Below are 57,671 nucleotides of genomic sequence, written 5' to 3'. Positions count from 1 at the left end.
TCCGTACTCACGCTGGAGCGCCTCCTCGAACTGGTCTCGGACGCCGGGCGCCGCGTCGAGCTGGCCATCGAGACCAAGCACCCCACGCGCTGGGCGGGCCGGGTCGAGGAACGGCTCCTCCACCTGCTGAAGCGCTTCGGCTTCGACACGCCCCCGGCCGGCGAACCCTCGCCCGTACGCATCATGAGCTTCTCGGCGCGCTCGCTGCACCGGGTGGCGGCCGCCGCGCCCGCCATCCCGACGGTCTACCTGATGCAGTACGTCTCGCCGCGCCTGCGCGACGGACGGCTCCCGGCCGGCTCGCACATCGCGGGCCCCGGCATCCGGATCGTCCGCAACCACCCCGGCTACATCGCGCGGCTGCACCGCGCGGGCCACCGCGTGCACGTCTGGACGGTGAACGAGCCCGAGGACGTCGATCTCTGCGTGCGCCTCGGTGTGGAAGCGATCATTACAAACCGCCCGAAGCAGGTTTTGTCCCAACTGGGACGCTCATAACAGCCGCCACAGGGAGTGCACCGGCGCGTTCGGCCGCATTAGATCGTTACGAGTGCGTCACTGACCGGCGCCTGGCCGGTTTCCGGTCCAGGCCATTGGGGCATTCACTCCGTGGCGTGGGGCGAAGGAGGTCTCGGGGGTGGCGTTTGTGGTGGCACGGGAAGTGCCCACGTCGTCGAGCATGGCCGTACCCCATGGCCCTGCGGGCGTGGGCGAAGCAAGACGCCGTATGCGCGACGAACTGCGCATCAACGGGGTGTCCGATTCGGTCATCGACGATGCCGTACTGATCCTTTCCGAACTGCTCAGCAATTCCTGCCGTCATGGCAGGCCCCTGGGCCAGGCGGAGGTCGGCGACGGTGACATCCGTGCCGCATGGCGCGTCGACTCAACAGGCAGGCTGACCGTCGAGGTTACGGACGGAGGTGGTCCGACCCGACCGGTTCCGGCCACGCCCTCGGTCACCGCGCGCGGCGGCCGAGGGCTCAACATCATCACGGCACTGGCACAGGACTGGGGCGTACGGGACAGCTCGACCGGCGAGGTCACCGTGTGGGTCAACGTCACCGAGGGGCACCGGCGCGAGGACTTCGCCGCGCGCGTCGTGGTCCCCGGGTCCGGGCTGGACTTCACGGACGCGTTGGAAGATTTCGACCGACTCGACCGACTCGACTGACTCGACTGACTTCGCTGCCGTCGTTCTGACTTCGCTTCGCTGACGCCGTCCGGCCTCGTACGGCTTCATCCGGCGTCGTACGGCCTCGTACGGCTCGGCCGGTCCTCGCCGCAGCCGGCTCAGCGGCTAGGCTCGCGCCCGACACAGCACTGCCGTGAACGGGAGAAGCCAAGCCATGGCCAAGAAGCGCCCCCAGCCCGCAAGGGGTACCAAGCCGCAGGCCCAGGTGGCCGACGGGGAGGTGCCGGTCGTCGGGGCCCGCGAGCCCTGCCCGTGCGGTTCCGGCCGTCGCTACAAGGCCTGCCACGGCCGTGCGGCCGCGCACGCCGTCACCGAACTGGTCCAGCGCCCCTTCGAGGGCCTGGCCGGCGAGAGCGACTGGGTCGCCCTGCGCGAGCTGGTGCCCGCCGCCACGGCGGAGCTGACGCTGAAGGACGGGCTGCCCGACGGCGTCCCCTCCGTCACGCTGGCGACCGTACTGCCGATGGCCTGGCCCGCCCTGCGCCGCGACGACGGCTCCGTCCTGCTCGGCCTGCAGAACGACACCCCCTCCGGTGACCTCAGCCGCGACCTCGCGGACACCCTGCTGCGCGCGCTGACCGCCAAGCCGGGTACGCCGGTCGCGGCGGAGCGCGCCCCGGCGGACGGTCCGCGCCTCCAGGACCTGCTCGACGCGGACGCACCCTTCGAGCCCGAGGTGCACACCGGCTTCGAGTTCTGGGTGCCCGACGCGCAGAACGCGGCGCCCGAGGTGAGCGCCTCCCTGGAGCGCGCCAACGCCGCCGCGATCCCCACCGTGAGGCTGACCGGTGTCGACGCCGCGTACTGGTGCGAGACGCCCGACAAGAACCACCTGCGCTGGGTCATGCCGTATGCCGAGGACCAGCTCCTCGACGCGCTCGCGCGACTGCACGCCGCCGGTACGTCGTCCCTCGGCGAAGGCACCCGTCTCGTCGGCTCCTTCCGCGCGCACGGACTGATGGTTCCGGTCTGGGACCTGCCGAGCGGGACAGGGGCGCAGGACGTGGAAAAGCCCGCCGCTCAGTTCGCCGAACGGCTCGCCGCGGCTCTGGCTTCCGACGCGCCGCTGACCTCGGAGGAGCGCCGTGCGCGGGGCGGTCTCACCAACCGGCAGGTGACACTGAGCTGACGGCGACAGTTTCTGTCGGTTGATCGGTGACTCCGGTCACAACTCTCCAATCGGCAGGTAAATCCCTGTCTGAATAAGGGAGATCGAATTTGCCAACCGCAGATCTCTTGTTACCGTTCTAAGTGCCCGGTCGCTGGTGCATCCCCCGTCGCCAGCGGCCGGGTCTTTCTTATCCCCGCCCCGGCCCGTCAGGTGTCGTACCGACCGGTCAACGGGGCGCAGGCGCGGGCGAGTTGCTCCCGGAGCGCAGCAGCAACGGCCCGTCTCCCGCCGCGGCGAACTCCGACACCGCCGAATATTCAGCGGCTTTTCCGCGCGAAGGCTCACGCGGTGTTTCGCACACCCCCGGTTCGTCCTCCGCGCTCACCGCGCAATGCATCTGAACGGTCCGGCCGGCAGGCCCCATCAGTGCGAGTACGGCGCGGAGTTCCGCCCCCGTCGCATTGCGGTAGTACGTACGCGCCCACGTACTGCCGCGCTCGGTCAGCACGCAGGTCTGGCCCTCGACGCCTTCCGGGGAGCTGAGCTCCGGGCCGCACTGCGCGGACGCGTCGCCCAAGGAGCCGGGCGAAGGGACAGAGGCAGGGGCAGGGGCGGGGACAGGGACAGGGGCAGGGGCAGGGGCAGGGACGGGCGCAGAGGCAGGGGCGTTCCCGGCGGCGGTCGCGGGAGCCGCCTTGGCGTCGTCGGGTGCGGGCACGGGCTCGGGTTCCGCGGACGCGCCGGCCAGCGGCAGCAGGGCGGTGAACACCACGACGGCCGCGAGCCCGGTCATGCGGAGATTCAAGGCGGTCCCACCTGTCGGCTGCCGGAAGTTCTTGACGGTGGGCCGAAGATATCGACGGATGACCCCCGGCACGGGAGCCGCGCCCAGTCGCCCCGGAACACCGGTCCGCTCACACCCGTACGAGTGAGCCGGCGGGGCGTCTTCGTGCAAGACCGCCGCCGCCGGCTTCCGCGTCCCTGGGGAACGCGTACTCAGTACGCGAGCCGGCTGCCGCCGTCCGGTGCGCCGTTGCTCGCCGCGACCAGCGCGTCCACGACCGCCTCGACGTCCGGCAGCCAGGGTGCGGCCGAACCGGCGATGGGCTCCGCCCTGCCCGGACGGAGCGGAGAGCCCGTGACGGACGGCTCCCGCTCCCACCACACCTGCCCGGCCCCCGTCTGCGAGGGCGGAAGCACCAGATAGCCGCCCTGCCCGTGGAAACGCAGCGAACTGGGCACCCGGTCCTTGGCGTACAGCAGCTCCCCGAGCCGCTCCAGGGAGTACGGGGCGACCAGCAGCGACCAGCGGGTCGCGGTCGCGACGACCGGGCCCAGGCGCATACCCATGCCGTCGAGCGCCGTCAGCGCCACCGCGCCGGCGACCGCGGGGAGGCTGATCGCGCACGGCGCCGCCCCGCCGGTGGCCAGCACGACCGGCGCCGTCGGCCGGTTGGTCCACCACCAGCGGATCATGCGTTCGTCGGTGGTGGCGGCGAGAACGCCCGGATCGAAGGGGTGCGCGCCGGGAACCACGCATTCGGGATCGGGGCAGGCACAGCTCTGCCCCGCGCCGCCGCCGCTGCCTCTGCCGCGGCCATTGGATGCTTTCAGGCCCACTCCGGGGAGCACGGGCCACTGCCAGGCGGTGGCACAGGTCAGCGCCGCGCCGAGCTGGGCAGGCCCCTCACTTCGCCGGAACCGGAGGAGCCCGCGTCGCTTTCCGGGGATCTCGCGCATGAGCGCTCGTTCCTTTCCGTTGAACGCCGAGGTCCATATCACACCATGTGTGCATATCTTCACTGAGCGTGCACGTCACGTACTGGCTGCGTACTGGTGGTGCTTCGCCGCATTTTCAGCCTGCGGCACGGGCAGCCCGTTGGGGCCGGGCGTGAAACGTAGCGGAGGGTGGCGCACGCATGGCGCTGAACTGATCCGAAGCAGATCCGTAGTGGTGCTGTCCCGCTACTCGGGGATGGGACGCGGCCCACGGCGGTTAAGACGCCCAGGCCCGCCGCCAGGTTCCGGGCGGTCCCAACTGCCCCTGGCCATCACCGATTACGTACCCAGCGCGGTCGATATGACGCGCTGTCGAACGCCCTCAGTCGATCGCAAATTACTGCCGCGTGTGGCATTTTTAGGCCAAGTTGGCTATCCCACAGACACCAAGAGTCCCACGTTGACAATGCTGGACATCCCCTTACTTGTGCGTGTACATGTGGATGCATTGATAGCGGCGCAGAATGACATGGGGGTTTGCGATGCTATTGAGCAAAACGCACCAGCGGGAAAGTCCGCGATCATGAGCGCCCCTCACGTGCCGAAAGTGGCTGGAATCGATCCAGTGGTTCCTCCCCCCACGCACACTGTCGCGCCCCACCCGTCTCCCCCTGCCCCACCCGCCGCCGCCGGCGCGGTGCTTCAGGACCGGCTCGCGGGCTGGGTCTCCGACCTCACGACCCTCCACGAACTCACCGAACGCCTGGTCCGCACCCACACCCTCGACAGCGCACTGCACGAACTGCTCCGCGCCGGCGCCGCCCTCGTGGGCGCCCGCCGCGGCCTCGTCGTCCTGGAGCCGGCCGGCGAACTCGGCCCGCCCACCACCGTCGGCCTCGGCCTCGCCCGCGCCGACCTCGGCCACATCGAGACCGTGCCGCGCGGCTCCACGTCGTACGGACGGCTCCTCGACGGGCTCCCCGGCAGCCCCCGCCCCAGCGAGATCGCCCATCCCGACCTCCTCGGCGAAGCCGGACTCGACCCGCGCCACCGCGAAGTCGCCGCACGCCTGGGATACGCCGCCAGTTACGCCCTGCCCCTGACCACCGAAACGTCCGGGCGGCTCGGTGCCGCCGTCTGGCTGTACGACGAACCGGCCGAACCCGCCGAACGCCGGCGCCACCTCGCGGGCCTCTACGCGCGCTACGCCGCCGAACACCTGGCCCGCCTGCTGGAACTGGAACGCGCCCGCGCACAAGTGGCGACGCTCGCCGCGGAACTGCTCCCCAGCAGACTGCCCCGCGTCCCCGGAGTACACCTCGCCGCCCGCCACCGCACCGGACCCCACGGCGGCGGCGACTGGTACGACGCCCTGCCGCTGCCCGAAGGCGCTCTGGGGCTCGCCGTCGGATCCGTCTCGGGATCGGGCGCCGGCGCGCTCGCCGCGATGGGACGGCTGCGGGCCGGCCTCCGGGCGTACGCCGTCATGGAGGGCGAGGACCCCGTCGCCGTACTGTCCGACCTCGAACTGCTCCTGCGGCTCACCGAACCGGCCAGGTCGGCCACCGCCCTCTTCGCGTACTGCGAACCGGCCCAGCGCAAGATCGTGCTGGCCGGCGCCGGACACAGCCCCCCACTGATCATCGGCGACCGGCGCACCGAATACGTCGAGACCTCGCTCTCCGCGCCACTGGGCATGCTGTCCTGCTGGGAAGCACCGAGCGTGGAACTCTCACCCGCACCCGGCGAAACGATGCTGCTCTACACCGACGGGCTGCTCCAGCGCACCGGCGACCCCATGGACCGTGCCTTCGCACGGCTGCACGCGGCCGCCGCCAGTGTGCCCAGGACCGCCAGGAACGACCCGGAAGCAATCACCGACCACGTACTGCGCACCCTGCTGCCCAACGGCGCCGGCACGGCGGACTCGGCGGACGACATCGTGCTGCTCGCCGCGCGGTTCGACTGATTCCTCACAGTTGTCCACAACGCCCCGGGCCCTCTTCCCGTCGCACATACGATGGAGGGCGGTCCAGTGTCGTATCGAGGAGACAGCCGTGTCCGAAGAGCTCATGCCGGAGACCCCGGAAGAGACCGAAGAGCCGATCAAGCAGCGGAAGAACGGCCTGTACCCGGGCGTTTCCGACGAGCTCGCCGAGAACATGAAGACCGGCTGGGCCGACACCGAACTGCACGGTCTCGAGCCGATCGCACAGGCGGGCCACACCGCCGGCCGCCGCGCCGCACTCTCCGCACGCTTCCCCGGCGAGCGCCTGGTGATCCCCGCGGGCAACCTCAAGACCCGCTCCAACGACACCGAGTACGCCTTCCGCGCCTCCACCGAATACGCCTACCTCACCGGCGACCAGACACAGGACGGCGTCCTGGTACTCGAGCCGAGGGACGGCGGCCACGACGCGACGATCTACCTGCTGCCCCGCTCCAACCGCGAGAACGGCGAATTCTGGCTCGACGGCCAGGGCGAGCTGTGGGTCGGGCGCCGCCACTCCCTCACCGAGGCCGAGCAGCTCCTCAAGATCCCCGCCAAGGATGTCCGCGAGCTGGCCGCCGCGCTGAAGGAAGCCACCGGCCCCGTCCGCAACGTCCGCGGACACGACGCCGGCATCGAAGCCGCGCTGACCGACAAGGTCACCGCCGAGCGCGACGAGGAGCTGCGCGTCTACCTCTCCGAGGCCCGCGCCGTGAAGGACGACTTCGAAATCGGCGAACTCCAGAAGGCCGTCGACTCGACCGTCCGCGGCTTCGAGGACGTCGTCAAGATCCTCGACAAGGCCGAGGCGACCAGCGAGCGCTACATCGAAGGCACCTTCTTCCTGCGCGCCCGCGTCGAGGGCAACGACATCGGCTACGGCTCCATCTGCGCCGCCGGACCCCACGCCACCACCCTCCACTGGGTGCGCAACGACGGCGACGTACGCTCCGGCGACCTGCTGCTGCTCGACGCCGGCGTGGAAACCCACACCCTCTACACCGCCGACATCACCCGCACCCTGCCCATCAACGGCACCTTCAACGACCTCCAGCGCAAGATCTACGACGCGGTGTACGAGGCCCAGGAAGCCGGCATCGCCGCCGTGAAGCCCGGCGCGAAGTTCCGCGACTTCCACGACGCCTCACAGCGCGTCCTCGCCGAGAAGCTCGTCGAGTGGGGCCTCGTCGAAGGCCCCGTCGAGAAGGTCCTGGAGCTCGGCCTCCAGCGCCGCTGGACCCTCCACGGCACCGGCCACATGCTCGGCATGGACGTCCACGACTGCGCCGCCGCCCGCCGTGAGGCGTACGCCGACGGGACCCTGGAGCCGGGCATGTGCCTGACCGTCGAGCCCGGCCTGTACTTCCAGGCCGACGACCTCACCGTGCCCGAGGAATACCGCGGCATCGGCGTACGGATCGAGGACGACATCCTCGTCACCGAGGACGGCAACCTGAACCTGTCGGCCGGGCTGCCCCGCCGCTGGGACGAGGTCGAAGCCTGGATGGCGCGGGTCAAGCAGGCCTGACGTACAACGCCCACAGGAACCACACCCGCGAGGGCGTGCCGCTCAAGGCCTTCAGGACACCTTGAGCAGCGCGCCCTCGCGCCATTTGAGGATCTTGTCGAAACTGACCACGGCGCCGTGCCCCGGCCTGTTGCGGAAATGCACGTGATCGGCCAGCTGCTCGATCAGGCACAGCCCCCGGCCGCTCTCCGCCGAGGTGCTCACCGGACGCGCCGCGGCGCGATACCCCCGCCGTGAAGGGGGAAATCCCGGCCCGGAGTCAGCGACCTCGATACGGCATTTCTCGCCGTCCAGATAAGCGGTCACGCGATATTCGGCGGACGGCGTCCCGGAATGCTCGTCCCCGCCGTGCTCGACGGCGTTCGCACACGCTTCGCTGAGCGCGACCGACAGGTCGTAGGAGATGTCCGGATCCACCCCCGCCGTCTCCATGGTGCCGAGCAGAAGGCGCCGGGCGAGCGGGACGCTCGCGGCTTCGCGCCGCAAGTGGAGAGACCACCAGATGCTCATGCTCCAGCCTCCTGGCTGCGGCTCGACATACGGATACGTATTGCCGCAAGCAACCCCTCATAAGCCTGGAGTGAACGTGATTGCCCTCATTCGGCCGACGCGCACACTCCTTACGCCGGTGTATACGCTCCCGGACCTGCCGTACGAATGCCGCAGACGCAATGCGATGATGTCGAGGCCATGTCTACGTCCGTCGCACGCGCCGGAGCCCCTCTGCGGCTGCTCAGGACCGCGGTGTTCACCGCGGTCTGTGTCGTGCTGTCCGCGACCGGACACGTCATGGCCTCCTGCGCCACCGTCCCCTGGTGGACGCTGGCACTCGGCGCCGCCGCCGTATTCGGCCTGATCGCACCACTCGCCGGACGCGCGCGCTCCATGCCCGCCATCGCCGCCGCACTGACCTGCGGACAGCTCGCCCTGCACGCCCTCTTCGGACTCGGCCAGCACAGCCCCGCCCTCGAAAGCGCGGCCACCGACACCTCACTGCGCGCCTTCGCCGCGAAACTCGTGTGCGGCGCCGGCGCACTGCCGCTCAGCACCACCGAAGCACGCCGCATCATCACCGAAGCGGGCATCGACCCCGCGTCCGTACACGCGGCACGGCAGCACCTCGCGCACGCGGCGTCCCACCACACAGGCGCCGCCGAACCGGCCGCCGGACTGCTCCCCACCCTCCCCATGCTGCTCGGCCACCTGCTGGCCGCCGTCGCGACCGCGTGGTTCCTGCGGCGCGGAGAGACGGCACTGTCCCGGCTGGTCCTGCTGTCGGCCCACGGCGTCGCGGAAGGCGCGCTCGTACGGTCGCTGCGCGCCGCCCTGGCGCTCGTACGGTCGCTCAACGCCGGCCCGCTCCCCGCAGCACCCGCGCGCCGGCCGCGCACCGGGCACACCCCCTTCGTCACCTCCCTGCGACCGGCCGGGGAAGCCCTCCAGCACACGGTGATCAGGCGCGGACCGCCCACGGCGGCGCTCGTCCTCGCAGCCTGACGCGGCGCACTCTCCGGCGTAACACACGCCACACCACGGGAGCGGCGTCGCGATGCCGGTGCGCACCCGCGCACCGGAGCGTCATTCACCTCTGCCCGTGGAGTGTTCCAGACATGAACGTCTCTCGTATCGCTGCCGTCTCCGTCGCCGGTGCCGCCGCTTCCACCGTCCTGCTGTGCGCGGGAACGGCCTTCGCGCACGTCGGTGTACAGCCCGTCGGACCCGCCGAAAAGGGCGGCTACGCCACCGTCAACGTCAGGGTGCCCAACGAGCGGGACAACGCCTCGACCGTCAAGCTCGAAGTGTCCTTCCCCACCGACCACCCGCTGGCGTCCGTCATGCCGCAGCCCGTGCCCGGCTGGAAGACCGAGGTCACCAGGACCAAGCTCGACAAGCCGCTCAAGGTCCACGGCGAGGAGATCAACGAAGCCGTCTCCAAGATCACTTGGAGCGGCGGCAAGGTCGGCCCCGGCGAGTTCCAGCAGTTCCCGCTCGTTCTCGGACAGCTGCCCGAGGACGCGGACCAGCTCGTCCTCAAGGCCGTCCAGACGTACGACAACAAGGAAGTCGTCCGCTGGATCGAAGAGCCCAAGGACGGCGAGGAGGAGCCGCAGTCCCCCGCGCCCGTACTCAAGCTGACCGAGCCCACCGGTGACGACCACCACGGCGCCACCGGCAAGGAAGCCGACGAGGCCGACGACGCCGCCCACAAGGGCGAAGAGGCGGCGGCCGACAGCGACACCACCAGCAGTGACACGACCGCCCGCGTCCTCGCCGTCGTCGGCATCATCGTGGGCGTCGCAGGCGTGGCCTTCGGCGTACTCGCCGGCCGCCGCCGCACGTCCTGACGCCCCACCCCTCAACGGAACACCGGGACCTACACCCATGCGCAAGAAGAACGCGCTGGCCGTGGCACTCGTCGCCACGGCCGCGCTCACCCTGTCCGCGTGCGGCGGCGACAAGGCAGACAGCGGCTCCAAGCCCGTCACCGACGTCTCCGCCGGCATGAACGACAAGGCCGCGACCGTACTCGACCGGCCGTTCAAGAAGCCGGACCTCGTCCTCACCGACACCCACGGCAAGAAGTACGACCTGCGGGAGCGCACCAAGGGCAAGCCGACGCTCATCTACTTCGGCTACACCAACTGCCCCGACGTGTGCCCGCTGACCATGAGCAACATCGCCATCGCCCACAAGAAACTCCCTCAGGCCGACCGGGACAAACTCCAGGTCGTCTTCGTCACCACCGACCCCGAACGGGACACCCCCGAGGCGCTCGGCAAGTGGCTCAAGGGCGCAGGCGACCCCACCTTCACCGGACTCACCGGCGACTTCCCGACCATCCAGGCCGGCGCCCGCCAGATGGGCATCGGCATCGACCCGCCCAAGAAGGAGAAGGACGGCACCGTCGTCTCCATGCACGGCGCGCAGGTCATCGCGTTCTCCCCGAAGACCGACGCCGGATACGTCCTGTACAGCGAGGACACCACAGCCGAGGACTACACCAAGGACCTCCCCAAGCTCATCAAGGGGCAGAACCCGTGAACCGCCGCCACCCCACCACCCTCGCGACAGCCACCGTCCTGGCCGCAGGCCTCGCACTGACAAGCTGCTCCTCCACGAGCGACGACAAGCCCCGACTGAAGGTCAGCGGGGCGTTCATGCCGGAGCCCGTGATGGACGACATGGCCGCCGGCTTCCTCACCGTCAAGAACGACAGCGACATCGCGGACAAGCTCACCTCCGTCACCAGCGACATCGCCGGCGAGGTCCAGATCCACGAGACCAAGAACCAGAAGATGCGCCAGGTCACGTCCTTCGACATCCCCGCGAACGGCGAACTGGATCTGGAGCGCGGCGGGAACCACATGATGTTCCTGAAGCTCAAGAAGAAGCCCAGACAGGGCGACACGGTGTCCGTGAAACTGCACTTCGAGAAGACCGGCCCGATCAAGACGGACCTTCCCGTCAAGGAGTCCACCCACAACCCCAAGAAGCAGTGAGGGACTGACCCACCATGCCGGCAACCGCCCCGCGCTTCGGAGCAGCCGCAGTGATCAGGCTGCTGCTCATCACCACGGCACTCCTCGGCACACTGCTCGCAGGAGCCGCACCCGCGTCCGCGCACGCCGCGCTCACGGGAAGCGACCCGAAGGACGGGGCGGTCGTCGCCACCGCGCCCAGACAGATCACCCTCACGTTCTCCGAAAAGATCGCTCTCGGGGACGACTCGATCCGCGTCCTGCAACCCAGCGGCAAACGCTCCGACACCGGTCAAGTACGCGACATGAGCAGCGGCAGCGTCGTCCAGTACGCCGTTCCCCTGCACACCGGACTGCCCGACGGCACGTACACCGTCGCCTGGCAGGCCGTCTCCGCCGACAGCCACCCCATCTCCGGCGCCTTCACCTTCTCCATCGGCGCCCCCTCCAAGACCACCGTCGCCCTGCCCGAACAGCCCGCGGGCGGCGGCCTCGTCGGCGCCCTCTACGGCATCGCCCGCTACACCGCGTACGCCGGCTTCATCCTGCTCGTCGGCGGAGCAGCCTTCGTCCTCGCCTGCTGGCAGCGCGGCGCCGCACAACGGCCCCTCCAGCGCCTCGTCGTACAGGGCTGGATCACCCTCACCGCGTCGACACTGGCGATGCTGCTGCTGCGCGCCCCCTACACCGGGTCGGGAAAACTCGCGGACGCCTTCGACCTGAGCGGGCTCAAAGCCGTACTGGAGACCAAGACCGGGGCCTCACTCGTCTCACGGCTGCTGCTGCTCGGCGCGGCCGCGCTCTTCGTCGCCGTACTGTTCGGCGCGTACGCGAAGAGGGACACCCCGCTGGACGAGAAACAGGAGAGCGAGAAAAAGGACCTCACCTTCGGGCTCGCCCTCGGCGGCGCGGTCCTGGCCGCCGGCATCGCGGCCACCTGGGCGCTCTCCGAGCACGCGTCGACCGGCCTCCAGCCCGGCATCGCGATGCCCGTCGACGTACTGCACCTGCTGGCCGCCGCGACCTGGCTGGGCGGCCTGGCCGCGCTGCTCATCGCGCTCTACCGGGTGCCGGGACTCGAACGTACCGCCGTACGGAAGTTCTCCCGCCTCGCCTTCGCGAGCGTCGCCGTGGTCGCGGTGACCGGGACCTACCAGGCATGGCGGCAGGTCGGGTCCTGGTCGGCGCTGACCGGGACGGCGTACGGGCAGCTACTGCTCGTCAAGATCGGCCTCGTCGCCGTCCTCGTCGGCATCGCGTGGCTCTCGCGGCGCTGGACCGGGCGGCTGGCCGAGAACGCGGCGTCCGAGGAGGAGCAGGCGGAGCAGGAGGAGCGGACGGGGACGGGGACCGCCGCGCCCGCCGAGGAGCCCGAGCCCGTCACCGTGCCCGAGGACCCCGCGCGGGCCGCCCAGCTCGCCCGGCAGAGGGCCGCGGTGGCCACCGCACGCGTCAAGCGGGTACGGGACGCCGACCCCCAGCGGCTCGGGCTGCGGCGCTCCGTGCTCGCGGAGACCGCGGTCGCCGTGGTGCTGCTGGCCGTGACGACCGTACTGACCAGCACCGAACCCGGACGCACCGAGGAGAAGGAGGCCGGGAACGGCGGGACGGCCACCGCCGCCCCCGCGGACCCGGTCGACGTCCGTATCCCCTTCGACACGGGCGGCGAGGACGGCAAGGGCACCGCCAGGGTCGAGCTCGACCCCGCGCGCTCGGGCAGCAACACCCTGAACCTCCGGCTGGAGCGGCCCAACGGGCGTGCCATGGACGCACCCGAAGTGAAGGTCGCGTTCACCAACAACGACAAGGAGATCGGGCCGCTGCCCGCCACCCCCGCCCGCATCGCCACCGGACACTGGCGCGCGAACGGGGTGCAGATCCCCATGCCGGGGACGTGGGAGGTCGAAGTGACCGTACGGACCTCCGACATCGACCAAGTGACCGTCAAGAAGAACGTGAAGATCGGCTGACCGGCGTGAGCGACAACGGCGTGAGAGACAACGGCGTGAGCGACACCGACATCTCAAGGAGGCGGCTGCTCGCCGCCGCGGGCGCGGGCGGCGCCGCCGGCCTCGTGCTCGGCGGCGCCGGCGGCGCGGGCGTGTACGCCGCGGCCGCCGGCTCCGGCGCCTCCCCGGACGCCAAGGCGCTGGCGTCCGTCGGCTCGACCGCCGCCCCCTTCCACGGCGAGCACCAGGCCGGCATCACCACCCCCCTCCAGGCCCGCGGCCACCTCATCGCCTTCGACCTCGCACCCGGCGCCGGACGCAAAGAGGCCGCGGCGCTGCTGCGCCGCTGGTCGGCCGCCGCACGCACGATGATGGCCGGCGAGCCGCTCGGAGACACCGACACGGGCGTGGCGCTGGACGCCGGACCCTCCTCGCTGACCGTCACCTTCGGCTTCGGCCGCACCTTCTTCGGCCGTACGGGACTGAACGGCCGGCGCCCCGCCGCCCTCGACCCGCTGCCCGACTTCTCCTCCGACCACCTCGACGCACGGCGCAGCAACGGCGACCTGTGGGTGCAGATCGGCGCCGACGACGCACTGGTCGCCTTCCACGCCCTGCGCACCATCCAGCGCGAGGCGGGCGACGCCGCCCGGGTGCGGTGGCAGATGAACGGTTTCAACCGTTCCCCGGGCGCGACCGCACAGCCCATGACCGCCCGCAACCTGATGGGACAGATCGACGGCACGGGCAACCCCAAACCGTCCGACGCCGACTTCGACCAGCGGATCTTCGTACCGGCCGACGGGGGAGCCGAGGGACCCGAGTGGATGGCGGGCGGCTCGTACGCCGTCGTACGCCGCATCCGGATGCTCCTCGACGACTGGGAGAAACTCGCGCGCGGCGCACAGGAAAAGGTCATCGGACGGAAGAAGAGCGACGGAGCCCCCCTGACAGGCGGCAGCGAGACCACCGAGCTCGACCTGGACAAGACCGGTCCGGACGGCAAGCTGGTCATCCCGTCGAACGCCCACGCCCGTATCTCCGCGCCCGAACAGAACGGCGGCGCGGCGATGCTGCGACGGCCGTTCTCGTACCACGACGGGATCGGTGCGGACGGCACGCCCGACGCGGGACTGCTCTTCGTCTGCTGGCAGGCGGACCCGCTGCGCGGCTTCGTGCCGGTGCAGCGCAAGCTCGACCGGGGGGACGCGCTCTCGCCGTTCATCCGGCACGAGGCGAGCGGGCTGTTCGCGGTGCCGGGCGGGGCGCGGGACGGCGAATACGTGGGACAGCGGCTCCTGGAGTCCTGACAGCCGCGGTCCGCGTTCCGCACGGCCCTCCCGTACGGCGCATTAAGGTGACCGTATGTCGGCAACGCGCTATGCCTATCTCGGTCCCGAAGGCACCTTCACCGAGGTCGCCCTCCGTACGCTCCCTGAGGCCGCCACCCGGGAACTCGTCCCGATGGTGTCCGTACCGGCCGCACTCGACGCCGTGCGCAACGGTGAGGCGGCGGCCGCGCTCGTACCGATCGAGAACTCCGTCGAGGGCGGGATCACCGCCACCCTCGACGAGCTGGCGTCGGGTGAACCGCTGATGATCTACCGCGAGGTGCTGCTGTCGATCAGCTTCGCGCTGCTGGTGCGTCCCGGCACGAAGCTCTCCGACATCAAGACGGTCACCGCGCACCCCGCCGCCCAGCCGCAGGTGCGCAACTGGATGGGGGCGAACCTGCCGGACGCGCTGTGGGAATCGGCCGCCTCCAACGCGGACGGCGCGCGGCTGGTGCAGGAGGGCCGGTACGACGCGGCCTTCGCGGGTGAGTTCGCGGCGGCGAAGTACGGCCTGGAGCCGCTCGTCACGGAGATCCATGACGCGGTGAACGCGCAGACGCGCTTCGTGCTGGTGGGGCGGCCCGCGCGGCCGGCGGCGCCGACCGGGGCGGACAAGACGTCGGTGGTCCTCTGGCTGGGCGACGACCACCCTGGCGCACTGCTCGAACTGCTCCAGGAGTTCGCGGTGCGCGGGGTCAACCTGATGCTGATCCAGTCGCGGCCGACCGGTGCGGGTATCGGCAATTACTGCTTCGCCGTGGACGCCGAGGGCCATATCTCGGACCGGCGGGTGGGCGAGGCGCTGATGGGGCTGAAGCGGATCTGCCCGAAGGTGCGGTTCCTCGGGTCGTATCCGCGGGCCGGTGTGGCGGTCGAGGACGTGCGGGCGCTGCGGCCGGGCACCTCGGACGCGGAGTTCGTGGCGGCCGCCGACTGGCTGGCGCGGAGCCAGGACGGGCGGGCCTGACGGGCCCCTGCGTGCTCCGGTGGCTGGTCCTGCCTGGAGATTCAAAGTTATCCACAGAAGTTGTCCACAGGCGCGCTTCTCGACCTGGGGACAAGTCGACAACGCAACCCGACATCGTCGACAAATCTGCTCAGAGGGCTCTCTTCCGTTCACAGGGCGGCAGGTCGGGCCCTGTCACCCCAATTCCATTGATCAACTCTTTAGAGCGAGTAATTCCCACCCGAATGAGCGTGTGAAGGGGGTTTGAACCGGGAATCACTCGCCCTTCACGCGCCTTTCGGAATGATCTCCTCCGGCATCCACAGATCTTTCGCACAGCCTGTGGATAAGTCACCGGGCCCGCCCATTCCTGTGGACAACACGGTCGCCAACTCCCGCTTCCCGCAAGGAAAAAGCGTCAAGGGGATGCCCGGAAAGTGCCCTGTTTCAGGGAATAGTGCCTGTTTTATTGACGTGCGCCGCAGGCTCCGGAGCGGCCGCCCTTCACCATTCCCAATTTGGGCATTACGGGCAAAGCGCCACGCAATGCGATATCAAGTCGATCGGCGGAAGCGGTCGCAGGTAGCCTGGTGGGGTGATTGACCTTCGCCTGCTCCGTGAGGACCCCGACCGTGTTCGCGCCTCCCAGCGCGCCCGTGGAGAGGACGTCGCCCTCGTCGACGCCCTCCTCTCCGCCGACGAACGGCGCAGGTCGTCCGGCGTCCGCTTCGACGAACTCCGCTCCGAGCAGAAGTCGCTCGGCAAACTCATCCCGAGGGCCTCCGGCGACGAGAAGGCCGAGCTGCTGAAGAAGGCCGGCGAACTCTCCGCCGCCGTCAAGGCCGCCGACGCCGAACAGGACAAGGCCGCCGAGGAGTCCAAGCGGCTGCTGCTCCAGCTCGGCAACATCGTCCACCCCGACGTCCCTGTCGGCGGCGAGGAAGACTTCGTCGTACGCGAGACGATCGGCGCCCCGCGCGACTTCGCGGCCGAGGGCTTCGAGCCCAAGGACCACCTGGAGCTCGGTGAGGCGCTCGGCGCGATCGACGTCGAGCGCGGCGCCAAGGTGTCCGGCTCGCGCTTCTACTACCTGACCGGCATCGGCGCGCTCCTCGAACTCGCCCTCGTCAACGCGGCGATCGCGCAGGCCACCGACGCCGGCCTGGTCCCCATGCTGACGCCCGCGCTGGTCCGGCCCCGCGCCATGGAGGGCACGGGCTTCCTCGGCCAGGCCGCCGAGAACGTGTACCACCTGGAGAAGGACGACTACTACCTGGTCGGCACCTCCGAGGTCCCCCTCGCGGCGTACCACATGGACGAGATCATCGACGCGGACAAGCTGCCGCTGCGGTACGCCGGTTTCTCGCCCTGCTTCCGGCGCGAGGCCGGTACGTACGGGAAGGACACCCGTGGCATCTTCCGGGTGCACCAGTTCGACAAGGTCGAGATGTTCTCGTACGTCGACCCGGCGGACTCCGAGGCGGAGCTGGACCGGCTGCTGGCGTGGGAGAAGCAGTGGCTGTCGTCGCTGGAGCTGCCGTTCCAGGTGATCGACGTGGCCAGTGGTGACCTGGGCTCCTCGGCCTCGCGCAAGTTCGACTGCGAGGCGTGGATCCCGACGCAGGGCAAGTACCGCGAGCTGACGTCCGCGTCGAACTGCCTGGAGTTCCAGTCGCGCCGGCTGTCGATCCGGATGCGCGACGGAAAGAAGGTGCAGCCGCTCGCGACGCTGAACGGCACGCTGTGCGCCGTACCGCGCACGATCGTGGCGATCTTGGAGAACCACCAGCAGGCGGACGGTTCGGTGCGGGTGCCGGAAGTGCTGCGTCCGTACCTCGGGGGACGAGAGATCCTGGAGCCCCTCTCCAAGTGAGCACCGCCACCGGTCTGTTCCCCGGCCCCTTCCCGTACAAGCTTGTCGCGACCGACCTCGACGGGACGCTGCTGCGCTCCGACGACACGGTCTCGGCCCGTACGCGCGAAGCGCTCGCCGCCGCCACGGCGGCGGGCGCGGCCCACATCGTCGTCACCGGCCGCTCGGTTCCGTGGACCCGGCACATCCTGGACGATCTCGGTTACGAGGGCCTCGCGGTCTGCGGCCAGGGCGCACAGGTCTACCACGCCGGTGACAAGCGGCTGCTGACGTCGGTGACGCTGGACCGGCAGCTGGCCGGGCTGGCGCTCGCCAAGATCGAGGCGGAGACCGGCCCGCTGGCGCTCGCCGCGAGCCGCGACGGTCTGGACGGCGAGGTGCTGGTCGGGGTGGGCTACCGGGTGCAGGAAGGCCCGCTTCCGTACGTGGCCCTCGACGACCCGTCCGACCTGTGGTCGGCGCCGCTGAACAAGGTCTACATCCAGCACCCCGACCTGGACGACGACGAGCTGGCGCGGGTCGCCCGCCAGACGGTCGGCAGTCTCGTGGACGTGGTCATGGCGGGTCCGGGCGTGGTGGAGCTCCTCCCGCTGGGGCTGAGCAAGGCGACGGGCCTGTCGCTGGCGGCGCGGCGGCTGGGGCTCAAGGCCTCGGAAACGATCGCGTTCGGGGACATGCCGAACGACATCCCGATGTTCGGCTGGGCGGCGCACGGCGTGGCGATGGCCAACGCGCACGACGAACTGAAGGCCGTGGCGCACGAGATCACGGCGTCCAATGACCACGACGGCATCGCGGTCGTCCTGGAACAGCTGCTGAGCGGCTGAAGTCGGCTGCTGCCGGCTTCAGCCTGTCTTCTGCCTGCCTTCTGCCGGTGGCGAGTGTTGGCCGGGTCGGCACGTCACCGGCCAACACTCCTCCCCCGTGAGTGGTGCGTCACCCAGTGTGCCTGGACCTTGCGGTCGGCGTCACCTTCTTTTTCGAGTTGTAGGATGACTGGGCAACCGGGTGAATCGGAAGTGGTTCAGCGAACGGAAGCGGACGGAAGCGGAAGCAGAAAGCGGAGGCGGACATGGCGCTGCGGGCGGCGGGACGGCAGTCCCTCGTGGACACCGTCGTGGACCAGCTACGGGCCCAGCTCGCCGAGGGCGAGTGGGCCGTCGGCGACCGCATCCCCACCGAGCACGAGCTCGCCGGGCAGCTCGGCGTCGGCCGCAACACCGTGCGCGAGGCGCTGCGTGTTCTGGTGCACGCCGGGCTCCTCGAATCGCGCCAGGGCAACGGCACGTTCGTACGCTCGGCCGCCGACCCGGCAGCGGTGCTGCGCGGAATGCGGCACGCGAACGTACTGGACGTACTGGAGCTGCGGGTCGCGCTGGAGGCCGAGGCGGCGAGGCTGGCGGCCGTACGCCGCGACGAGGCGGACCTGCGTACGCTGCGCCGCGTCCTGGCCGAGCTGCACGAGCAGGGGGACCGGGCCGCCGACGCCGACCTGGCCTTCCACCTCGGTGTCGTCGAGGCGACGCACAACGCCGCGTTCACCGAGGTCTACCGCTTCTTCTCCGCTCAGGTGCACGAGACGCTGGTCACCTCCCTCGGTGACCAGGAGATGCCGCCGATCGACCTGGCGGCGCACGGGGCGCTGATCGACGCGATCGAGGCGGGTGACCCGGCGGCGGCGGAACGGGCCGCGCGGGCTGTGCTCCAGGTGCCGATCGATGTGGTGACGGCTTTGATCACCCGCTGACCCGGCTTCCTGTCCTCTTTTCTCCTCACTCACACTTTTTCTCCTCACTCACACTCCTCCCTCGAAAGGTGCTTGCTTTGTCACGCCCGGATTCCGGTCAACTCCTCCTGGACGCAGAGGCCGACGTACGACTGTCGCCTCAAGGAGCCGCCGCGAGACGGGTGTTGCTCGCCCGTCCGGCGGTGCTCCTGACCGGGATCGTGCTGGCGTCCGTGAACATGCGGGCGGCGCTGGCGAGCGCCTCGCCGCTGGTGAGCGAGATCAGCGAGACGTTCGGGCTGTCGTCGACGGCGACCAGTCTGGTGACGTCGGTGCCGGTGTTGTTCCTCGGCGTGGGGGCGATGGTGGCGCCGTGGCTGGGGCGGCGGTTCGGCACCGAAGTGGTGCTGTTCTGCGCGCTGTTGCTGCTGGGCGTGGGGATTGTGGTGCGGGTGGTGCCCACTGTGCCGACGCTGTACGGCGGCAGCCTGGTCATCGGCCTGGCGATCGCCCTGCTCAACGTCCTGATGCCGGGCCTGATCAAGCGGGACTTCCCGGACAGGGCCGCCGCGATGACGTCGGTCTACACCGGCGCGATGATCGCGGGGGCGACGGTCGCGGCGGCAGCTTCGGTACCGCTGGAGAAGGCGTTCGGCGAGAGCTGGGAGGCGTCGCTGGCGTTCTGGTCGCTGCTCGCCGTGGTCGCGGCCGTGGCGTGGCTGCCGCAGGTACTGATCGCCCGTGGCCGTACGGGGCACGAGGTACGGGTGGCGCCGAAGGGTGAGGCTACCGGCGGCCGCAGCGTGTGGCGGTCGGCGCTGGCGTGGCAGGTGACGCTCTTCATGGGGCTGCAGTCGCTGTGGACGTACGTCCTGATCGCCTGGCTGCCGACGATCTTCACGGACCACGGAATGAGCCGTTCCACGGCCGGTGTGGTCTTCGCCTTCAACAACCTCATCCAGGTCGCGGGAGCGTTCGGTGTGCCGCTGCTGGCAGGGCGTATGCGCAGCCAGCGCCCGCTGATCGTGCTGGTCACGACCATGGTCGCGGCCGGTTACGCCGGTCTGATGATCGCCCCCATGTCCGGCGCGTGGCTGTGGTCGGCGGTGCTCGGCGTAGGCCAGGGCGGCGCGGTCGGTCTCGCGCTGACGCTGATCGTGCTCCGCTCGGGCGACGCGGTGACCGCGGCCCGGCTGTCGGGGATGGCGCAGACGGTGGGCTACCTGCTGGCCGCGGTGGGCCCGGTGGCGGCGGGCGCGGTGTACGAGGCGACCGGAAGCTGGACGCTGCCGATCACGCTGATGCTGGGGGTGTGCGCGGCGGCCTTGGTGGTGGGTCTGTACGCGGCACGGGACCGGAAGGTGTAGCAGGCTGGTCCTCGTGACGAAACCTGATGTCCGTGTGCGCAGGGTGTACGACCCGCCGTCGGCCGATGACGGGACGCGCGTGCTGGTCGACCGGCTGTGGCCGCGCGGTCTGAGCAAGGAGACGGCGGAGGTCGACGAGTGGCCCAGGGCCCTCACTCCGTCGGCGGAACTGCGCCGCTGGTACCACGGCCCTTCGGGTGAGTTCGAGGAGTTCGGCCGCCGTTACGAGTCCGAGCTCGCCTCCCCGGAAGCGGCCGCTGCCCTGGAGGACGTACGTACGCTCGCGAGGGCCGGCCGGATCACCCTGCTCACCGCCGCCAAGGACCCGGACCGCAGCCACACCGCCGTACTGCGGCGGCTGCTGCTGGCCTGACAGTCGCCCGGAAACGCATCAGCCCCCCGTCTGTCCGACGGGGGGCTGATGGACAAGGCGGGTCCGGTTACTCCTCGCCGGCGAGCTTGAGCGTGCGGAGTTTCTGGCCCGCGTACCAGGTCGCCGCCGCCGTCACCGCCGCCAGCAGCACCACTGCCGTCGGCAGGGCCACGTCCGAGGTGATCGTGCCGTTCGCGCCGATACGTTCCGCCAGGGACAGCGCCCACTGCTGGACGCTGAGCGTGCGCGCGCCCGGAACGAGGCTGCCGAAGAGCGTCTCCCAGACCAGCGCGTAGACGAGGCCGAAGACCACCGCGTGGCGGCTGACCGTACCGAGCAGCAGGAAGATCGCGCTGTAGGCGATCGACGCGACCAGCGCCGCGACCGTGTACGCGATGGCGATCTGCCCGCCGTTGCCGTTGAGGATCAGGCCCGCGACGAACGTGGGGATCGCCGAGAAGGCCATCGTCACGGCGATCGCGACGATGAGCTTGGTGAAGATGATCGTGGACCGCTTCACCGGCTTGGCGAGCAGATACACGATCGAGCCGTCGTCGATCTCCGGTCCGATCGCGCCGGTGCCCGCGATCACGCCGATCAGCGGGATCATCGTGGCGATCGCGAAGCCGCCCAGGACGTCGGACGCGATCTGGTCGTCCGCGCCCGCGAGCAGCCGCACCGAGACGGAGATGGCGATCAGCAGGGCGGGCAGGACGAAGAGGATGGCGGCCCTGCGGCGGCCGAGGAGGGCCCGGTAGGTGAGCCGGGCGACTGTGGGTTCGTAGATCATCGCTGCAAGCTCCTTTCAGGCCGCTACGAGGTAGGAGAAGACCGATTCGAGCGACTCGTCGGAGGGCGAGACCGTCAGCAGCCGGATGCCGTGCGCGCGGGCGACCTGCGGGAGCAGGGCCGTGAACCGGCCGAAGTCGACGGCCTGGACGCGCAGCGCCCCTTCCGCCAGGTCCACTTCGATGCCGGCCGTGGAGGGGTCCGCGATGAGTGCCGCGGCGAGGGCGCGGTCGTCGCTGGACCGTACGAGGTAGCGGTGCGGGCGGTCCGTCATCAGGCGGCGGATCTTGCGGAAGTCACCGGAGGCGGCGTGCCGGCCGGCGACGATCACCTCGATGTGCGAGGCGAGCTGTTCGACCTCCTCCAGGATGTGGGAGGAGAAGAGGACGGTGCGGCCCTCGGCGCCCATCCGCCGCAGCAGGTCCATGAGCTGCATGCGCTGGCGCGGGTCCATGCCGTTGAACGGCTCGTCCAGGAGCAGCACCGACGGGTTGTGGACGAGCGCGGACGCCATTTTCACGCGCTGGCGCATGCCCTTGCTGTACGTCGCGATCTTGCGGTCCTGCGCGTACTCCATCTCGACGGTCGCGAGCGCCTGTTGTGCCGCCCCGGCGGTCAGGCTGTGCAACTCGGCGTTGGCGACGACGAATTCGCGGCCGGTGAGGAAGTCGTACATCGCCTCCCTCTCGGGCACGATGCCGATCTCCTTGTAGACGGACTCGTTGCGCCAGATCGGCTTCCCGTCGAGGGTGACGGTGCCGGTCGAAGGGGCGAGGAAGCCGCCCATCATGTTGATCAGGGTGGACTTTCCGGCGCCGTTGGGGCCGAGCAGCCCGGTCACGCCGGGGCCGACGCGCATGGTGATGTCGTTGACGGCCACCACATTGCCGAACCAGCGCGAGGTGTGGTCGATGTCGATGGTGGTCACAGGCCGGCCTTTCGGTAGCGGCGCATCAGCACGGCGTACGAGCCGGCGATGAGCGCGAGGACGGCGAGCAGGTAGACCACGCCGCTGCCGGCCGAGGGGCCTTCCCCTCCGGGGAAGGCTGAGGTGGCGCCGAGGAAGGCGGTCTGTACGCCGTCGATCAGCGTGAGGGGCGAGAACAGGCCCAGCCACTCGACCGCCCCGGTGGAACCCTGGTCCCAGGCGATCACCTGGACCGTGGACACAGCGCCGTACGAGATGGTCAGTACGGCGATGACGGCGGCGACACCGAAGCCGCGGCGCGGGGTGAGGGCGGCCATCACCAGGCCGAGGCCGGCGAAGAGTACGGACAGCAGTGCCACGGAGACCAGCCCCTGTGCGAACGCCTTCGTCTGGTCCGCGAAGTCGAATTCGGCGAGCAGCGCACCGGCGTACAGGATCACCAGGGGCGTCGCCGTGAGGATGAAGAGGGCCGACGCCATCGCCGCGTACTTGGCGAGGACGTAGTCGACGCGTTCGATGGGGCGTGAGAAGTACAGCGGGACGGTTTTGAAGCGCAGGTCCCGCGAGACGGACTGGGGGGCCTGGGAGGCGAGGTAGAGGCCGATGACGGCCTGCATGACGATCGCGTACCGCGTGTACTTCACCGGCAGGTCGGTCATGCCGGGGCCGGCCACGGCGACCGCGACGATGATCGCCGCGACCAGGCACATCACCGCGAAGAGGATCATCGGCAGCACCTTGGACTTGGCGCTGCGGCCCAGTCCGTACGCGCCGCGCAGAGACTGCGAGAAGAGCGAGCGGCGTGCGTACGCGCGGCCCAGGCGGGGTCCGTCGTACGACCGGTAGCCGATGTTGTGGATACGGGTCGGGTCGGTCGTGCCCGGCGGTGTCGTGAGGTCAGATGCCATCGCGGCCGTCTCCCTTCTGCTGCGCGGCCTGCTGAACGGGGTGCTGCGCGGCGTGCTGTGCGGCGTGCTGTGCGGCGGCGACGGGCTCACGGGCCTCGTCGGCTGCGTCTGTGCCTGCTTGCGCGTGCTCGTCGGTGCGGAAGACCTCCGCGATGTGGTGCCGGCGCTGTTCCATCCGTACGAGCCCGACTCCCAGGTCGGCGACGGTGTCCCGCACGAGGTCGTACGTCTGCTCGCCGGTCGCTTCGACGAGCAGGATGTGACCGGCGCCCGGCAGACCGTCCTCCACGCGCGCGTGGAGCTTCGCTCCGGCGGCGGTCAGTGCCTCGCGCAGGGCGCGCGTGCCGTCCGGGTGGGTGTCGCTGTCGGTCACTTCGACGGCGAGGGTGGTGGTGGTCTGCGTGAAGTCGCTGGTGGAGCTGGAGCGCAGCAGCGTGCCGCCGTCGATGACGACGACGTGGTCGCAGGTGCGCTCCAGCTCGCCGAGGAGGTGCGAGGTGACCAGGACCGAGATGCCGAAGTCGGTGTAGACGCGGCGGATGAGGCCGAGCATCTCGTCGCGGCCGGCCGGGTCGAGGCCGTTGGTCGGCTCGTCGAGGAGGACCAGTTTCGGGTCGTGGACCAGGGCCTGGGCCAGCTTCACGCGCTGTTTCATGCCGGTCGAGTAACCGCCGATGGGGCGGTAGCGCTCCTCGTACAGGCCGACGTGGCGCAGGGTGTCGGCGGTGCGCTCTCGCGCGGCGGTCGGCGGGAGCCCCGACATGCGCGCCATGTGGACGACGAACTCGGTGGCCGAGACGTCGGGTGGCAGCGCGTCGTGCTCGGGCATGTAGCCGACCTGCTCGCGGATGGCGCCGCCACGGGTGGCGACGTCCAGGCCGAGCACGGCGGCCGTGCCCTCCGTGGCGGGGGACAGACCCAGCAGGATCTTGATCAAGGTGGACTTGCCGGCTCCGTTGGCGCCCACCAGGCCGGTTACACCGGGTCCGATGTCCAACGAGAGCCGGTCAAGAGCGGTCACCCTCGGGAACCGCTTGCTCAGGCTTTCGGTCGCGATCACAGTCACGTTTCGAAGGTAGTGGCGGGGACCACACCGGGCGTCAGACCAGACGGCTGGATCCGTGTCCGACTCCAGGCGTACGGGCCCGTAGGGGGCACCGGCCGCCTCATCAAGTTTCCACAGGTAACGCAGACCCCTTGACGTCGCCGCCGGGCATTGTCACATTCATCAGTGTCAAGTTACGAGCGCGTACCGCGACACGGGACGGACAGGTGGCATGGCCTCAGCAGCAGTCTCAGCAGTCTCTGCGCCGCAGAGCGAACTCACCGCGCAGTTGCGGGGGTTCAGGGAGGTGCAGCGCCTCGCCTACGCCTGCGCGGAAGCCGTCGCGGCCCAGCTCAAGCCGGGGGTGACGGAGCGCGAGGCGGCGCGGATGCAGCGCGACTGGCTGCGGGAGCGAGGGGTGAAGGACTGGTTCCACCTGCCCTTCGCCTGGTTCGGGGACCGTACGGCCTTCGTGAACTTCCGGGTGCCGCTGCAGTTCTTCCCCACGAACCGGCGGCTGAAGGCGGGGATGCCGTTCATCCTCGACATGGCCCCGGTCCACAAGGGCTTCACGGCCGACATCGGCTACTCCGGATGCCTCGGCCTCAACCCGGTGCACGACAAGCTCCTCGCCGATCTCGAACCGCACCGTGAGCTGATCCTTCGCGAGGTGCGCGAGCGCCGGCCGCTGCGGGAGATCTACGAGGACGTCGAGCGGCTCATGACCCGCCAGGGATACGCCAACCGGCATCGCGCGTACCCCTTCGGCGTCATCGCCCACAAGGTCGACCGGGTGAAGGAGCGCCGCTGGTCGCCGCATCTCTTCGGGTTCGGCACGCAGTCGCTCAAAGGGCTGGCGAGCGACGCGCTGCACGGGCACCGCGACGGCTGGTCGCCGCTGTGGAGCCCGTACACCTTCTCCGACCACCCGCCCCAGCCGGGCCTGTGGGCGGTCGAACCGCACCTCGGGTTCCGGGGTACGGGCGTCAAGTTCGAAGAGATCCTGGTGGTGACGGACTCCAGGGACCCCGAGCAGAGCGCGTTCTGGCTCGACGACGATCTGCCGCACGTGCGGCGCTGGGCAGAGGAGAAGTCGGCGTGAGTATCGAGGGAGCCACCGAGCGGTGGGTGCGTACGGGCGGAGTCGAGCTGTGCGTCGCCGAGCTGGGCGACACGGCGCGGCCGACCGTACTGCTGGTGCACGGCTATCCGGACAGCAAGGAGGTGTGGGCCCAGGTCGCCGCGCGGCTCGCCGAGCACTTCCATGTGGTGCTCTACGACGTACGCGGACACGGCAGGTCGAGCGCGCCCAAGCCGCTGCGCGGCGGCTTCACGCTGGAGAAGCTGACGGACGACTTCCTGGCGGTCGCGGACGCGGTGAGCCCCGGCAAGCCGGTGCACCTGGTCGGGCACGACTGGGGGTCCGTGCAGGCCTGGGAGTTCGTGACGGTCAAGCGCACCGAGGGCAGGATCGCCTCCTTCACGTCGATGTCCGGCCCGTCCCTGGACCACTTCGGGCACTGGATCAAGAAGCGGATGGCCCGGCCGACCCCGCGCAGGGCCGCCCAGTTGCTCGGGCAGGGCGCCAAGTCCTGGTACGTGTACATGCTGCACACGCCCGTGCTGCCGGAGCTGGCCTGGCGCGGGCCGCTCGGCAAGCAGTGGCCCAAGATTCTCCAGCGGGTGGAGAAGGTGCCGGCCGGTGACTACCCGACGGCCTCGCTGCCGCAGGACGCGGCGCACGGCGCCTGGCTCTACCGGGACAACGTCCGCGCCCGGCTGCGCAGGCCGCGCGCCGACGCGTACGCCCACGCACCGGTCCAGCTCATCACGCCGACCGGCGACATCTTCCTCTCACCGCGGCTGTACGACGAACTGGAGCAGTGGGCCCCGCAGTTGGTGCGGCGCTCGCTGCCCGCCAAGCACTGGATTCCGCGCACCAGGCCCGACCAGCTTGCGGCGTGGATCACCGAGTTCGTCACGGCGAACGAGGACACCGCGGCCGGAGTGGCACCCCGGAGCACCGCGGCGGGCGGACCGTACGCCGACCGGTTCGGCGGGCAGCTCGTCCTGGTGACGGGCGCGGCCGGCGGCATCGGGCGGGCCACCGCCTACGCGTTCGCCGAGGCGGGCGCGCGGATCGTGGCCGTCGACCGGGACGCCGAGGGCGCGGCCCGTACGGCGGAGATGGCACGGCTGATCGGAGCCCCGAAGGCGTGGGCGGAGACGGTCGACGTCAGCGACGAGCAGGCCATGGAGAAGCTCGCCGAGAAGGTCGCCACCGAGTACGGAATCGTCGACGTCCTGGTCAACAACGCCGGGATCGGCATGTCCGGCTCCTTCCTCGACACGACGCCCGAGGACTGGAAGAAGGTCCTCGATGTGAACCTGTGGGGCGTCATCCACGGCTGCCGCCTCTTCGGCCGGCAGATGGCCGACCGCGGCCAGGGCGGCCACATCGTCAACACCGCCTCCGCGGCGGCGTACCAGCCGTCGAAGGCACTGCCCGCGTACAGCACGTCGAAAGCGGCGGTGCTGATGCTGAGCGAATGCCTGCGGGCGGAGTTCGCCGGGCAGGGCATCGGGGTCAGCGCGATCTGCCCCGGCTTCGTGAACACCAACATCACCTCGACCGCACGGTTCGCCGGGGTCTCGGCGGACGAGGAGAAGCGCAGGCAGCAGAAGACCGCCCGCCTGTACGGACTGCGCAACTACCCGCCGGAGAAGGTGGCCGACGCGGTCCTGAAGGCCGTCGTACGCAACCAGGCGGTCGTGCCGGTGACCCCCGAGGCGCGCGGCGCCCACTTCCTGTCGCGCTTCGCACCGAGGACCCTGCGCGCGATCGCCCGGATGGAGCCGCCGCTGTGAGCACCGAGGAGAGCGCAGAGTTCGATCAGAAGCAGGTCATCGCACCACGCCGGGTCTCCTTCGACTGGCGCGATACGCCGCTGCACTGGATACCGGACGAGCCCACCGCCACGCATGTGATCAACGTCCTGCACCTGCTGCTGCCGGCGGGGGAGCGGTGGTTCGTCAGGGTCTTCAAGGAGGCACTGCCCCTGGTCCGTGATCCGGAACTGCTCAAGGACGTCAAGGGGTTCATGGGTCAGGAAGCGACCCACAGCGTGCAGCACGCGTACGTGCTGAACCACCTGGCCGGGCAGAACCTGGACACCGGCGCGTACACGAAGCACGTGGACTTCCTCTTCGAGAAGCTCCTCGGTGAGGCCCCTCCCTTCGGCGTGCCGGTGCCGGCGCGGGAATGGCTGCGCTTCCGGCTGTCGCTGGTCGCCGCGATCGAACAGTTCACCGCGGTCCTGGGGAACTGGGTGCTGCACGCCGAGGGCCTCGACCACGCCGACCCGGACGCCGTGATGCTCGACCTGCTGCGCTGGCACGGCGCCGAGGAGGTCGAGCACCGGGCGGTGGCCTTCGACATGTACCAGCACTGCGGCGGCGCGGGGCTGCCCCGGTACGCCCGCCGCGTCGAGGGCATGGTGGTGGTCGCCCCCGTGCTGCTGTGGTTGTGGGTGTGGGGCGCGGCGTATCTGATACGCCACGACCCGCAGCTCGCGGGCCGGCTGCGGTACTCGCTGCGCGAGCACAACAGGGCGGTCGCCAAGGGCCTGCTGCCGACCTGGCGTGAACTGGGATCCGCGATACCGCGCTACTTCCGGCGGTCGTACCATCCCTCGCAGGAAGGCTCGCTGCGCAAGGCCGTCGAGTACCTCGCGACCTCGCCCGCGGCCCGGGCGGCGGCGGGCGCGGTGGGGCGGGCGGCCCTGTCATAGGCGAGGGGACGGGCTGTGGGGAGCGAAGGCGTGAGCATGTCCGGGCAGCCGGCGGCCGAGTACCGGATCGAGGACCTCGCGCACCTGAGCGGCGCGACGGTCCGTACGATCCGCGCCTACCAGGACCGCGGGCTGCTGCCCAGGCCCCAGCGGCGCGGCAGGTCCAATGTGTACGGGGACACGCATCTGGCCCGGCTCCACCAGATCGCCGGCCTCCTCGAACGCGGCTACACCCTGGCCAGCATCAAGGAGCTGCTGGAGGCGTGGGACGCGGGGAAGGGCCTCGGCGGGGTGCTCGGGCTTGTCACCGAGGTCAGCGGTCCGTGGACGGACGAGGAAGCCGACCGGATCTCGCGGGCCGAGCTGGACGAGCGGTTCGGCGGGAAGCCCGACGACGACGCGGTGGAGGAGGCGGTGGAGCTCGGGGTGCTGGAGCGCATTCCGGGACGGGACGACGAGTTCCTCGTACCGTCGCCACAAGAGCTGGCGGTGGCGGTCGAGTTGCACGCGGCGGGTGTTCCGCTGCCCGCGATCTCCGGTCACCTGCGGGAACTTCGCGGCCAGGTGGAGCACATCGCCGCCCGGTTCCTGGAGTTCACGACCGAGCACGTCTTCGCCCGCTACCTCGGCCACCGCCCGCCGACGGACGCCGACGCTGCGGAGGCGGCGACGCTGGTACGGCGGCTGCGGCCGCTCGCCCAGCAGACGGTCGACGCGGAACTGGCCCGCGCCATGCGGCTGTTCGCCACCCGCCATCTCCAGCAGCACCTCGGTGCAGGTGCTCCGCCCGTGACGGACTCCGAGCCCACCACGGTGGCACTCCCCGAGGAGACAATGCGGGCCGTACGGAGTCTGGTTGGACCGGGCAACGCTGCGGCCTTCGTCGCCGCGGCCACCGAACGAGAGGTACAGGCAAGAACATTGGACGCACTTGCCTCACATCACCTTAAAGCAGGCGCAGTTGACCAAACGCCTTGATATCACTGGGAAGTTATCCACAGGCAGCTCAATTCCCTTGTGGAGAACGCTACTTACCTGTGGATCAAACCTGGGCCGCCCACACGATTGGCGTGACGCTCGTCTCTGCGACCGGAGCCTCAGCCCAACGTCAGCGGGCGCAGCCCGTGCCGCTCGGCCGCCGTGCGTTCGGTGGCGGACATCGGCAGCCGCCCGGTCGCCTTGCGCAGAAACGTCGTACGGTCCCAGCCGGCCCCCGCCACCACCACCGGCTTGTCGTACGGTCGCCCGTCCAGCAGCAGTCGCGCCACCACGTCCGCCGCCTCGCCGGTCGCCCACGGCCGGTGGCCGAGCCCCGCGGCCACGTCGAAGCCGTGCACGCACACCTCGACGACGCGGGTGACGAGGAAGTCGGACAGCAGCATCGGGTCACCGTGCCGGGTACGGACCTGGCGATCCGGCGGCTCCTTGGCGCAGGCGGCGGCGACAGCCCGCCAGACGGCGTCGAAGTGCTCGGCAAGAGCCCGGCCGTCGTCGTACACGGCGGCGGACTCCTGGGCCGCGCCGACCCGTACGCCGTTGACGCGCGGCGAAAAGCGCTCGTCCGGCGCGTAGTAACCGGCGGCCGTCACCAGCACCTCCGACGGCTCGGGCTCGGGCTCCGCCAGCATGTCGCCGACCCGGCCGACGGCGGTCGTCAGGTGGGCGAACACCTCGCGCACGGTCCAGGGGTCGCACGGGCTCGGCCGCTCCCACTCCCGTTCCGGGATTCCGCAGACCTTCTCGTACAAGCGCTGCGACTCGGCCCTGAAGGCCGCCAAAACCGTTTCCCCGTCCATACGAACCAGCCTAGGCATCCCGGAACGACCTCCGGCGCGAAAACGCACGCCCTCCCAGGCCCGGAACCTCAGGCACCGAGCTGAGCGAGCCCCTCTGTCGCGATCCGCTCGAAGACCTTCTCGTCGGCCGCGAAGTCCGAGTCGGGCATCGGGGCGTGGAGAACGATCTCGGTGAAACCGAGGGCGAAGTGCCTGCCCGCGAAGTCGACGAAGGCGTCGAGGGACTCCAGCGGCCCGCTTCGCTCCGGGGTGAAGCCGGTGAGCAGGATCTTGTCGAGCTCGCCGGCGTCCCGGCCGATGTCGGCGCAGGCGGCGCCCAGCTTGGTGATCTGGCCGCGGATGGCCTCCAGCGACTCGGCCGGCGTACCGGACTCGGAGACCTTCGGGTCGCCCGTGGTCACCCAGGCCTGGCCGTACCGGGCGGCGAGCTTCAGCCCGCGCGGGCCGGTCGCGGCGACGGCGAAGGGCAGCCGCGGCCCCTGAACGCAGCCGGGGATGTTGCGGGCCTCGACGGCGGAGTAGTGCGTGCCCGCGTGGGTGACGGCGGGCTCGGTGAGCAGCCGGTCCAGGAGCGGCAGGAACTCACCGAAGCGGTCGGCGCGCTCGCGCGGCGTCCAGGGCTCCTGGCCGAGTGCGGTGGCGTCGAACCCGTTGCCGCCTGCGCCTATGCCGAGGGTCATGCGGCCGCCGGACACGTCGTCCAGCGTGATCAGGTCCTTGGCGAGGGTCACGGGGTGCCGGAAGTTCGGCGAGGTGACGAGCGTGCCAAGACGCATGCGCGAGGTCGCGCCGGCGGCGGCGGTCAGGGTCGGCACGGCGCCGAACCACGGGCCGTCGCGGAAGGTCCGCCAGGACAGGTGGTCGTACGTGTACGCAGTGTGGAAGCCGAGCTGCTCGGCCCGCTGCCAGGCGTCACGGCCGCCCTGCGACCAACGGCGGATGGGAAGTATGACGGTACTCAAGCGCATCCCCCGACCCTACGTGGAACCCCGTCCGTGCTGGGGCGGGTCCTGAGGGTCCCTCCTCGATCAGCTCCTCGCTCAGCCCGGCCGCCGGCTCGCGCAGACCGGCGATCCTCGCGCAGACCGGCGATCGCGTTCTCCTTGCGGACCGGGAAGCTCTCGGTCCGCGCAGGCGCGGGGTCGGGCAATCGCGGGGTCCCCCTCACCAATCGCGATGGATGCCCGGCCCTCGCCGATCGCGGGGAGGCCCTCCCGGATGGGCCCGGCGGGCCGCTTCCCGGTGGATCTCAGATGTGCGCCCCGTCGCACGCCCGTGCATCCCGTACGGGAAGATGGATCTGTGACCTCAGCTACCGACCCTCAGCAGGCCCGGCCGGCCCCGGCCGGCACCACCACCCCACGGCTGATCGCGACCGACCTGGACGGCACGCTGTTGCGTGACGACAAGTCCGTGTCGGACCGTACGATCGCCGCGCTCGCCGCCGCAGAACGGGCCGGCATCGAGGTCTTCTTCGTCACCGGCCGCCCGGCCCGCTGGATGGACGTCGTCAGCGACCACGTCCACGGCCATGGCCTGGCGATCTGCGCCAACGGCGCCGCCGTCGTCGACCTGCACGCGGGCGGGAAGCTGATCCAGGTCCGCCCGCTGGCCCGCGAGGACGCCCTCGCCGTCGTGCTCGCGCTGCGCGCCGCCGCTCCCGGCACCTCCTTCGCGGTCGAGCTCGCCACAGGCATCCACTACGAACCCGGATACCCGCCCTTCCACCTCGACCCGGGCGCGACCGTGGCCACCGCCGAAAAGCTCCTCGCGGAGGGCACCCCCGGCTCCGGGGCCCCGGTCGTCAAGCTGCTCGCCCACCACGCCGAGCTGTCCCCCGACGACTTCCTCACCCTCGCCCGCGCGACCACGGACAAGCGTGCGTCCGTTACCCGGTCCAGCCCGACCGCCCTGCTGGAGATCAGCGGCTACGGCGTCTCCAAGGCCAGCACCCTGGCGCAGTGCTGTGCGGAGCGCGGCATCTCGCCCGCCGAGGTCGTGGCCTTCGGGGACATGCCGAACGACGTGGAGATGCTGGCCTGGGCGGGCACGTCGTACGCCATGGGCAACGCGCACCCGGACGTGGTGGCAGCGGCGTCCGGCCGTACGGTCGCGAACAACGACGACGGCGTCGCGGTGGTCATCGAACGGATCCTGGCCGCCCTGTAACCACGCAGCGGCGCGGGGCCCTCAGAATCCCGCCCCGCGCTCGCGCATCCAAGGCGCCGGGTCGATCCCCGACCCCAGGTGGGGAGTGAGCCGTACCTCGAAATGCAGGTGCGGCCCAGAGGAGTTGCCGGTCGTACCGGCCTGCCCGATCCACTGGCCGGTACGCACCCGCTCCCCCTGGTCGACCATGACTCCGGCCAGGTGCGCGTACTGCGAGTAGTAGCCGTCCGGGTGTCCGATCACCACCTCGATCCCGAAACCGCCGCCGCAGGAGACCGAGACGACACGGCCCTTGCCGATGGCGCGCACCGGTGTGCCGATGTCCACGGCGAAGTCCTGCCCGGTGTGCCGGTTCCTCCAGCGGGCGCCGGCACCGCCGAACGCGGCGGACAGCTCGTACTCCTCGACAGGCGTCACCCACGCGCGCGAAGTGCGCGGTCCCCGCTCGTCCACGCGTACGGCGCCGGCGCAGCGCCCCGCCGCGACGCTGCGGTCCGCCTCGCCCTGAAGCTTCCACCGGGCGTCTTCGAGCTTCGCCGTGATGGCCCGCTTGACCGACGCGAGCTGCTCCGTACGGGCGTCGAGGTCGAGCCAGGTGGCGCTCGCCAGCCGCTCGCCCTCGGCGAGCCTGTGTTCGGCGCGTCTTGCCCGGTCCAGCATGCGGGACACGGCGAGCTCGGCCTGCCGGGCGAGGCGGTGACCGTCCATCAGTTCCTGCGGGTCGTCCGCGAGCAGCAGCTTCGCCGTGTACGCGATCCCGCCGCCGCCGGCGCGGTACTGGGCGCGCGCGACCCTGCCCACGTCCCCGCGCAGCCTCTCGATCTCCTTGCGCTCGCGCGCGAGCAGCCGCTCCAGGCGCAGCGCCTTCGCCCGCTGTTCCTTCGCCGCGCGCCTGCCCTGCTCGTACGTCGCGGAGGCGCGGGCGGCCTGTTCGTACAGCCGCGCCACCCGGGCGCCGATGACGGGTCCGTCGGGGGAGGCGTCACCGGCGGGAACGGCCGACGCGGCGGAGTGGGCGACTGCGGGCGCGGGAGCGGCGAGTACGGCTGCGGCGGAAGCTGCGGCGGCAGGCGCGGCAAGGCCCAGAAGCACGCACAGCACCGGCACGAGCAGCCGTTGGCAGGGTCCGAGGTGCATCCACGGATGGTGTCTTGGCCACCCGCCGATCGCGTGCACCAAGGTCACGCCACCGGGGTGTCGTCCCGCCATCCGGCCTACCCAAGGGCCTTCAGCCGTGCCCGAGCAGCCGCCCGCAGCGGGATCACGCGACGGCTCCGCAGAAGATCGCGCAGGGAGCTGCGCAGCGGATCGCGCACCGGCTCCCGCAGAGATCGCTCACCGCTTCTACAGTGGCGCCTCCCACACCACCGTCGTGCCCCCGCCGTCCTCACCGAGCCCTGGCCCGCACCGGCTCGTACCGCCCAGTGACTCGGCCCGCCGCTTGAGGTTGCGCAGCCCGCTGCGCCGGCCGCCCTGCGGGATGCCGACCCCGTCGTCCGCGACCGAGAGACGTACCCCGCGGCTCCCGTCCGCCAGTTCGGCGGTGGCGTCCACGACGACTTCGATACGGGAGGCACGCGCGTGCCGGAAGGCGTTGGACAACGCCTCGCGCAGCGCCGCGATGAGGTTCTTGCCGGTGAGCTCGCCGACCAGCGAGTCCACGGGGCCGACGAAGTGGTGTCCGGGCTTGAAGCCCAGCGGCACGGCCGCCATGTTGATCTCCCGCAGTACGCGTGTACGCAGCCCCGAAGGCGCCTCGGCCGGGCCCTGCTGGAGCGCGAAGATCGCCGTACGGATCTCCTGGATCGTCACGTCCAGCTCATCCACCGCCCTGCCCACCCCCGTCCGCACCTCGGGCACCACGGATCTGCGCTGCGCGCTCTCCAGCATCAGCCCGGTCGCGAACAGCCGCTGGATGACCAGGTCGTGCAGATCGCGGGCGATCCGGTCGCGGTCCTCGTACACCGCGAGCCGCTCCCGGTCCCGCTGCGTCTCCGCCATCATCAGCGCGAGCGCGGCCTGCGACGCGAACTGCGCGGCCAGTGTCCGCTCCGCCTCCGTGAACGGCTTCGCGCCCCGCGCGCGGGGTGTGGCGAGGGCGCCGAGCACCCGGCCGCCGCTGTGCAGCGGCAGCAGCATGCTGGGCCCGTACCGCCTGGCCAGTCTCGTGATCAGGCGCGGGTCGCTCGCCGAGTCGCCGATGAACACCGCCTTGCCGGCCAGGAGCCGCGCCACGACCGGGCTGTGTGGCGGGATGACCACGCCGAGCGACTCGGACGGATCGTCGGCCGAGACAGCCACGATCTCCAGGCCGCCCCCCTCGGCGGGCAGGAGCACTATTCCGGCGGCCGAGTCGGCGAGACGGCGGGCCTGTTCCGCGACGACGGTGAGCGCCTCGTCGGCGTCTGTGCCGGACAGGAGCGCGGTGGTGACGGCGACGGACCCGTCGATCCAGCGCTCGCGCCGGCGCGCCGCCTCGTACAGCCGGGCGTTGCCGATGGCGATCCCGGCCTCCGTGGCGAGCACCCGGACCATCTGCAGGTCGTAGTCGTCGAACCCGGCCCCGCCGTGCTTCTCCGCGAGGTAGAGATTGCCGAAGATCTCGCCCTGTACGCGGATGGGAACGCCCAGGAAAGTCCCCATCGTGGGGTGGTGCGCGGGGAATCCGGCGAAGCGCGGGGCGGTGGTCAGATCACCGAGGAGTACCGGCTCGGGGTCCTGGACCAGCGCTCCCAGCAGCCCGTGGTGGCCGTCGGGCAGCCGCCCGATCCGGGCGACCTGCTCCTCGCTCATGCCGTACGTCACGAAGTCGGCGAGGCCGTCGCGCTCTTCGTCGACGACACCGATCGCCGCGTACCTGGCGCCGGCGAGCTCGGCTGCGGTCTCGCAGATCCGGTCGAGGGTGGAGTGCAGCTCAAGGCCCGTACCGACGGACCGCATGGCCTCCAGGAGCTGGGGGACGCGCGCGGTGAGTTCGGTGGGCAGGCCCTGCAGGCTGCGGGCGGCCCGCGTGGCGGCTTCGAGGTGGTCGTTCCGGTCCGGCACGTCCTCCACTGGCATGCCTAGAGCCTAATAAGTCATATTTCAGGGCGAAAGTCGGGCTTCTTCTCCCACTTCTCCCACTTCTCCCACTTCGCCCGCTGCGAGCGGTTCGGCCGCCAGCTCCCGCTCCAGCATCCGCCGCAGCGGCCCCTCGGCCTCCACCAGCCGCCTGTACGGACCGCGCTGTACGGCGCGGCCGCCGTCCAGCACGATCACCTCGTCCACGGCCTCCAGGCCCTGGAGCCGGTGCGTGATGATCAGCGTCGTACGGCCCTCCGTGGCCTTCAGGAGGTCGGCCGTCAGTGCGTCCGCCGTCGCCAGGTCGAGGTGCTCGGCGGGCTCGTCGAGTACGAGGACCGGGAAATCAGCGAGGAGTGCGCGGGCCAGTGCGAGGCGCTGGCGCTGGCCGCCGGAGAGGCGGGCGCCGTGTTCGCCGACCATCGTGTCGAGTCCGTCGGGCAGAGCGTCCACCCAGGTCAGCAGCCTGGCGGCGGCGAGGGCGTCCCTGAGCTCCGGCTCGGACGCGTCGGTCCTGGCCAGCCTGAGGTTCTCCCGTACCGAGCTGTCGAACAGGTGCGCGTCCTGCGCGCACAGGCCGACGAGCCTACGCACGTCGTCGCCGTCGAGCTCCGCAGCGTCCGTTCCGCCGAGCCTGTACGTCCCCGCCCGCGCGTCCAGGAAGCGCAGCAGCACCTGGGCGAGTGTCGTCTTACCGGCGCCGGAGGGGCCGACCACGGCGATGCGCCGGCCGGCCTCCAGCGTCAGGTCGAGGCCGGCCAGCGCGTCCCGATCCTGCCCGGCGTAGCGGGCGCCAATCCCCCGCATCTCCAGCGGGAAGGGTGAGGCGGGCCGGGCGGCGGGCGTCTGCGGCTCACGCACCGGCACGGGCGCGTCCAGCACCTCGTACACGCGCTCCGCGCTGCGCTTGACGCGCTGGCGGTACTGCACGGCGAGCGGAAGCCCGGTGACGGCTTCGAAGGCGGCAAGCGGAGTCAGTACGACCACGGCGAGCGTCACCCCCGACAGCCGCCCGTCGTGGACGGCCTGCACCCCGGCGAGCGCGGCGAACACCACGGTCAGCCCGCAGGCCAGCGAGGAGAGCCCGCCGCCGAGGGCGGTGGCGGTCGCACCTCGCGAAGCGATCCGCGTCAGCGCCCCGTCGGCTTCCCGGACCCCTGCCATACGTCGCTTGAGCGCGCCGGCGACGGTCAGCTCGGCCGTACCGCCGAGCAGATCGGCGACCCGCGTCGCCAGCACCCCGCGCGCGGGCGCCAGTTGCCGCTCGGCCCGCCGGGCACAGGCCCCGCTCAGCCACGGCACGCCCACCCCGGCGACGAGGAGCCCGGCGGCCAGTACCGCACCGGCCTCGGGCAGCAGCCAGGCGGTGAACCCGACGGAGCCCGCACCTACGAGAACGGCGCTGCCGACGGGCAGCAGCCACCGCAGCCAGTAGTCCTGCAACGCGTCCACATCGGCGACGAGCCGGGACAACAGGTCACCGCGCCGGGTCTCGCGCAGCCCGGCGGGCGCGATCCGCTCCAGGCGCCGGTACACGGCGACGCGCATTTCGGCGAGCATCCGCAGTACGGCGTCGTGCGCGACGAGGCGCTCGGCGTACCGGAAGACGGCGCGCCCGATGCCGAAGGCACGGGTAGCGGTGACGGCGACCATCAGGTAAAGCACCGGGGGCTGCTCGGAGGCACGGGAGATGAGCCATCCGGAGACGGCCATGAGCCCCACGGCCGACCCGAGCGCAAGGCTCCCGAGCCCCAACGCGAGCCCCAACCGCCCACGCAACTCCCCAGCACCCTCCCGAACCCGCCTCAACACCCCAACCGACGCCCGGTCACTATCCCCCTCCGCTCCCAAGCAGCGCGCCTCCGCACCCTGGCCCGCAGGGCCCCCGGAACCCCCAACGACCCGTCCCCCTCCAACGGGCGGGTGGGCGGGAACCCCCTCCCCTCCGAAGCAGCGCGCCTCCGCACCCGAACTCTGGCCCGCAGGGCCTCCGGAACGCCCAACAAGCCGTCCCCCTTCAACGGGCGGGCGGATGGGAAACCCCTCCGCTCCCGAGCAGCGCGCCTCCGCACCCGCACCCTGGCCCGCAGGGCCTCCGGAACGCCCAACAAGCCGTCCCCCTTCAACGGGCGGGTGGGTGGGAAACCCGCCAGCCCCGAAACGGCGCCCGACGGCCGCATCCGCACCCGCACCCACGCCCACGCCCCCACCGCCCGCCCCCCACGGACCCCCCAGCTCCACGACCCGGTCCGCCACAGCCAGCAGCGCCGGCCGGTGCACCACCAGCACCACGCTGCGCCCCGCCGCCAGCCTCCGTACCGCGTCGACGATCCCCGCTTCCGTCTCCCCGTCCAGGTTCGCCGTCGGCTCGTCCAGCAGTAGCAGCGGCCGGTCGGCGAGGAACGCCCGCGCGAGGGCGAGCCGTTGCCGCTGCCCGGCCGACAGCCCCGCGCCGTCCTCCCCGAGCCGCGTCTCGACGCCCTGGGGGAGCGCCGCCACGAAGTCGTACGCCCCGGCGTCCCGCAAAGCCGCGACGACCGCCGCGTCATCCGCGTCCGGCCGCGCCAGCCGTACGTTCTCGGCGACCGTTCCCGCGAACAGATGCGGCCGCTGCGGCACCCACGCGATTCGCTCCCGCCACCGCTCCATCGACACGGTCGCGAGGTCCACGGCGCCCGGCCCGTCGCCGACGGCCACCCGTCCCTCGTCCACCGGGGCGAACCCGAGCAGCACATTCAGCAGCGTGCTCTTGCCGACCCCGCTCGGCCCGACGACCGCGACCGTCTCGCCTTCACGCACCACCAGCGACGCCGAGTCCAGCGACGCCTCGGTCCGCCCGGCGTGGCGGACCGTCACACCCTCCACCCGCAGCGTCCCGGTCGGCGCGTCCGCGCCGCCCGCCGCCCGCCGCGGCTCCGTCTCCAGTACCTCGAAGATCTCCTCCGCGGCGGCCAGCCCCTCCGCCGCCGCGTGGTACTGCGCCCCGACCTGCCGCAGCGGCAGATACGCCTCGGGCGCCAGCACCAGAATCACCAGCCCCGTGTACAGATCCAGGTCTCCGTGCACCAGCCGCATACCGATGCCCACCGCGACCAGCGCCACCGACAGCGTCGCGAGCAGCTCCAGCGCGAACGACGACAAGAACGCGATGCGCAGCGTGCGCATGGTCGCCTGCCGGTACTCGGCCGTGATCGAACGGATCGACTCCGCCTGCGCCTTCGCCCGCCCGAACACCTTGAGCGTCGGCAGCCCGGCCACGACATCCAGGAAGTGCCCGGACAGCCGCGACAGCAGCCGCCACTGCCGGTCCATCCGCGCCTGGGTGGCCCACCCGATCAGGACCATGAACAGCGGGATCAGCGGCAGCGTCCCCACGATCACCGCCGCCGAGACCCAGTCCTCGGTCACGATCCGGGCGAGCACCGCCACCGGTACGACGACCGCGAGCCCGAGCTGCGGCAAGTACCGCGAGAAGTAGTCGTCCAGCGCGTCGACGCCCCGCGTGGCCAGCGCCACCAACGACCCCACCCGTTGCTGACTCAGCCACCCCGGCCCCAGCGCCACGGCCCGCTCAAGCAGCCGCCCCCGCAGCTCCGACTTGACCGCCGCACTCGCCCGGTGCGCGGCCAGTTCCGTAAGCCACGCCACCAGGGCGCGCCCCAGCGCTACCGCCGCCAAGAGCAGCAGCGGCGTACGCAGCTCCGTACCGTCCAGGCCGCGCTGGAACGCCCCCACCACCACCTCGGCGATGAGCATGGCCTGGGCGACGACCAGGCCCGCTCCGGCCAGGCCGAGGACCACCACCGCCCCCAGGAAGAGGCGGGTGGCGCGGGCGTACCGGAGCAGACGCGGGTCGATCGGTTTCACGTGAAACATCCCCCACTAGTGCGCATCGGCGATGTGCTGCGTGCCGATCCGCTTGCGGAACACCCAGTACGTCCAGCCCTGGTACAGCAGCACCACCGGCATCGCGATCCCGGCGCACCAGGTCATGATCTTCAGGGTGTACGGCGTGGAGGACGCGTTGGTGACCGTAAGGCTCCAGGCCGGGTCCAGCGAGGACGGCATGACGTTCGGGAACAGCGTCAGGAAGAGCATCGCGACCGCGGCCACGATGGCCACCCCCGACAGCGCGAACGCCCAGCCCTCACGCCCGGCAGCCGTGAATCCGATCGCCGCGACGAGCGCCAGCACCGCCACCGCCATCGCGACGAGGCTCGTCGCGTCACCGTTGTCGAGCTGCGTCCAGCCCAGGAAGGCAACGGCCAGCACACCACAGGCGACCCCGAGCTTGAGCGCCAGCTTCCGTGCCCGCTCCCGGATCCCGCCCAGCGTCTTGAGCCCGGCGAAGACCGCACCGTGGAAGGTGAAGAGCGTCAGGGTGAGGAGTCCGCCCAGCAGTGCGTACGGGTTGAGCAGGTCGCCCAGGGTGCCGACGTACTCCATCTGCGCGTCGATCTTCACGCCGCGCACGATGTTGCCGAAGGCCACGCCCCACAGGAACGCGGGCAGCAGCGAGGTCCAGAAGATCGCGTGCTCCCAGTTGGTCTGCCAGCGCTCCCCGGTCCGCTTGACCCGGTACTCGAAGGCCACACCGCGCACGATCAGGCAGAGCAGGATCAGCAGCAGCGGCAGGTAGAACCCGGAGAAGAGCGTGGCGTACCACTCGGGGAAGGCGGCGAAGGTCGCACCGCCCGCGCTCAGCAGCCACACCTCGTTGCCGTCCCAGACGGGTCCGATGGTGTTGATGAGAACCCGCTTCTCCTTGCGGTCACGGGCGAGCAGCTTCGTCAGGACCCCGATACCGAAGTCGAAGCCCTCCAGGAAGAAGTAGCCGGTCCACAGAACGGCGATGAGCACGAACCAGACGTCGTGGAGTTCCATACCTCAGCTCCTCAGTCCTCAGTACGAGAAGGCCATCGGCCGGTCGGCGTCCACGTGGTCGCCGCCGATCTTGGTGGGCGGGTTGAGGTCGGCCTCCGTGAGTTCGGGCGGTCCGGCCTTGACGTACTTCAGGAGGAGCTTGACCTCGATCACGGCGAGGATCGCGTAGAGGAGCGTGAAGACGGTCATCGAGGCGATGACCTCGCCCTGCGAGACGCCGGGGGAGACCGCGTCGCTGGTGCGCAGCACGCCGTACACGACCCAGGGCTGGCGGCCCATCTCGGTGAAGATCCAGCCCCACGAGCTGGCGATCAGCGGGAAGCCCATGGTCCACAGCGCGAGGATCCAGTACCACCGCGAGTGCTTGGCGCTGAGCGCCTTCCTGAAGAGCACCAGATTCGGCACTTCGGCGTCGCCGGTCCGCAGCGCCGCCGGCAGCATGAACTTCTTGCGCGTCAGCCACAGGCCGAGCAGCCCGAGCGTGAAGGACGCCATGCCGAACCCGATCATCCAGCGGAAGCCCCAGTACGCGACGGGGATGTTGGGCCGGTAGTCGCCGGGCCCGAACTTCTCCTGCTCGGCCTTGTTGACGTCGTTGATGCCGGGGACGTTCGAGGAGAAGTCGCCGTTGGCGAGGAAGGACAGCAGGCCGGGGATCTCGACGGCGACCTTGTTGTGGCCGGCGTCGACGTCTCCGTACGCGAAGACGGAGAACGGCGCCGGCGCCTCGCCGTCCCAGAGCGCCTCGGCGGCGGCCATCTTCATCGGCTGCTGCTTGAACATGACCTTGCCGAGCAGGTCGCCGCTGACGGCGGTGAGCATTCCGGCGATCACGACGGTGATCAGGCCGAGCCGCAGCGAGGTCCGCATCACCGGTATGTGCTTCCTGCGCGCCAGGTGGAAGGCGGCGATGCCGACCATGAACGCGCCGCCGACGAGGAACGCGGCCGTGATGGTGTGGAAGAACTGGGTGAGCGCGGTGTCCTGGGTGAGGACGCGCCAGAAGTCGGTGAGCTCGGCCCGGCCGCGCTCCTCGTTGATGCGGTAGCCGACCGGGTGCTGCATCCAGGAGTTGGCCGCGAGGATGAAGTACGCGGAGAGGACCGTGCCGATCGAGACCATCCATATACAGGCCAGGTGGATCTTCTTCGGCAGCTTGTCCCAGCCGAAGATCCACAGCCCGATGAAGGTGGACTCGAAGAAGAAGGCGATCAGGGCCTCGAAGGCGAGCGGCGCCCCGAAGACGTCTCCCACGAAGCGCGAGTAGTCGGACCAGTTCATGCCGAACTGGAACTCCTGGACGATGCCGGTGACGACACCCATCGCGATGTTGATCAGGAAGAGCTTGCCCCAGAACTTCGTGGCCCTGAGGTACTTCTCCTTCTGCGTACGCACCCAGGCGGTTTCCAGCCCTGCGGTGAGCGCGGCGAGCGAGATCGTCAGGGGGACGAAGAGGAAGTGATAGACGGTGGTGATGCCGAATTGCCATCGAGCGAGAGTCTCCGGCGCCAGAGCCAGGTCCACGTCGTCATCTCCTTCGTATCGCCCGGAACGCATGGGACCTTGTGAACGCGTTCACATTCACAAGCTCCAGTATGGCGCACACTCGTTTTCCGTCCGACGGCCGGGGGGTACAACTGTGCCCCCGAAGAGCGCCGAAAAGGCGCACGGGGGCACAGGAAAGCAAGGGATATAGGGGCCGCAGCCCTCAGAAGCAAGGCTGGGTCGCCTCAGGGGAGTCCCCGGTGTGACCTACAGCTCCTTACGGAAGGCCTCTGCGGCGTGCAGGAAGATGTCGTTGGCCTCGTCCTCACCGATCGTGACCCGCAGGCCCTCACCCGGAAAGGGCCGGACGACGACGCCGGCCTTCTCGCAGGCCGCCGCGAAGGCGGCCGTACGCTCCCCGAGCCGCATCCAGACGAAGTTCGCCTGCGTGTCGGGCACGGTCCAGCCCTGCTTGACCAGCGCCTCGTACACCCGCTTGCGCTCGCAGACCAGCGAGCCGACCCGGCCGAGCAGCTCGTCCTCGGCCCGCAGCGAGGCCACCGCCGCGTCCTGCGCGAGCTGGCTCACACCGAAGGGCACCGCCGTCTTGCGCAGCGCTGCCGCCACCGGCTCGTGCGCCACGGCGAAACCGACCCGCAGGCCGGCCAGCCCGTACGCCTTGGAGAAGGTACGCAGCACCGTCACATTCGGGCGGCTGCGGTAGAGCTCGATCCCGTCCGGCACCTCCTCGTCCCGGACGAACTCCCGGTACGCCTCGTCCAGCACCACCAGCACATCCGAGGGCACCCGGTCCAAGAAGCGCTCCAGCTCGGCCCTGCGCACGGCCGTGCCGGTCGGATTGTTGGGGTTGCAGACGAAGATCAGCCGGGTCCGCTCGGTGATCGCTTCGGCCATCGCGTCCAGATCGTGCACGTCACCGGAGGTCAGCGGCACCTCAACCGCCGTAGCGCCACTGATCCGCGTGATGATCGGGTACGCCTCGAACGACCGCCACGCGTAGATCACCTCGTCACCGGGCCCCGAGGTCGCCTGGAGCAGCGACTGCGCCACCCCGACGGAACCCGTGCCAGTCGCGATGTGCGACACGGGAACCCCGAACCGGTTCGCGAGCTCGTTCATCAGACCGGTGCAGGCCATGTCCGGGTACCGGTTGAAGTTCCCGGCGGCGGCGATCACGCCCTCCAGCACGCCGGGCAGCGGCGGATACGGGTTCTCGTTGGAGGACAGCTTGTACGCCACCGGTCCCCCCGCGGCGGCGGGCTTCCCCGGCTTGTAGGTGGGAATGCCGTCCAGCACCGCACGCAGCTTGGGGCTCGTCTCGCTCACTTCGGGTCCTCCTCGACCGTACGTACCACCAATGCTGCTCACCTTATGAGGATTGGGCTCCCCTGCGAACAGTCAGGCGTACGGAATGGGGGGAGCGCTCCCTGCCGTAGTGCGCGCCGGTGGCGCACGCCGTGGCGCGCGTCCCCCGTGAAGGTGAGTTGAGACCTCTCCGAAACCTGGGCCACTTGGCACGACCGTGCCGGTCGACAAGCGTGACTCACCGGCCGACTTTCCCAACTGCCTTTTAATCACAGGCCATTAGGGGGATTGCACCTTGCAGAAACGTGCCTGTCAACAACTGCATATGCTTCCGCCCTAACCACACGCCCGAGCTCTACTATCAGCTCGCCATGACAGCAGCAGGGAAGCATCAGGTGAGCCGGACGGAACCCCCCCGGCGGAGCACCCGGCAAGGACGAGCGGGCATTCGGGACGTAGCCGCCGCAGCCGGCGTCTCCATCACGACGGTCTCCGACGCGCTCAACGGCAAGGGCCGGCTCCCGGACGCCACCCGCAGCCATGTTCGCGAGGTCGCCGAGAGACTGGGCTACCGCCCCTCCGCGGCGGCCAGAACCCTCCGTACCGGCAAGTCGGGCCTCATCGGCCTGACCGTGACCACGTACGGGGATGAACCTTTCACCTTCACCGAATTCGCGTACTTCGCCGAAATGGCGAGAGCCGCGACCTCGGCCGCGCTCGCCCGCGGGTACGCCCTCGTCATCCTCCCCGCCACCTCCCGGCACGACGTCTGGTCGAACGTCGCCCTCGACGGCACCGTCGTCATCGACCCCTCCGACCACGACGCGGTCGTCACCGAACTCGTACGCCAGGGCCTTCCCGTCGTATCCGACGGCCGGCCCGCCGGCACCCTGCCCGTGACCGCCTGGGTCGACAACGACCACGAAGCAGCCGTCCTCGACCTGCTCGACCACCTCGCCGAAGCCGGAGCCCGCCGCATCGGGCTGCTCACCGGCAACACCACCGACACCTACACCCGCCTGTCCACCGACGCGTACCTGCGCTGGTGCGAGCGCGTCGGCCAGGACCCGGTCTACGAGTCCTACCCCGCGCACGACCCCTGCGCGGGCGCCGTCGCCGCCGACCGGCTGCTCGCCCGCCCGGACCGGCCCGACGCCGTGTACGGGCTCTTCGACCCCAACGGCACCGACCTGCTCGCCGCAGCCCGCCGCTACGGACTGCGCGTACCCGAGGACCTGCTACTCGTCTGCTGCAGCGAGTCCACCGTGTACGCCGCCACCGAACCGCCCATCACCACGCTCTCGCTGAAGCCGCGGCGCATCGGCACAGCCGTGGTCCAGCTCCTCATCGACGCCATCGAGGGCATCAACACCGACCGCCCCGTCGAACAGGTCATACCGACCGAACTCATCGTCCGGACGTCCTCGCAGCGCCGACCGCCACGCACCACGGTGAGTCCGCCGCGCTCACCTTCCGGGGACTGACCTCCCCAATTGGGACGAAACAACCGGAAAACCAGGTGCGCATCCGGATTCACCACCCCTGGTGCGTCACAGAGCACGAGCCTCATTCCTATGATGGGCGCACGACACCGCGGACCAACCACGACCAGGTGGGACCCAAAGGTGTACGGCGGCGCGCGACGGTGGTGGAGGGGTCGATGACTCAGGGGGCCGGTCAGGGACCCGCAGTGCGGACGGCTACATTGCGGGACTTCCGCGTACCGCCGTACGCACAGGCCCCCGATCCCGCGCACACGGACGCCTACGGGACCGACTACGGGAGCACCTACGGCGGTCCCTACGCCGTCGACGAGGAGCCGGAGGGGTACACACCCACCCAGCGCGACCTCCCGGTGATCAGCCGCGGCGGCCCCGGCGACACACTCCAGGTGTCGGTGCGGCCCGGCCCCGAGCCGCGGCCCGCCGCCGGCGAGGGCCTCGGCCCGCTCTTCGTCGTCGGCGATGTGCACGGCTACCTGGACGAGTTGTACGCCGCCCTCGCCGAGCAGGGCCTCATCGACGCCGAGGGCCGCTGGGCGGCCGGCAACGCCCGCCTCTGGTTCCTCGGCGACTTCACGGACCGCGGGCCCGACGGGATCGGCGTCATCGACCTGGTGATGCGGCTGTCCGCCGAGGCCGCGGCCGCCGGCGGCTACTGCAAAGCCCTCATGGGCAACCACGAGCTGCTGCTCATCGGCGCCAAGCGGTTCGGCGACACCCCGGTCAACTCCGGTGCGGGCACCGCCACGTTCCAGGCCGCCTGGCTGCTCAACGGCGGCCAGAAGGCCGACATGGACCGGCTCCAGGACGTACACCTGCAGTGGATGTCCCGCCTCGACGCGATCGCACTGGAAGACGCGCATCTGCTGACGCACTCCGACACCACCGCCTATCTCGACTACGGCAGCACCATCGAGGACGTGAACGACACAGTCCACGCCATTCTCACCCGCAACGACGCCGACGAGTGCTGGGACGTTTTCCGCAAGCTCACCAAACGCTTCGCCTTCCGCGACGAGGGCGGCGCCCAGGCCGTGCGCGAGCTCCTCGACGCGTACGGCGGCGAACGCATCGTCCATGGTCACAGCCCCATCCCCTACCTGCTGGGCGAGGTGGGCAATGAGAGCGCGGACGACGACGAGGACAATTCCGGACCGGTCGTGGAGGGTCCCCACGTGTACGCCGACGGGCTCGCCATCGCCATGGACGGCGGCGTGACCATGGCCGGAAAGCTGCTGGTGGTCCAACTCCCCCTGCATAACTGAACTTCGCGGGGGCAAGCGCGGCCATATACATGCCGCACTTACCACTGGGCCTATTTCCGGAAACCCCCTGTCACCCCGTGCCGTAGGCGCTCTACCATCGGCTTATCCGTAGCAGGCTCTCCTCCGTTTCCGCCCCATTACCCGCCCATGGCGGGTATTCCGGCCCTACGGAGCATCGGGGGATGCACATGAACAGCAGCGCTCCGCACCTGCTGGCCGAGGACCGCCCGGAATTCGAACGCGTTCTCGACGAGGCATTGCGCACCGCTCACCACCGCCCGGAACTCTCCACCATCGGGCAACGGCTGAACTCGACCCAGCTGCGCACCATGGCAATGAACGCCAGTGCGCTCATCGCCGCGGCGGCGGCCGCCGAATACGACCATTACGTAAAGGTCCGCGAGGAAATGCGCACGCCTCCCGCGGCGGCCGACAACGCCGGCTCCGTCCTCGCCATGGGCGACGCCACGACGGAGACGACGGGCGCGGGCGCGGCCGCCGTCGTCGCCGTTCTGACCCCCGTACTGGCGGGCACCGCCTCCGTGATCTTCCTGATCGCCGGATACCTCCTCACCATGCTCACGCCCGAACCGGCCTTCGCCCGGACTCTGCTGACGGCCGGCTGGATCTTCGCGGCGCTCGCGGCCGCGGGCTTCCTGGCCGCCGCCGTCGGCCTGCTCCTGACGGCCCTGCGCAACGGCTCGACGGCGTACCGCGACGGACGGGGAGGCGAGCGGAACCCAGAGGTGGAACGGGCCGGCGAGGCGTGGCGCCACGCCCTGCTGGAACGGGGCGTCGTACCTTTCCTGCGGGCCGCCCTGGCCGAACCGGGCACGGGCCCGGCCGCCCCGGCGCCGCGCCGGCCCGCCGGCCGTATCCCCGACCTGGGGTACTCGCGACCCGACTACAGCAGCCCCGGCCCGGACGGCGGCACCACACCGGGGCCACGCCCGAGCTTCTCCAGCCCGGACTTCTCCAGCCCCGACTTCGGTGGCCCCGATCACAAACCCGAGTAACTACGGGAGCCGCCGGACGATCTGCGCCTGCGCGCGTTCCACCGTCGCCCTCCACGATCAAGGCGGAGGTGTGGAGCGGCCCCAGTGCGAACGTGGTCCAGGCGCGGCTGGGCTCACCACGGGAGCGCATGCTGCGCACCGCGCTCGCCGAGCCCCTGCGGATCCTGAACCAGGCGTCCTGCAAGGGCTGTTGAAACAACGTGGCGAACACCATGCCCAGCACAGCGCCCACCTCAAGTGGTGGGCGGTGGTTGCCTGTTCCGTTACCGCGCGCGGGCCCGCGCCGGTGGCGATCCGGCCGGTCCGTGCACCTTGAGGTCGGGCAGGTAGTCCAGCACCACGTCGACGCAGACGATCTCCGCGGCCTCCGATCGCCCCACCCAGACCGAATACGTGCCGTCCCCGCACGTCGCGAAGGCGACGAGATCGGCCGCCGTGGCCTTGTCGGTGGTCCGCAGTATGTACATGGAGTCCGAGAGGTGCTCGCCGGCGTGCGGGTCGTTGTGGACCAGGGCCCGCTCGAAGAGCCCCCGCAAGGGCCCCCAGGCCGCGGCATCGGCGAAGCAGCCGGTCGCCGCGTCCGTTTCGAAGCCGTACGCCTCGTCGTCCCCGAGCAGCCGGATGTCGTCGTCCTCTCCCAGAGCCATGTCCCAGGACGCGGCGGGGGCGTCGCCCAGCCGCAGCCGGACCGCCGTCGCGTCCGTACGGGTCACCCAGCCGCCGGCCCACTCGCAGTCGTAACCGACGCTCACCCGCGCCTCTTCGAGTGCGTACGCACCCGGCGGGACGGTCACCGTTATTCTCGGCCCCCCGTCGTTGCAGGGACAGTCGACGGCCAGCACGCCGCTGGGGACGCGCAGTGTTCCGCAGCGGAGCGGTTCCAGGACGGTCATGTCGGAGAAGTGACGGGTGGACATGCGCGTACCGGGCCGGAACAGCGCCTCCAGGTAGTCGGGACCGGCCGGCCGGGGAGGGCGCCACGCGTCCTGCGGGCGGCCGACCGCACCACCCTCGGGCTCGTCGGCGTCGTGGAACACCACCGGCCCGGCCCATCCCCGCCGCTGCGCGCAGAACAGCGGCCAGTCGCGGAACGACGGCCGGTCCAGCCACCGCTGATCCTCGGAAACGTCGGCCGTGGTGGTGAGCGTGGAGCCCTTCTCTCCCTTGGGCTGCCACGAGGTGCTCCCCCGCCCGTCGGGAAGCAGCCACACCGTCTCGCGGGGGCACGCGCGGTCGAACTCCGGCATGTCCGGGCCCGCGTAGAGCCAGCTGTCCGTCTTCCGGCGGAACAGCCGGTCCCCGTCGAGGAGTCGCAGCTCGATGCGCTGCGTACGCCGGCCCTGTTCGTCGTACACCCACACACCCGCGTAGTGGTCCCGCCACGAAACCAGGCGGACCTCCGCGGGACCGTCCCCGCCCGGTACCCGGCAGACCACGGCGTACGGCAGCCCGGCCTCGTCCCGAGCCCTCGCAGCCTCGGGGGCCAGCGGCCCCAGCAGCGTACGCGCCGCGAGGTCCCACCCCTCGCCGTAGGCGATCTCCACAACTGCCCCCGCCCCGCCCACCCCTGGCCTCCTGTCATCAGATCTGCCGCCAACGTAGCGGCACCCACTGACAGTGGCCGGGGCGAGGGGCGGACGGGACGGACATGACGAGGGGGCGGACGGGGCGGACGGATCAGTCGGCGATCGGGAGGTACACCCGGTTGCCGGCGGCGGCGAACTCCTTGGACTTCTCCGCCATGCCGGCCTCGATCTCGTCCTGCGTGCCGCCGTGCTCACGCCGGATGTCCTGGCTGATCTTCATCGAGCAGAACTTCGGACCGCACATCGAGCAGAAGTGCGCGGTCTTCGCCGGCTCGGCGGGCAGCGTCTCGTCGTGGAACGACCGCGCCGTGTCCGGGTCCAGAGCCAGGTTGAACTGGTCCTCCCAGCGGAACTCGAAGCGGGCGTCCGACAGCGCGTCGTCCCACTCCTGCGCTCCCGGGTGCCCCTTGGCGAGATCCGCGGCATGGGCCGCGATCTTGTAGGTGATGACGCCGGTCTTCACGTCGTCACGGTTGGGCAGACCCAGGTGCTCCTTGGGCGTCACGTAGCAGAGCATGGCCGTGCCCCACCACGCGATCATCGCCGCCCCGATGCCGGAGGTGATGTGGTCATACGCCGGGGCCACGTCCGTCGTGAGCGGGCCGAGCGTATAGAAGGGGGCCTCCTCGCAGATCTCCTGCTGGAGGTCGATGTTCTCCTTGATCTTGTGCATCGGGACGTGACCAGGACCCTCGATCATCGTCTGCACGTTATGACGCTTGGCGATCGTGTTGAGTTCCCCAAGGGTCCTCAACTCGGCGAACTGCGCCTCGTCGTTGGCGTCCGCGATCGATCCGGGCCGCAGGCCGTCGCCGAGCGAGTACGTCACGTCGTACGCCGCGAGGATGTCGCACAGCTCCTCGAAGTTCTCGTACAGGAACGACTCCTTGTGGTGCGCGAGGCACCACGCGGCCATGATCGAACCGCCGCGCGAGACGATGCCGGTCTTGCGGCGGGCGGTCAGCGGGACGTACGGCAGCCGCACACCGGCGTGGACCGTCATGTAGTCGACGCCCTGCTCGGCCTGCTCGATGACCGTGTCCTTGTAGATCTCCCAGGTCAGCTCCTCCGCGCGGCCGTCGACCTTTTCGAGGGCCTGGTAGAGCGGAACGGTGCCGATCGGGACGGGGGAGTTGCGCAGCACCCACTCGCGGGTGGTGTGGATGTTGCGGCCGGTCGACAGGTCCATGACCGTGTCGGCGCCCCACTTGGTGGCCCACGTCATCTTGTCCACCTCCTCCTCGATGGAGGAGGTGACGGCGGAGTTGCCGATGTTGGCGTTGACCTTCACCAGGAACCGCTTGCCGATGATCATCGGCTCGATCTCCGGGTGGTTGACGTTCGCCGGCAGGACCGCGCGGCCCGCCGCGATCTCCTCCCGTACGACCTCGGGCGCCACGTTCTCCCGGATCGCCACGAACTCCATCTCGGGCGTGATGTCCCCGCGGCGGGCGTACGCGAGCTGCGTGACGGCCTGGCCGTCGCGGCCCCTGCGGGGCTGGCGCGGACGGCCGGGGAAGACCGCGTCGAGGTTACGCAGTCCCCCGCGCGGCGACGTGTGCTTGATCCCGTCGTCCTCGGGACGGACCGGGCGGCCCGCGTACTCCTCGGTGTCGCCGCGACCGATGATCCAGTTCTCACGCAGCGGCGCGAGTCCGCGGCGTACATCCGTCTCGATGGTGGGGTCGGTGTACGGGCCGGACGTGTCGTACAGCGTCACGTCCTTCCCGTTGGTGAGGTGCACCTGCCGAACCGGCACGCGAAGATCCGAACGAGAGCCCTCGGGCCCCGTCACGTACCCCTTGTGCCAGCCCGGCTTGCGGCCGTCCTGGCTGGTGGCAGGCGTGTGTGCATCCGCTGTGGTCATGAGACCTACTCCCTACGCCGGCATTACCCGGTAACAGGTTCGGCGGTCGACGCAGCGGCTTTCGTACGGATTTGCGTACGAAGGTCAGCGCCCTCTCAGCCCGGTGCTCCGAGCTCCCGCGTGTGCAAAGGTGCCCCCACGCTAGCGTCCTTTCTGGCGCGCTGAACAGAGGGCCCCCTCCGTTCTTGCGATGATCGGTCGGTGACGTCCCCACAGCCCACCCCTCAGCCAACGCCCGAAATCCACGGCCACACCCACAGTCACGGGCCCGCCGCGCCCGTCTCCAAGCACCTGCGCAAGGTCATCGCGGCGGTGCTGATCCCCTTCGCCACGGCCGTTTTCATCGGCCTCGTCGTGCTCTGGCCCGGCGGCGCGCCCGAACACGAGCGCACCGGTGTCGGTTTCGACCGGCAGACCGTGTCGGGCAGGGTCATGGACGTTCAGCAGGTCGACTGCAAAGACGTGAACGCCGCCCAGGTGCCACCGACCGGCGACACGTCCACGCCGTCCGGCCGCGAGGCCCAGCAGGCGCAGCAGGGCACCTGCGAGAGGGCGACGGTCGAGGTCACGTCCGGCAAGGACAAGGGCCGTACCTTCACCGAGATCGTCCAGCCGGACGCGCCGAGACAGCTCAACGAGGGGCAGGGCGTGGTGGTGGCGTACGCGCCCGACGCGCCCCGCGACCTCCAGTACTCGGTGACGGACGTGGACCGCGGGTTCCCGATGGCACTGCTGGCCGGCATCTTCGCGCTCGCGGTGATCGTCGTCGGCCGCATGAAGGGCCTGATGGCGCTGATCGCGCTCGCCGTGTCCTTCGCGATCCTGACGCTGTTCATCCTCCCCGCGATCCTCCAGGGGTCGAACCCGCTGGTCGTCGCGGTCGTCGGGGCGAGCGCCATCATGCTGATCGCGCTCTACGCCTGCCACGGCCTGACCGCCCGTACGTCCGTCGCCGTAGTCGGCACACTCATCTCGCTGCTGCTGATCGGGCTGCTCGGCTCCCTGTTCATCGGCTGGGCGTACCTCAGCGGCAACACGGACGACAACACCGGGCTCATCCACGGCCTCTACCCGGACATCGACATGAGCGGCCTGCTGCTCGCGGGCGTCATCATCGGCTCGCTCGGTGTGCTCGACGACGTGACGGTCACCCAGACGTCGGCGGTCTGGGAACTCCACCAGGCGGACCCGTCGATGGGCCCCCGCGCCCTCTACCGGGCAGGTATCCGCATCGGCCGCGACCACATCGCGTCCGTCGTCAACACCCTCGTCCTGGCGTACGCGGGCGCCGCCCTGCCCCTGCTGCTGCTGTTCTCCATCGCGCAGAGCAGCGTCGGTACGGTCGCCAACAGCGAGCTGGTCGCGGAGGAGATCGTACGGACACTGGTCGGCTCGATCGGTCTGGTCGCCTCGGTGCCGGTAACGACCGCGCTGGCGGCGCTGGTCGTTTCGGCCGACCGGCCGGCACCGGACGGACCTGCTGCCGCTTCACCCGCACGCGGCAGTGGCGGTCCCGGCGGCGGATTCAGCGGCGGATTCGGCGGTGGATTCGGCGGTGGCGGCAAGGGACGGCGCCGCAAGCGCTGACCTGCCGCCCGGTGCGGGGCGCGCTCAGCCGGCGTTCTGCTCCTCGGCGAGGATGCGGCCGAGCGCTTCGTCCAGGTTTCCCTCAAAGTCCCCGAGGGCGCACTCCTGTCCCAGCGGCACCAGCCTGTCCGTACGGTCGAGGAAGGCCACCAGCGGAGCGGCGCTCGCCCGGAACAGCGCACGGTCCCCGGCCACCTGAAGGCGGATGTGAACATCCACGAGCTCTTCCGGGTCGGCCGGCCCGATGTGCACATCGCCTTCGCCGCACGGCTTGGCGAGACCGTCGACAAGCAGCTCACGGCCGAACGCCCACGTGACGGGATCATCGCCGGGCAGATGGAACGTCATTCGGACCGCGTACGGGTCCCCGGTCGCGTACCGGAGCTCCACCGGGATCCGGAAAGAGAGCTCCTCCGAGACCAGGAAACTCATCATGACTTCTGCCTGAACCGACTCGCGCATCGCTTACCCCGCACCTAGTGAACTGGCCGCAAAACCCATCGTGCTTGCAGCACAAGGAGAGAAACAAGGAGTGACATTTCAGATACTGATAGAGAATGCGAACGAGCCGAGCAGGCCGCCCACCGCAGCGCGTAATGGTCCGACTGCTCCAGGGTCGGAGCCGGCGCCGGCGCCGGCGTCAAAGCCGGAGCCGGCGTCGTCGGAGTCGGCGGAGCGGCGGCCGTTTGTGCCGTGGCCACAGGACACACCCCCAGGCGTACCGACGGGCCGGGCGCCCGCCTGAGGCATCAGAGAGTCGTCACCCTAACCGCCCAGTCCCGTCGCGCAGAGTGCTCGGGCTGCGGATCCCCCGGCTGGGCTAACGGCCGTACGGGCTACCAGTCGCTGCGCGACGACGAGGACGAGGCCATGAACTTGCGTACGCCGTAAATCAGTCCGCCCACCAGCGCGACGAAGACCAGCACCTTGAACAGGAAACCGATCAGCACACCGATGGCGCTCAGGATGACGCCGCCGAACACGACCAGCGCGATGACGGGCACCGCGACCCACTTCACCCACCACGGCATCCCCGCGAATATCTCCCGCACAGCCATCGCTTTCCCTCTTCTCCCTCGCAGCACTTCTTCCTGACCTCGATGCTAGGGGCGAAGAGGCAGCCCGCGGGGCACCCGCATCCCTTGAAGACCCCTGACCGGCCCCCTAGGGATCCCCGATCAGGAGCCCCGGATTCCGGCCGCCGGCCCGCCCGTCAGCTCTCGGGCGGCGAGAAGACGACCATCACCCGCAGATCCTCGCTGATGTGGTGGAACTTGTGCGGCACCCCCGCCGGTACGTACACCACACTGCCCCGCCCCACCTGCGTCGTCTCCATACCGACGGTGATCGAGGCGCGCCCGCTGACGACGAAGTACACCTCGTCCTCGCGGTGCGGCTGCTGCGGGTCGCTCTCACCCGCGTTCAGCGCGTACAGGCCGACCGACATGTTCCTTTCCCTCAGGAACTGCAGGTACGCACCTTCGTTGGCGGCGCGCTCCGCCTCCAGCTCGTCCAGTCGGAATGCCTTCATCGTCCGTCCGCCCCTCGGCCAGTCGTGCGCCGGTGTCCGGCGCCGATCATGTCTGCCACGATCAGACACATGATGAATTTCCTAGTCAAGACGATCGCCAACGCAGGGGCTCTGGCAGTAGCCATCTGGCTCCTCCACGACATCACGCTCACCGGCGACAGCACCGGCAACAAGGCGCTGACACTGATCATCATCGCGCTCCTCTTCGGCCTGGTGAACTTCCTCGTCAAGCCCGTCGTGAAGCTGCTGACGCTGCCGCTGTTCATCCTCACGCTCGGCCTGATCACCCTGGTCATCAACGCGCTGATGCTGCTGCTGACCTCCTGGCTGGCCGACACGTTCGACCTCAGCTTCCACGTCGAGGGCTTCTGGACGGCCGTACTGGGCGGCCTGATCATCAGCATCGTCTCGTGGGTCCTCAACGTCGTCCTGCCGGAAAAGGACTGACGCATGGGTTCCGAGAACCCCACGGTCGGAGACGGCACCCGGGCGGTGCGCGCGGGCCTTCCCGAACCTGTCGCGTACGAACCGACGCTTCCCGGACCGGTCTTCGCCGCGCACTACCACCTGCCCGGCGAGCCGACCGGACCGTACACCTACGGACGCGACGAGAACCCCACCTGGACCCACCTGGAACGGGCCATCGGCGAACTGGAGGCACCGGGGGAAGAGGGCGTCGAAACCGTCGTCTTCGCCTCCGGCATGGCCGCCGTGTCCGCCGTGCTCCTCTCCCAGACGCGGGCCGGCGACACGGCCGTACTGCCCGACGACGGCTACCAGGCCCTCGCGCTCGTACGCGAACAGCTGGCGGCGTACGACGTGCGGGTGCGCACCGCGCCCACCGGCGGCGACGCCCAGCTCGGCGAACTCGACGGGGCGCGGCTGCTGTGGATCGAGACGCCGTCCAACCCGGGGCTCGACGTGTGCGACATCCGCCGGCTCGCGGACGCCGCGCACGCCGCCGGAGCCCTCGTGGCGGTCGACAACACCCTCGCCACCCCACTCGGCCAGCGCCCCCTGGAACTGGGCGCGGACTTCTCCGTCGCCAGCGGCACCAAGGGCCTCACCGGCCACGGCGACGTCCTGCTCGGCTACGTGGCCTGCCGCGACGCCCGCCTTGCCGCGCGGGTACGGCGCTGGCGCAAGGTCGTCGGGGCCATCCCCGGCCCCATGGAGGCCTGGCTGGCGCACCGTTCCCTGGCCACCCTCCAACTGCGCGCCGACAAGCAGGGCGCGAACGCGCTGGCCCTCGCCGAGGCACTGCGCGAACACCCCGCCGTGAGCGCACTGCGCCACCCCGGACTGCCCGGTGATCCGTCGTACGCCGTCGCGTCACGCCAGATGCGCCGCTTCGGCTGCGTCGTCTCCTTCACGCTGCCCGACCGCCGGTACGCCGAGCGGTTCCTGGAAGGGCTGCGGCTGGCCGACGACGCAACCAGCTTCGGCGGCGTACGGTCCACCGCCGAGCGGCGCGGGCGCTGGGGCGGCGACGCCGTACCGGAGGGCTTCATCCGCTTCTCCGTCGGCGCCGAAGACGCCGACGACCTGGTGGCCGATGTGCTGCGCGCGCTGGAAGAGGCGGCGCCCTGACGCGGCCCCCGCGTACAACGGACGGTCCGAGCCTCCCCCCTCATGGCTCGGACCGTCACGGTTCCACGCGCGAAGAACCGCGGGGTCAAGGCTAGTTGACTCTGCGTCAGTGTCCAATCACGGTAGCGACAGAGACCTATCGACATATTTATAGTTGTGACCGTCGGCGACCTCGCCGGGACGGGAGACCGCGCCATGGACCTGGCTCTGCTCCGCACGTTCGTCACGGTGCACCGGGCCGGTTCCTTCACCCGCGCGGCCGCCCTCCTGGGCCTGTCGCAGCCCGCCGTGACCAGCCAGATACGCACCCTGGAGCGACAGGTGGGGCGCCCGCTGTTCCTGCGCCAGGCCCGCGGCGTAACGCCCACACCCGTCGGCGACGAGCTCGCGCACCGGGCCGCGCCGCACCTCGACGCGCTCGTCGAGATCACCGAGACGGGCCTCGACGAGGATTCCGGCGTACGGACCCTGCACCTCGCCGGGCCGCCGGAGTTCACCTCCTTACGCGTCCTGCCCACGCTCTCCCCGCTCATCACCGAGGGCCTGGCCCTGCGCACCTCCTTCGGCAACGCCCAGGAGACCCTGGACGGCCTCGCCGCCGGCCACCACGACCTGGCCATTTCCACGGACCGCCCGCGGGGCACCGTCCTCACCGGGACCGCCCTGTGCGACGAAGAGCACGTCCTGGTCGCGGCCCCGCGCTGGGCCGGAAGGATCGGACCGGGTCTGCTGCGCCGCAAGGGACCACAGGTACTGGAACAACTGCCGGTGGTGGAGGTACACGAGTCGCTGCCGCTGGTCACCCGCTACTGGACCACCGTCTTCGACGCCCGGCCGGCCACGGCCGGCACCGTCGTCGCACCCGACCTGCGGGCGGTGCTGCACGCCACGGCTGCGGGCGCGGGACTCGCCGTACTGCCCAGATACCTGTGCGAGGAGGCACTGGAGCGGGGCGAGATCGTGGCGCTCTTCGACCCTCCCGTGCCGCCCCTGCGGACCTACTTCCTCGCCGTACGCACCGGCACGCTCACTCTTCCGCACATCGCGCGGGCCCACGAGTGGCTGCTGCGCGCCGCGACCGACTGGTCCTGAGGCGACGTACAACAGCGGCGCGGGGAGTTTCAGGCGGGGAGTTTCAGAACGGGTGAGGTGGGCCACTGTATTGCCATGACCGGCACCTCTTTTCCCGAGGGAACCACCCCCGCACCTGCGAGGCCCGTGGTCAAACGCACCGCACGCGCCATCCTGCTCGACGGTGACGACCTGATCCTCATCAAGCGCACCAAGCCGGGCGTCGACCCGTACTGGCTCACACCGGGCGGCGGCGTCGAACCCGAGGACGCCACCGTCGTCGAGGCGCTGCACCGCGAGCTCGACGAGGAACTCGGCGCGAAGATCACCGATGTGGTGCCCTGCTTCGTCGACACCGTCGAGCACATCGCGGGCGGCGGAGTCACCGGCGTGAAAGTGCAGCACTTCTTCGTCTGCCGCCTGGAGTCCATGGACCCCGCACGGCGGCACGGCCCGGAAATCGACGAGCCGTGCGGCGAGTACGAGATCGTACGGGTGCCCTTCAGCCGGGTCGGGATCGCGGCGGTGCACCTGGTACCGCTGTCGCTGCGGCACTACCTGGACGGCAACATCGAGGGCGTACGGGCCATGCACGCCCACGACCTGGGCTGACGCGCCCGGCCGGGGCGGCGACCGCTAATCGCCCGCGGCCACCAGCTCTTCGAGAGAGTCGTGGCGGATGCGGTCACCGGGAATCCCGAGGTTCCTCAGAGCGTCGACGCCACTGCGGATCATGCCGGGCGGGCCGGAGAGATAGGCGTCGTGGGAGTTCCACGGGCCGTGCTCCAGGACTGCGTCCGGGAACTGCGTCCTGCCGTCCACGATCGGGTGCACCGACAGCCACGAGTGGGACTGCTGGAGGCGCAGCATCGTGTCGATGTCGTACAGGTCGTAGTCGGTGCGGGCGCCGTAGAAGACGTCGACGGGGCGGCGCGCGCCGTGCTCGGCCACGTCCTCGACGAGCGCCTTGATGGGCGCGATGCCGGTGCCGCCGCCGAGGCAGAGCAGGCCGTTGTCGGTGGTGTGGTCGACGGTCATCGACCCGGCCGGCGGGCCGAGACGCACGGTGTCGCCGGGGCGGGCGCGGTGGACCAGGGCGTTGGAGACCCAGCCCGCCGGGACCGCCTTGACGTGGAAGGACAGCAGACCGTCGGGGCGGGGGGCCGCGGCGAAGGAGTAGTGCCGCCATATCCGCGGCCACCAGGGCGTTTCCAGGCTCGTGTACTGGCCCGCAAGGAAGGGGTAGGGCTGGTCGGGGCGCAGGGTGATGACCGCTATGTCAGGTGTGCGCAGATCGTGCGAGACGACTTCGGCCTGCCACCAGGCGGGCGCCCGCAGCTCGTTCTCTGCGGCCGCGTCGATCATGATCTGCGAGATCGCGGTGTACGTGCGAATCCACGCCGCCTCGGCCTCGTCGTCCCAGGTGGTCGTCGCGTAGCGGGCCAGCGCGCCGAGGAGCGCCTCACCGACGGCCGGGTAGTGGGAGGCCTGAGTGCCGTACTTACGGTGGCCGCGGCCGAGATTGCGGAGGTACTCGGTGAGCACCGGCTTGTTGTCGATGTGCTCGGCGGCGGTGAGCAGCGCCTTGAGGAGACGGTCGCGCTGGGTGTCCATGGCGGCGGGGAAGAGCGCCCGCAGCTCGGGGTGACGGGTGAAGAGCAGGGCGTAGAAGTACGACGTGACCTTGCCGGCGTCGTCACCGATGTCGGCGAGGGTGCGGCGTATGAGGGCCGCGTCGGGGGATACGGGCGCGGCGGGCTCGGCTGGGGCCGCTGGGGCCGGGGTGGCGGGGGCCGTGTGCGCCTCAGCCGCCTGCGGCTGGGGGGCGGGCGCTTCGGGGGCGGGGGCATCGGCCACGGGAGGCGCCTGGGGCGCCGTCGGCGCT

The 57,671-nt window shown here is 70.5% G+C and carries 51 protein-coding genes (1 of these 51 running past the window's edge); 30 read left to right on the top strand and 21 right to left on the bottom strand.

Translation table 11 applies throughout. The annotated features are described in order from the left end of the window. The 3 genes from G412_RS0126405 to G412_RS0126395 all read left to right on the top strand — a co-directional run. Positions 1 to 498, top strand: partial view of a glycerophosphodiester phosphodiesterase gene (locus G412_RS0126405; RefSeq protein WP_028814718.1) — the 3' portion only. Its footprint begins 321 nt before the window's first position; 498 of the gene's 819 nt are visible here — the last part of the coding sequence; its start codon lies off the left edge, out of view; its stop codon occupies positions 496 to 498. A gap of 94 nt (positions 499 to 592) precedes the next feature. Then, the gene (locus G412_RS0126400) at positions 593 to 1,174 is read left to right on the top strand and encodes an ATP-binding protein (protein ID WP_078607390.1); all 582 of its coding nucleotides are present in this window, start codon (positions 593 to 595) and stop codon (positions 1,172 to 1,174) included. Between the two features lie 175 nt (positions 1,175 to 1,349). Continuing rightward, entirely contained in the window at positions 1,350 to 2,324 is a 975-nt protein-coding gene (locus G412_RS0126395; protein WP_028814716.1) for a DUF5926 family protein, read from the top strand. A gap of 208 nt (positions 2,325 to 2,532) precedes the next feature. Here G412_RS0126395 and G412_RS40325 read toward each other — a convergent pair whose 3' ends face one another. Both G412_RS40325 and G412_RS0126390 read right to left on the bottom strand, forming a co-directional pair. Beyond that, entirely contained in the window at positions 2,533 to 3,099 is a 567-nt protein-coding gene (locus G412_RS40325; protein WP_244283223.1) for a hypothetical protein, read from the bottom strand. 203 nt (positions 3,100 to 3,302) lie between these two features. Continuing rightward, entirely contained in the window at positions 3,303 to 4,046 is a 744-nt protein-coding gene (locus tag G412_RS0126390; protein WP_028814715.1) for a bifunctional DNA primase/polymerase, read from the bottom strand. A gap of 445 nt (positions 4,047 to 4,491) precedes the next feature. Here G412_RS0126390 and G412_RS0126385 point away from each other — a divergent pair, with 445 nt between their 5' ends. Then, positions 4,492 to 5,994: a PP2C family protein-serine/threonine phosphatase gene (locus tag G412_RS0126385; RefSeq protein ID WP_078607388.1), complete on the top strand. Its 1,503-nt coding sequence runs from the start codon at positions 4,492 to 4,494 to the stop codon at positions 5,992 to 5,994. 103 nt (positions 5,995 to 6,097) lie between these two features. Continuing rightward, positions 6,098 to 7,543: an aminopeptidase P family protein gene (locus G412_RS0126380; protein ID WP_106964171.1), complete on the top strand. Its 1,446-nt coding sequence runs from the start codon at positions 6,098 to 6,100 to the stop codon at positions 7,541 to 7,543. 51 nt (positions 7,544 to 7,594) lie between these two features. Here the strand turns inward: G412_RS0126380 and G412_RS0126375 are convergent, their stop codons facing one another. Continuing rightward, positions 7,595 to 8,053, bottom strand: a complete 459-nt coding sequence (locus G412_RS0126375; protein WP_028814712.1) for an ATP-binding protein — start codon at positions 8,051 to 8,053, stop codon at positions 7,595 to 7,597. A 180-nt stretch (positions 8,054 to 8,233) separates the two neighbouring features. Here G412_RS0126375 and G412_RS0126370 point away from each other — a divergent pair, with 180 nt between their 5' ends. From G412_RS0126370 to G412_RS0126315, 12 genes are all read left to right on the top strand, one after another. Then, positions 8,234 to 9,040 (top strand): hypothetical protein, encoded by an 807-nt coding sequence (locus tag G412_RS0126370; RefSeq protein ID WP_028814711.1) that lies wholly within the window; start codon positions 8,234 to 8,236, stop codon positions 9,038 to 9,040. A gap of 113 nt (positions 9,041 to 9,153) precedes the next feature. Continuing rightward, positions 9,154 to 9,888, top strand: a complete 735-nt coding sequence (locus G412_RS0126365; protein WP_028814710.1) for a YcnI family copper-binding membrane protein — start codon at positions 9,154 to 9,156, stop codon at positions 9,886 to 9,888. Between the two features lie 37 nt (positions 9,889 to 9,925). Further along, the gene (locus G412_RS0126360) at positions 9,926 to 10,585 is read left to right on the top strand and encodes an SCO family protein (protein ID WP_028814709.1); all 660 of its coding nucleotides are present in this window, start codon (positions 9,926 to 9,928) and stop codon (positions 10,583 to 10,585) included. Then, positions 10,582 to 11,043 (top strand): copper chaperone PCu(A)C, encoded by a 462-nt coding sequence (locus G412_RS0126355; RefSeq protein WP_028814708.1) that lies wholly within the window; start codon positions 10,582 to 10,584, stop codon positions 11,041 to 11,043. The genes G412_RS0126360 and G412_RS0126355 overlap by 4 nt, the downstream gene beginning before the upstream one ends. A gap of 14 nt (positions 11,044 to 11,057) precedes the next feature. Continuing rightward, positions 11,058 to 12,992: a copper resistance CopC/CopD family protein gene (locus tag G412_RS0126350; RefSeq protein WP_028814707.1), complete on the top strand. Its 1,935-nt coding sequence runs from the start codon at positions 11,058 to 11,060 to the stop codon at positions 12,990 to 12,992. Positions 12,993 to 12,997: 5 nt separating this feature from the next. Next, positions 12,998 to 14,281 carry an iron uptake transporter deferrochelatase/peroxidase subunit gene (efeB, locus tag G412_RS0126345; RefSeq protein WP_244283222.1) on the top strand — a complete coding sequence of 428 codons (1,284 nt, stop codon included), beginning with the start codon at positions 12,998 to 13,000 and terminating at the stop codon, positions 14,279 to 14,281. Positions 14,282 to 14,336: 55 nt separating this feature from the next. After that, entirely contained in the window at positions 14,337 to 15,272 is a 936-nt protein-coding gene (pheA, locus tag G412_RS0126340) for a prephenate dehydratase (protein ID WP_028814705.1), read from the top strand. Between the two features lie 574 nt (positions 15,273 to 15,846). Continuing rightward, positions 15,847 to 17,124, top strand: coding sequence for a serine--tRNA ligase (serS, locus tag G412_RS0126335; protein ID WP_028814704.1), 1,278 nt, complete (start codon positions 15,847 to 15,849; stop codon positions 17,122 to 17,124). Between the two features lie 14 nt (positions 17,125 to 17,138). Then, positions 17,139 to 17,951, top strand: a complete 813-nt coding sequence (locus G412_RS0126330; protein ID WP_028814703.1) for an HAD family hydrolase — start codon at positions 17,139 to 17,141, stop codon at positions 17,949 to 17,951. Between the two features lie 245 nt (positions 17,952 to 18,196). Continuing rightward, positions 18,197 to 18,871, top strand: a complete 675-nt coding sequence (locus G412_RS0126325; protein WP_028814702.1) for a FadR/GntR family transcriptional regulator — start codon at positions 18,197 to 18,199, stop codon at positions 18,869 to 18,871. Positions 18,872 to 19,032: 161 nt separating this feature from the next. Then, on the top strand, positions 19,033 to 20,217 hold the full coding sequence (locus tag G412_RS0126320) for a CynX/NimT family MFS transporter (protein ID WP_244283217.1): 1,185 nt from the start codon (positions 19,033 to 19,035) through the stop codon (positions 20,215 to 20,217). A 13-nt stretch (positions 20,218 to 20,230) separates the two neighbouring features. Further along, entirely contained in the window at positions 20,231 to 20,590 is a 360-nt protein-coding gene (locus G412_RS0126315; protein WP_037649930.1) for a DUF488 domain-containing protein, read from the top strand. Positions 20,591 to 20,657: 67 nt separating this feature from the next. On the opposite strand, the gene G412_RS0126310 is transcribed toward G412_RS0126315, so the two are convergent. Genes G412_RS0126310 through G412_RS36015 form a run of 4 tightly spaced genes read right to left on the bottom strand, consistent with a single transcriptional unit; the run spans position 20,658 to position 24,275 of the window. Continuing rightward, positions 20,658 to 21,377 carry an ABC transporter permease gene (locus G412_RS0126310; RefSeq protein ID WP_028814699.1) on the bottom strand — a complete coding sequence of 240 codons (720 nt, stop codon included), beginning with the start codon at positions 21,375 to 21,377 and terminating at the stop codon, positions 20,658 to 20,660. Between the two features lie 18 nt (positions 21,378 to 21,395). Continuing rightward, complete coding sequence (locus G412_RS0126305; RefSeq protein ID WP_028814698.1) at positions 21,396 to 22,307, bottom strand: ABC transporter ATP-binding protein; 912 nt, start codon at positions 22,305 to 22,307, stop codon at positions 21,396 to 21,398. Then, positions 22,304 to 23,215 (bottom strand): ABC transporter permease, encoded by a 912-nt coding sequence (locus G412_RS0126300; protein ID WP_028814697.1) that lies wholly within the window; start codon positions 23,213 to 23,215, stop codon positions 22,304 to 22,306. Before G412_RS0126300 ends, G412_RS0126305 begins: the two co-directional genes overlap by 4 nt. Then, a complete protein-coding gene (locus G412_RS36015) occupies positions 23,205 to 24,275 on the bottom strand; it encodes an ABC transporter ATP-binding protein (protein WP_244283229.1) in 1,071 nt (356 codons plus the stop codon). The genes G412_RS0126300 and G412_RS36015 overlap by 11 nt, the downstream gene beginning before the upstream one ends. A gap of 217 nt (positions 24,276 to 24,492) precedes the next feature. Here G412_RS36015 and G412_RS0126290 point away from each other — a divergent pair, with 217 nt between their 5' ends. Genes G412_RS0126290 through G412_RS0126275 form a run of 4 tightly spaced genes read left to right on the top strand, consistent with a single transcriptional unit; the run spans position 24,493 to position 29,029 of the window. Further along, the gene (locus tag G412_RS0126290) at positions 24,493 to 25,362 is read left to right on the top strand and encodes a M24 family metallopeptidase (RefSeq protein WP_028814696.1); all 870 of its coding nucleotides are present in this window, start codon (positions 24,493 to 24,495) and stop codon (positions 25,360 to 25,362) included. Then, positions 25,359 to 27,128 carry an SDR family oxidoreductase gene (locus G412_RS0126285; RefSeq protein ID WP_028814695.1) on the top strand — a complete coding sequence of 590 codons (1,770 nt, stop codon included), beginning with the start codon at positions 25,359 to 25,361 and terminating at the stop codon, positions 27,126 to 27,128. The genes G412_RS0126290 and G412_RS0126285 overlap by 4 nt, the downstream gene beginning before the upstream one ends. Then, a complete protein-coding gene (locus tag G412_RS0126280; RefSeq protein WP_028814694.1) occupies positions 27,125 to 28,051 on the top strand; it encodes a metal-dependent hydrolase in 927 nt (308 codons plus the stop codon). The genes G412_RS0126285 and G412_RS0126280 overlap by 4 nt, the downstream gene beginning before the upstream one ends. Positions 28,052 to 28,087: 36 nt before the next feature. Further along, entirely contained in the window at positions 28,088 to 29,029 is a 942-nt protein-coding gene (locus G412_RS0126275; RefSeq protein WP_028814693.1) for a MerR family transcriptional regulator, read from the top strand. A gap of 119 nt (positions 29,030 to 29,148) precedes the next feature. Here G412_RS0126275 and G412_RS36010 read toward each other — a convergent pair whose 3' ends face one another. Both G412_RS36010 and G412_RS0126265 read right to left on the bottom strand, forming a co-directional pair. Further along, on the bottom strand, positions 29,149 to 29,847 hold the full coding sequence (locus G412_RS36010; RefSeq protein ID WP_037649928.1) for a maleylpyruvate isomerase N-terminal domain-containing protein: 699 nt from the start codon (positions 29,845 to 29,847) through the stop codon (positions 29,149 to 29,151). 68 nt (positions 29,848 to 29,915) lie between these two features. Continuing rightward, positions 29,916 to 30,815, bottom strand: a complete 900-nt coding sequence (locus tag G412_RS0126265; protein ID WP_028814692.1) for an LLM class flavin-dependent oxidoreductase — start codon at positions 30,813 to 30,815, stop codon at positions 29,916 to 29,918. Between the two features lie 334 nt (positions 30,816 to 31,149). On the opposite strand from G412_RS0126265, the gene G412_RS0126260 reads away from it, so the two are divergent. Continuing rightward, positions 31,150 to 32,016, top strand: coding sequence for an HAD family hydrolase (locus G412_RS0126260; protein ID WP_028814691.1), 867 nt, complete (start codon positions 31,150 to 31,152; stop codon positions 32,014 to 32,016). A 21-nt stretch (positions 32,017 to 32,037) separates the two neighbouring features. On the opposite strand, the gene G412_RS0126255 is transcribed toward G412_RS0126260, so the two are convergent. From G412_RS0126255 to hisC, 6 genes are all read right to left on the bottom strand, one after another. Next, positions 32,038 to 33,153, bottom strand: a complete 1,116-nt coding sequence (locus G412_RS0126255; RefSeq protein WP_028814690.1) for a M23 family metallopeptidase — start codon at positions 33,151 to 33,153, stop codon at positions 32,038 to 32,040. Between the two features lie 207 nt (positions 33,154 to 33,360). Next, positions 33,361 to 35,076, bottom strand: coding sequence for a sensor histidine kinase (locus tag G412_RS0126250; RefSeq protein ID WP_037649926.1), 1,716 nt, complete (start codon positions 35,074 to 35,076; stop codon positions 33,361 to 33,363). A 24-nt stretch (positions 35,077 to 35,100) separates the two neighbouring features. Next, a complete protein-coding gene (gene cydD / locus G412_RS36005; protein WP_051338616.1) occupies positions 35,101 to 38,943 on the bottom strand; it encodes a thiol reductant ABC exporter subunit CydD in 3,843 nt (1,280 codons plus the stop codon). A gap of 15 nt (positions 38,944 to 38,958) precedes the next feature. Further along, positions 38,959 to 39,960 carry a cytochrome d ubiquinol oxidase subunit II gene (cydB, locus tag G412_RS0126240; RefSeq protein ID WP_028814688.1) on the bottom strand — a complete coding sequence of 334 codons (1,002 nt, stop codon included), beginning with the start codon at positions 39,958 to 39,960 and terminating at the stop codon, positions 38,959 to 38,961. Positions 39,961 to 39,978: 18 nt separating this feature from the next. Further along, entirely contained in the window at positions 39,979 to 41,484 is a 1,506-nt protein-coding gene (locus G412_RS0126235) for a cytochrome ubiquinol oxidase subunit I (protein WP_028814687.1), read from the bottom strand. 228 nt (positions 41,485 to 41,712) lie between these two features. After that, positions 41,713 to 42,792, bottom strand: coding sequence for a histidinol-phosphate transaminase (gene hisC / locus G412_RS0126230; protein ID WP_028814686.1), 1,080 nt, complete (start codon positions 42,790 to 42,792; stop codon positions 41,713 to 41,715). A 350-nt stretch (positions 42,793 to 43,142) separates the two neighbouring features. Between hisC and G412_RS0126225 the strand changes: the two genes are divergently transcribed. From G412_RS0126225 to G412_RS0126215, 3 genes are all read left to right on the top strand, one after another. Next, a complete protein-coding gene (locus G412_RS0126225; protein ID WP_037649924.1) occupies positions 43,143 to 44,255 on the top strand; it encodes a LacI family DNA-binding transcriptional regulator in 1,113 nt (370 codons plus the stop codon). A gap of 176 nt (positions 44,256 to 44,431) precedes the next feature. After that, positions 44,432 to 45,538: a metallophosphoesterase gene (locus G412_RS0126220; protein ID WP_037649923.1), complete on the top strand. Its 1,107-nt coding sequence runs from the start codon at positions 44,432 to 44,434 to the stop codon at positions 45,536 to 45,538. Between the two features lie 182 nt (positions 45,539 to 45,720). After that, positions 45,721 to 46,554: a membrane protein gene (locus tag G412_RS0126215; protein WP_028814683.1), complete on the top strand. Its 834-nt coding sequence runs from the start codon at positions 45,721 to 45,723 to the stop codon at positions 46,552 to 46,554. Positions 46,555 to 46,817: 263 nt separating this feature from the next. Here the strand turns inward: G412_RS0126215 and G412_RS0126205 are convergent, their stop codons facing one another. Further along, positions 46,818 to 48,098: a DUF4241 domain-containing protein gene (locus G412_RS0126205; RefSeq protein ID WP_244283216.1), complete on the bottom strand. Its 1,281-nt coding sequence runs from the start codon at positions 48,096 to 48,098 to the stop codon at positions 46,818 to 46,820. Between the two features lie 133 nt (positions 48,099 to 48,231). Next, the gene (gene thiC, locus G412_RS0126200; protein WP_028814681.1) at positions 48,232 to 50,007 is read right to left on the bottom strand and encodes a phosphomethylpyrimidine synthase ThiC; all 1,776 of its coding nucleotides are present in this window, start codon (positions 50,005 to 50,007) and stop codon (positions 48,232 to 48,234) included. A 201-nt stretch (positions 50,008 to 50,208) separates the two neighbouring features. Between thiC and G412_RS36000 the strand changes: the two genes are divergently transcribed. Beyond that, positions 50,209 to 51,594: a YibE/F family protein gene (locus G412_RS36000; RefSeq protein ID WP_078607382.1), complete on the top strand. Its 1,386-nt coding sequence runs from the start codon at positions 50,209 to 50,211 to the stop codon at positions 51,592 to 51,594. 24 nt (positions 51,595 to 51,618) lie between these two features. Here G412_RS36000 and G412_RS0126190 read toward each other — a convergent pair whose 3' ends face one another. The 3 genes from G412_RS0126190 to G412_RS0126180 all read right to left on the bottom strand — a co-directional run bounded on the left by G412_RS0126190 (position 51,619) and on the right by G412_RS0126180 (position 53,125). Beyond that, positions 51,619 to 52,056 carry an SsgA family sporulation/cell division regulator gene (locus G412_RS0126190; RefSeq protein ID WP_028814680.1) on the bottom strand — a complete coding sequence of 146 codons (438 nt, stop codon included), beginning with the start codon at positions 52,054 to 52,056 and terminating at the stop codon, positions 51,619 to 51,621. 374 nt (positions 52,057 to 52,430) lie between these two features. Further along, complete coding sequence (locus G412_RS0126185; RefSeq protein ID WP_028814679.1) at positions 52,431 to 52,646, bottom strand: DUF5326 family protein; 216 nt, start codon at positions 52,644 to 52,646, stop codon at positions 52,431 to 52,433. Between the two features lie 161 nt (positions 52,647 to 52,807). Continuing rightward, on the bottom strand, positions 52,808 to 53,125 hold the full coding sequence (locus tag G412_RS0126180) for a cupin domain-containing protein (RefSeq protein WP_028814678.1): 318 nt from the start codon (positions 53,123 to 53,125) through the stop codon (positions 52,808 to 52,810). A 69-nt stretch (positions 53,126 to 53,194) separates the two neighbouring features. Here G412_RS0126180 and G412_RS0126175 point away from each other — a divergent pair, with 69 nt between their 5' ends. The 4 genes from G412_RS0126175 (at position 53,195) to G412_RS0126160 (ending at position 56,398) form a co-directional block, all read left to right on the top strand. Continuing rightward, the gene (locus G412_RS0126175) at positions 53,195 to 53,572 is read left to right on the top strand and encodes a phage holin family protein (RefSeq protein WP_028814677.1); all 378 of its coding nucleotides are present in this window, start codon (positions 53,195 to 53,197) and stop codon (positions 53,570 to 53,572) included. A gap of 3 nt (positions 53,573 to 53,575) precedes the next feature. Further along, on the top strand, positions 53,576 to 54,715 hold the full coding sequence (locus G412_RS0126170) for a cystathionine gamma-lyase (protein ID WP_028814676.1): 1,140 nt from the start codon (positions 53,576 to 53,578) through the stop codon (positions 54,713 to 54,715). A gap of 195 nt (positions 54,716 to 54,910) precedes the next feature. Beyond that, positions 54,911 to 55,807 carry a LysR family transcriptional regulator gene (locus G412_RS0126165; RefSeq protein ID WP_028814675.1) on the top strand — a complete coding sequence of 299 codons (897 nt, stop codon included), beginning with the start codon at positions 54,911 to 54,913 and terminating at the stop codon, positions 55,805 to 55,807. Between the two features lie 75 nt (positions 55,808 to 55,882). Beyond that, positions 55,883 to 56,398: an NUDIX domain-containing protein gene (locus G412_RS0126160; protein ID WP_078607380.1), complete on the top strand. Its 516-nt coding sequence runs from the start codon at positions 55,883 to 55,885 to the stop codon at positions 56,396 to 56,398. Between the two features lie 24 nt (positions 56,399 to 56,422). On the opposite strand, the gene G412_RS0126155 is transcribed toward G412_RS0126160, so the two are convergent. Then, a partial coding sequence (locus tag G412_RS0126155; protein WP_051338615.1) for a globin domain-containing protein occupies positions 56,423 to 57,671 on the bottom strand: 1,249 nt, incomplete at its 5' end.

Source organism: Streptomyces flavidovirens DSM 40150 (assembly GCF_000429085.1).
GTDB classification, from domain to species: domain Bacteria; phylum Actinomycetota; class Actinomycetes; order Streptomycetales; family Streptomycetaceae; genus Streptomyces; species Streptomyces flavidovirens.
Note: the sequence above shows the minus strand (reverse complement) of the source record. Positions and strands in the feature narration are given on the sequence as shown.

Bases quoted from the DNA above. Each gene is read 5' to 3' on its own strand.
- G412_RS0126395 (WP_028814716.1), top strand. From the start codon at position 1,350: ATGGCCAAGAAGCGCCCCCAGCCCGCAAGGGGTACCAAGCCGCAGGCC.
- G412_RS0126220 (WP_037649923.1), top strand. From the start codon at position 44,432: ATGACTCAGGGGGCCGGTCAGGGACCCGCAGTGCGGACGGCTACATTG.
- G412_RS0126215 (WP_028814683.1), top strand. From the start codon at position 45,721: ATGCACATGAACAGCAGCGCTCCGCACCTGCTGGCCGAGGACCGCCCG.
- G412_RS0126255 (WP_028814690.1), bottom strand. From the start codon at position 33,153: ATGCACCTCGGACCCTGCCAACGGCTGCTCGTGCCGGTGCTGTGCGTG.
- G412_RS0126375 (WP_028814712.1), bottom strand. From the start codon at position 8,053: ATGAGCATCTGGTGGTCTCTCCACTTGCGGCGCGAAGCCGCGAGCGTC.
- G412_RS0126365 (WP_028814710.1), top strand. From the start codon at position 9,154: ATGAACGTCTCTCGTATCGCTGCCGTCTCCGTCGCCGGTGCCGCCGCT.
- pheA (WP_028814705.1), top strand. From the start codon at position 14,337: ATGTCGGCAACGCGCTATGCCTATCTCGGTCCCGAAGGCACCTTCACC.
- G412_RS0126160 (WP_078607380.1), top strand. From the start codon at position 55,883: ATGACCGGCACCTCTTTTCCCGAGGGAACCACCCCCGCACCTGCGAGG.
- cydB (WP_028814688.1), bottom strand. From the start codon at position 39,960: ATGGAACTCCACGACGTCTGGTTCGTGCTCATCGCCGTTCTGTGGACC.
- G412_RS0126225 (WP_037649924.1), top strand. From the start codon at position 43,143: ATGACAGCAGCAGGGAAGCATCAGGTGAGCCGGACGGAACCCCCCCGG.
- G412_RS0126385 (WP_078607388.1), top strand. From the start codon at position 4,492: ATGCTGGACATCCCCTTACTTGTGCGTGTACATGTGGATGCATTGATA.
- G412_RS0126275 (WP_028814693.1), top strand. From the start codon at position 28,088: ATGTCCGGGCAGCCGGCGGCCGAGTACCGGATCGAGGACCTCGCGCAC.
- G412_RS0126325 (WP_028814702.1), top strand. From the start codon at position 18,197: ATGGCGCTGCGGGCGGCGGGACGGCAGTCCCTCGTGGACACCGTCGTG.
- thiC (WP_028814681.1), bottom strand. From the start codon at position 50,007: ATGACCACAGCGGATGCACACACGCCTGCCACCAGCCAGGACGGCCGC.
- G412_RS0126165 (WP_028814675.1), top strand. From the start codon at position 54,911: ATGGACCTGGCTCTGCTCCGCACGTTCGTCACGGTGCACCGGGCCGGT.
- G412_RS0126350 (WP_028814707.1), top strand. From the start codon at position 11,058: ATGCCGGCAACCGCCCCGCGCTTCGGAGCAGCCGCAGTGATCAGGCTG.
- G412_RS0126370 (WP_028814711.1), top strand. From the start codon at position 8,234: ATGTCTACGTCCGTCGCACGCGCCGGAGCCCCTCTGCGGCTGCTCAGG.
- G412_RS0126265 (WP_028814692.1), bottom strand. From the start codon at position 30,815: ATGCGCTTGAGTACCGTCATACTTCCCATCCGCCGTTGGTCGCAGGGC.
- G412_RS0126360 (WP_028814709.1), top strand. From the start codon at position 9,926: ATGCGCAAGAAGAACGCGCTGGCCGTGGCACTCGTCGCCACGGCCGCG.
- G412_RS0126170 (WP_028814676.1), top strand. From the start codon at position 53,576: ATGGGTTCCGAGAACCCCACGGTCGGAGACGGCACCCGGGCGGTGCGC.
- G412_RS40325 (WP_244283223.1), bottom strand. From the start codon at position 3,099: ATGACCGGGCTCGCGGCCGTCGTGGTGTTCACCGCCCTGCTGCCGCTG.
- G412_RS0126180 (WP_028814678.1), bottom strand. From the start codon at position 53,125: ATGAAGGCATTCCGACTGGACGAGCTGGAGGCGGAGCGCGCCGCCAAC.
- G412_RS0126250 (WP_037649926.1), bottom strand. From the start codon at position 35,076: ATGCCAGTGGAGGACGTGCCGGACCGGAACGACCACCTCGAAGCCGCC.
- G412_RS0126300 (WP_028814697.1), bottom strand. From the start codon at position 23,215: ATGGCATCTGACCTCACGACACCGCCGGGCACGACCGACCCGACCCGT.
- G412_RS0126190 (WP_028814680.1), bottom strand. From the start codon at position 52,056: ATGCGCGAGTCGGTTCAGGCAGAAGTCATGATGAGTTTCCTGGTCTCG.
- G412_RS36010 (WP_037649928.1), bottom strand. From the start codon at position 29,847: ATGGACGGGGAAACGGTTTTGGCGGCCTTCAGGGCCGAGTCGCAGCGC.
- G412_RS0126380 (WP_106964171.1), top strand. From the start codon at position 6,098: ATGCCGGAGACCCCGGAAGAGACCGAAGAGCCGATCAAGCAGCGGAAG.
- G412_RS0126390 (WP_028814715.1), bottom strand. From the start codon at position 4,046: ATGCGCGAGATCCCCGGAAAGCGACGCGGGCTCCTCCGGTTCCGGCGA.
- G412_RS0126175 (WP_028814677.1), top strand. From the start codon at position 53,195: ATGATGAATTTCCTAGTCAAGACGATCGCCAACGCAGGGGCTCTGGCA.
- G412_RS0126290 (WP_028814696.1), top strand. From the start codon at position 24,493: ATGGCCTCAGCAGCAGTCTCAGCAGTCTCTGCGCCGCAGAGCGAACTC.